The organism is Paenirhodobacter enshiensis, from assembly GCF_000740785.1.
Classification (GTDB): domain Bacteria; phylum Pseudomonadota; class Alphaproteobacteria; order Rhodobacterales; family Rhodobacteraceae; genus Rhodobacter; species Rhodobacter enshiensis.
The window spans coordinates 1-54,861 of record NZ_JFZB01000003.1; the positions used below are offsets into that span (position 1 = coordinate 1).

Annotated in this window: 57 protein-coding genes and 1 tRNA gene (1 of these 58 only partly in view); 27 read left to right on the forward strand and 31 right to left on the reverse strand. The window is 68.1% G+C overall.

The genetic code is table 11. The annotated features are described in order from the left end of the window. The first annotated feature begins 212 nt into the window (after positions 1–212). The 11 genes from CG50_RS01975 to CG50_RS02025 all read left to right on the forward strand — a co-directional run bounded on the left by CG50_RS01975 (position 213) and on the right by CG50_RS02025 (position 10,275). Entirely contained in the window at positions 213–1,274 is a 1,062-nt protein-coding gene (locus CG50_RS01975) for a hypothetical protein (protein ID WP_036634633.1), read from the forward strand. 46 nt (positions 1,275–1,320) lie between these two features. Next, positions 1,321–1,776: a universal stress protein gene (locus CG50_RS01980; RefSeq protein ID WP_036634634.1), complete on the forward strand. Its 456-nt coding sequence runs from the start codon at positions 1,321–1,323 to the stop codon at positions 1,774–1,776. 194 nt (positions 1,777–1,970) lie between these two features. Then, positions 1,971–2,534, forward strand: a complete 564-nt coding sequence (locus CG50_RS01985) for a NifU family protein (RefSeq protein WP_036634635.1) — start codon at positions 1,971–1,973, stop codon at positions 2,532–2,534. Further along, a complete protein-coding gene (tsaB, locus tag CG50_RS01990) occupies positions 2,524–3,183 on the forward strand; it encodes a tRNA (adenosine(37)-N6)-threonylcarbamoyltransferase complex dimerization subunit type 1 TsaB (protein WP_036634636.1) in 660 nt (219 codons plus the stop codon). Before CG50_RS01985 ends, tsaB begins: the two co-directional genes overlap by 11 nt. After that, positions 3,180–3,623 (forward strand): ribosomal protein S18-alanine N-acetyltransferase, encoded by a 444-nt coding sequence (gene rimI, locus CG50_RS01995; RefSeq protein WP_245615563.1) that lies wholly within the window; start codon positions 3,180–3,182, stop codon positions 3,621–3,623. Before tsaB ends, rimI begins: the two co-directional genes overlap by 4 nt. 165 nt (positions 3,624–3,788) lie before the next feature. After that, on the forward strand, positions 3,789–4,778 hold the full coding sequence (locus CG50_RS02000) for a BMP family lipoprotein (RefSeq protein ID WP_036634639.1): 990 nt from the start codon (positions 3,789–3,791) through the stop codon (positions 4,776–4,778). Next, entirely contained in the window at positions 4,778–6,382 is a 1,605-nt protein-coding gene (locus CG50_RS02005; RefSeq protein WP_036634641.1) for an ABC transporter ATP-binding protein, read from the forward strand. Before CG50_RS02000 ends, CG50_RS02005 begins: the two co-directional genes overlap by 1 nt. After that, positions 6,379–7,464, forward strand: a complete 1,086-nt coding sequence (locus CG50_RS02010; RefSeq protein WP_036634644.1) for an ABC transporter permease — start codon at positions 6,379–6,381, stop codon at positions 7,462–7,464. Before CG50_RS02005 ends, CG50_RS02010 begins: the two co-directional genes overlap by 4 nt. Next, the gene (locus CG50_RS02015; RefSeq protein WP_036634646.1) at positions 7,464–8,432 is read left to right on the forward strand and encodes an ABC transporter permease; all 969 of its coding nucleotides are present in this window, start codon (positions 7,464–7,466) and stop codon (positions 8,430–8,432) included. Before CG50_RS02010 ends, CG50_RS02015 begins: the two co-directional genes overlap by 1 nt. Positions 8,433–8,572: 140 nt before the next feature. Further along, positions 8,573–9,496 (forward strand): sulfite exporter TauE/SafE family protein, encoded by a 924-nt coding sequence (locus CG50_RS02020; protein ID WP_036634649.1) that lies wholly within the window; start codon positions 8,573–8,575, stop codon positions 9,494–9,496. Further along, positions 9,493–10,275, forward strand: a complete 783-nt coding sequence (locus CG50_RS02025; RefSeq protein ID WP_036634651.1) for a TIGR02186 family protein — start codon at positions 9,493–9,495, stop codon at positions 10,273–10,275. The genes CG50_RS02020 and CG50_RS02025 overlap by 4 nt, the downstream gene beginning before the upstream one ends. 43 nt (positions 10,276–10,318) lie before the next feature. On the opposite strand, the gene CG50_RS02030 is transcribed toward CG50_RS02025, so the two are convergent. Beyond that, on the reverse strand, positions 10,319–10,555 hold the full coding sequence (locus tag CG50_RS02030; protein WP_036635012.1) for an Lrp/AsnC ligand binding domain-containing protein: 237 nt from the start codon (positions 10,553–10,555) through the stop codon (positions 10,319–10,321). A gap of 175 nt (positions 10,556–10,730) precedes the next feature. Between CG50_RS02030 and CG50_RS02035 the strand changes: the two genes are divergently transcribed. After that, positions 10,731–11,393, forward strand: a complete 663-nt coding sequence (locus tag CG50_RS02035; protein WP_152559401.1) for a flagellar basal body-associated protein FliL — start codon at positions 10,731–10,733, stop codon at positions 11,391–11,393. 35 nt (positions 11,394–11,428) lie between these two features. On the opposite strand, the gene CG50_RS02040 is transcribed toward CG50_RS02035, so the two are convergent. The 8 genes from CG50_RS02040 to CG50_RS16780 form a co-directional block, all read right to left on the reverse strand. Next, positions 11,429–12,853 (reverse strand): gamma-aminobutyraldehyde dehydrogenase, encoded by a 1,425-nt coding sequence (locus CG50_RS02040; RefSeq protein WP_036634653.1) that lies wholly within the window; start codon positions 12,851–12,853, stop codon positions 11,429–11,431. Positions 12,854–12,870: 17 nt separating this feature from the next. Then, positions 12,871–13,680 carry an ABC transporter permease gene (locus CG50_RS02045; RefSeq protein ID WP_036634655.1) on the reverse strand — a complete coding sequence of 270 codons (810 nt, stop codon included), beginning with the start codon at positions 13,678–13,680 and terminating at the stop codon, positions 12,871–12,873. Next, complete coding sequence (locus CG50_RS02050) at positions 13,670–14,611, reverse strand: ABC transporter permease (protein ID WP_036634657.1); 942 nt, start codon at positions 14,609–14,611, stop codon at positions 13,670–13,672. The genes CG50_RS02045 and CG50_RS02050 overlap by 11 nt, the downstream gene beginning before the upstream one ends. After that, positions 14,608–15,591 (reverse strand): ABC transporter ATP-binding protein, encoded by a 984-nt coding sequence (locus tag CG50_RS02055; RefSeq protein WP_036634659.1) that lies wholly within the window; start codon positions 15,589–15,591, stop codon positions 14,608–14,610. Before CG50_RS02055 ends, CG50_RS02050 begins: the two co-directional genes overlap by 4 nt. Positions 15,592–15,696: 105 nt before the next feature. Next, on the reverse strand, positions 15,697–16,851 hold the full coding sequence (locus tag CG50_RS02060) for an ABC transporter substrate-binding protein (RefSeq protein ID WP_036634661.1): 1,155 nt from the start codon (positions 16,849–16,851) through the stop codon (positions 15,697–15,699). A 122-nt stretch (positions 16,852–16,973) separates the two neighbouring features. Then, positions 16,974–17,876, reverse strand: coding sequence for a LysR family transcriptional regulator (locus CG50_RS02065; protein WP_036634664.1), 903 nt, complete (start codon positions 17,874–17,876; stop codon positions 16,974–16,976). 111 nt (positions 17,877–17,987) lie between these two features. After that, positions 17,988–19,529: an ATP-dependent DNA helicase gene (locus tag CG50_RS02070; RefSeq protein WP_036635015.1), complete on the reverse strand. Its 1,542-nt coding sequence runs from the start codon at positions 19,527–19,529 to the stop codon at positions 17,988–17,990. An 87-nt stretch (positions 19,530–19,616) separates the two neighbouring features. Next, on the reverse strand, positions 19,617–20,546 hold the full coding sequence (locus CG50_RS16780) for a hypothetical protein (RefSeq protein ID WP_152559402.1): 930 nt from the start codon (positions 20,544–20,546) through the stop codon (positions 19,617–19,619). A 277-nt stretch (positions 20,547–20,823) separates the two neighbouring features. Here CG50_RS16780 and CG50_RS02080 point away from each other — a divergent pair, with 277 nt between their 5' ends. The 4 genes from CG50_RS02080 (at position 20,824) to CG50_RS16440 (ending at position 23,783) form a co-directional block, all read left to right on the forward strand. Then, a complete protein-coding gene (locus CG50_RS02080) occupies positions 20,824–21,642 on the forward strand; it encodes a UDP-2,3-diacylglucosamine diphosphatase (RefSeq protein ID WP_036634668.1) in 819 nt (272 codons plus the stop codon). Next, on the forward strand, positions 21,639–22,739 hold the full coding sequence (locus tag CG50_RS02085; RefSeq protein ID WP_051909383.1) for a ceramide glucosyltransferase: 1,101 nt from the start codon (positions 21,639–21,641) through the stop codon (positions 22,737–22,739). Before CG50_RS02080 ends, CG50_RS02085 begins: the two co-directional genes overlap by 4 nt. Then, on the forward strand, positions 22,736–23,449 hold the full coding sequence (locus CG50_RS02090; RefSeq protein WP_036634673.1) for a glycosyltransferase family 2 protein: 714 nt from the start codon (positions 22,736–22,738) through the stop codon (positions 23,447–23,449). The genes CG50_RS02085 and CG50_RS02090 overlap by 4 nt, the downstream gene beginning before the upstream one ends. Positions 23,450–23,561: 112 nt before the next feature. Beyond that, on the forward strand, positions 23,562–23,783 hold the full coding sequence (locus CG50_RS16440) for a hypothetical protein (RefSeq protein WP_081880240.1): 222 nt from the start codon (positions 23,562–23,564) through the stop codon (positions 23,781–23,783). Here the strand turns inward: CG50_RS16440 and CG50_RS02095 are convergent. The 4 genes from CG50_RS02095 to CG50_RS02110 form a co-directional block, all read right to left on the reverse strand. Then, positions 23,769–23,844, reverse strand: a tRNA-Trp gene (locus tag CG50_RS02095). The two genes, CG50_RS16440 and CG50_RS02095, sit on opposite strands and share 15 nt — an antisense overlap. A gap of 153 nt (positions 23,845–23,997) precedes the next feature. Next, on the reverse strand, positions 23,998–25,020 hold the full coding sequence (locus CG50_RS02100) for an aspartate-semialdehyde dehydrogenase (RefSeq protein ID WP_036634674.1): 1,023 nt from the start codon (positions 25,018–25,020) through the stop codon (positions 23,998–24,000). A 69-nt stretch (positions 25,021–25,089) separates the two neighbouring features. Next, positions 25,090–25,707, reverse strand: a complete 618-nt coding sequence (locus CG50_RS02105) for a glycosyltransferase family 29 protein (protein ID WP_036634675.1) — start codon at positions 25,705–25,707, stop codon at positions 25,090–25,092. Beyond that, complete coding sequence (locus tag CG50_RS02110; RefSeq protein WP_036634676.1) at positions 25,704–26,747, reverse strand: glycosyltransferase family 4 protein; 1,044 nt, start codon at positions 26,745–26,747, stop codon at positions 25,704–25,706. The genes CG50_RS02105 and CG50_RS02110 overlap by 4 nt, the downstream gene beginning before the upstream one ends. Positions 26,748–26,866: 119 nt before the next feature. Between CG50_RS02110 and CG50_RS02115 the strand changes: the two genes are divergently transcribed. The 4 genes from CG50_RS02115 (at position 26,867) to modC (ending at position 29,936) form a co-directional block, all read left to right on the forward strand. Then, positions 26,867–27,259, forward strand: a complete 393-nt coding sequence (locus CG50_RS02115) for a winged helix-turn-helix domain-containing protein (RefSeq protein WP_036634687.1) — start codon at positions 26,867–26,869, stop codon at positions 27,257–27,259. A 115-nt stretch (positions 27,260–27,374) separates the two neighbouring features. Continuing rightward, positions 27,375–28,124, forward strand: a complete 750-nt coding sequence (gene modA / locus CG50_RS02120; RefSeq protein WP_036634689.1) for a molybdate ABC transporter substrate-binding protein — start codon at positions 27,375–27,377, stop codon at positions 28,122–28,124. A 13-nt stretch (positions 28,125–28,137) separates the two neighbouring features. Beyond that, positions 28,138–28,848, forward strand: a complete 711-nt coding sequence (gene modB, locus CG50_RS02125) for a molybdate ABC transporter permease subunit (RefSeq protein WP_051909405.1) — start codon at positions 28,138–28,140, stop codon at positions 28,846–28,848. Further along, entirely contained in the window at positions 28,848–29,936 is a 1,089-nt protein-coding gene (gene modC, locus CG50_RS02130; RefSeq protein WP_036634691.1) for a molybdenum ABC transporter ATP-binding protein, read from the forward strand. The genes modB and modC overlap by 1 nt, the downstream gene beginning before the upstream one ends. Before the next feature lie 66 nt (positions 29,937–30,002). Here the strand turns inward: modC and CG50_RS02135 are convergent, their stop codons facing one another. Both CG50_RS02135 and CG50_RS02140 read right to left on the reverse strand, forming a co-directional pair. After that, positions 30,003–30,497, reverse strand: a complete 495-nt coding sequence (locus tag CG50_RS02135; RefSeq protein ID WP_036634695.1) for an Hsp20 family protein — start codon at positions 30,495–30,497, stop codon at positions 30,003–30,005. 139 nt (positions 30,498–30,636) lie between these two features. Next, positions 30,637–31,410 (reverse strand): trypsin-like serine peptidase, encoded by a 774-nt coding sequence (locus CG50_RS02140; RefSeq protein ID WP_036634702.1) that lies wholly within the window; start codon positions 31,408–31,410, stop codon positions 30,637–30,639. A 148-nt stretch (positions 31,411–31,558) separates the two neighbouring features. Between CG50_RS02140 and CG50_RS02145 the strand changes: the two genes are divergently transcribed. After that, entirely contained in the window at positions 31,559–32,257 is a 699-nt protein-coding gene (locus CG50_RS02145; protein ID WP_036634703.1) for a DUF599 domain-containing protein, read from the forward strand. Between the two features lie 160 nt (positions 32,258–32,417). Here the strand turns inward: CG50_RS02145 and CG50_RS02150 are convergent, their stop codons facing one another. From CG50_RS02150 to CG50_RS02165, 4 genes are read right to left on the reverse strand one after another with little or no spacing between them, the layout of a single operon-like run. After that, entirely contained in the window at positions 32,418–34,526 is a 2,109-nt protein-coding gene (locus CG50_RS02150) for a membrane protein (RefSeq protein WP_036634704.1), read from the reverse strand. Further along, complete coding sequence (locus CG50_RS02155) at positions 34,523–37,276, reverse strand: DUF4159 domain-containing protein (RefSeq protein WP_036634705.1); 2,754 nt, start codon at positions 37,274–37,276, stop codon at positions 34,523–34,525. The genes CG50_RS02150 and CG50_RS02155 overlap by 4 nt, the downstream gene beginning before the upstream one ends. Next, on the reverse strand, positions 37,276–38,184 hold the full coding sequence (locus CG50_RS02160; RefSeq protein WP_036634708.1) for a DUF58 domain-containing protein: 909 nt from the start codon (positions 38,182–38,184) through the stop codon (positions 37,276–37,278). Before CG50_RS02160 ends, CG50_RS02155 begins: the two co-directional genes overlap by 1 nt. Beyond that, on the reverse strand, positions 38,181–39,197 hold the full coding sequence (locus tag CG50_RS02165) for an AAA family ATPase (protein WP_036634711.1): 1,017 nt from the start codon (positions 39,195–39,197) through the stop codon (positions 38,181–38,183). Before CG50_RS02165 ends, CG50_RS02160 begins: the two co-directional genes overlap by 4 nt. Positions 39,198–39,326: 129 nt before the next feature. Here CG50_RS02165 and CG50_RS02170 point away from each other — a divergent pair, with 129 nt between their 5' ends. Both CG50_RS02170 and CG50_RS02175 read left to right on the forward strand, forming a co-directional pair. Next, positions 39,327–39,902, forward strand: coding sequence for a DUF1285 domain-containing protein (locus CG50_RS02170; RefSeq protein ID WP_036635022.1), 576 nt, complete (start codon positions 39,327–39,329; stop codon positions 39,900–39,902). A 96-nt stretch (positions 39,903–39,998) separates the two neighbouring features. Beyond that, a complete protein-coding gene (locus CG50_RS02175; RefSeq protein ID WP_036634713.1) occupies positions 39,999–40,802 on the forward strand; it encodes a glycosyl transferase in 804 nt (267 codons plus the stop codon). 136 nt (positions 40,803–40,938) lie between these two features. Here CG50_RS02175 and polA read toward each other — a convergent pair whose 3' ends face one another. The 4 genes from polA to CG50_RS02195 form a co-directional block, all read right to left on the reverse strand. Next, positions 40,939–43,782, reverse strand: coding sequence for a DNA polymerase I (gene polA / locus CG50_RS02180; protein WP_036634715.1), 2,844 nt, complete (start codon positions 43,780–43,782; stop codon positions 40,939–40,941). Positions 43,783–43,969: 187 nt separating this feature from the next. Next, positions 43,970–44,164, reverse strand: a complete 195-nt coding sequence (locus CG50_RS02185; protein ID WP_036634722.1) for a zinc-finger domain-containing protein — start codon at positions 44,162–44,164, stop codon at positions 43,970–43,972. A gap of 120 nt (positions 44,165–44,284) precedes the next feature. Further along, complete coding sequence (locus CG50_RS02190; RefSeq protein WP_036634723.1) at positions 44,285–44,665, reverse strand: HIT domain-containing protein; 381 nt, start codon at positions 44,663–44,665, stop codon at positions 44,285–44,287. Between the two features lie 13 nt (positions 44,666–44,678). Then, on the reverse strand, positions 44,679–46,253 hold the full coding sequence (locus CG50_RS02195; RefSeq protein WP_036634725.1) for a DUF5928 domain-containing protein: 1,575 nt from the start codon (positions 46,251–46,253) through the stop codon (positions 44,679–44,681). A gap of 150 nt (positions 46,254–46,403) precedes the next feature. Between CG50_RS02195 and CG50_RS02200 the strand changes: the two genes are divergently transcribed. Then, positions 46,404–47,222, forward strand: coding sequence for a sulfotransferase family protein (locus CG50_RS02200; RefSeq protein WP_036634727.1), 819 nt, complete (start codon positions 46,404–46,406; stop codon positions 47,220–47,222). Between the two features lie 172 nt (positions 47,223–47,394). Here CG50_RS02200 and CG50_RS02205 read toward each other — a convergent pair whose 3' ends face one another. Together CG50_RS02205 and nth are read right to left on the reverse strand one after the other, a co-directional pair. Beyond that, positions 47,395–48,381 (reverse strand): adenosine kinase, encoded by a 987-nt coding sequence (locus CG50_RS02205; RefSeq protein WP_036634729.1) that lies wholly within the window; start codon positions 48,379–48,381, stop codon positions 47,395–47,397. Next, positions 48,378–49,022, reverse strand: coding sequence for an endonuclease III (nth, locus tag CG50_RS02210; protein ID WP_036634730.1), 645 nt, complete (start codon positions 49,020–49,022; stop codon positions 48,378–48,380). Before nth ends, CG50_RS02205 begins: the two co-directional genes overlap by 4 nt. A gap of 113 nt (positions 49,023–49,135) precedes the next feature. Here nth and CG50_RS02215 point away from each other — a divergent pair, with 113 nt between their 5' ends. Next, positions 49,136–49,999 (forward strand): methylated-DNA--[protein]-cysteine S-methyltransferase, encoded by an 864-nt coding sequence (locus CG50_RS02215; RefSeq protein WP_036634734.1) that lies wholly within the window; start codon positions 49,136–49,138, stop codon positions 49,997–49,999. Between the two features lie 105 nt (positions 50,000–50,104). Then, positions 50,105–50,758 (forward strand): OmpA family protein, encoded by a 654-nt coding sequence (locus tag CG50_RS16145; protein WP_051909384.1) that lies wholly within the window; start codon positions 50,105–50,107, stop codon positions 50,756–50,758. A 96-nt stretch (positions 50,759–50,854) separates the two neighbouring features. Here the strand turns inward: CG50_RS16145 and CG50_RS02225 are convergent, their stop codons facing one another. From CG50_RS02225 to CG50_RS02245, 5 genes are all read right to left on the reverse strand, one after another. Next, on the reverse strand, positions 50,855–51,409 hold the full coding sequence (locus CG50_RS02225; protein ID WP_036634739.1) for a F0F1 ATP synthase subunit B: 555 nt from the start codon (positions 51,407–51,409) through the stop codon (positions 50,855–50,857). A 4-nt stretch (positions 51,410–51,413) separates the two neighbouring features. Further along, positions 51,414–51,938 carry a F0F1 ATP synthase subunit B' gene (locus CG50_RS02230; RefSeq protein ID WP_036634742.1) on the reverse strand — a complete coding sequence of 175 codons (525 nt, stop codon included), beginning with the start codon at positions 51,936–51,938 and terminating at the stop codon, positions 51,414–51,416. 76 nt (positions 51,939–52,014) lie between these two features. Continuing rightward, a complete protein-coding gene (locus CG50_RS02235) occupies positions 52,015–52,257 on the reverse strand; it encodes a F0F1 ATP synthase subunit C (protein ID WP_036634744.1) in 243 nt (80 codons plus the stop codon). Between the two features lie 69 nt (positions 52,258–52,326). Further along, positions 52,327–53,055, reverse strand: a complete 729-nt coding sequence (locus CG50_RS02240) for a F0F1 ATP synthase subunit A (RefSeq protein ID WP_051909407.1) — start codon at positions 53,053–53,055, stop codon at positions 52,327–52,329. Between the two features lie 31 nt (positions 53,056–53,086). Next, positions 53,087–53,437: an AtpZ/AtpI family protein gene (locus CG50_RS02245; protein ID WP_036634747.1), complete on the reverse strand. Its 351-nt coding sequence runs from the start codon at positions 53,435–53,437 to the stop codon at positions 53,087–53,089. Between the two features lie 213 nt (positions 53,438–53,650). Here CG50_RS02245 and CG50_RS02250 point away from each other — a divergent pair, with 213 nt between their 5' ends. Beyond that, positions 53,651–54,073 (forward strand): ArsR/SmtB family transcription factor, encoded by a 423-nt coding sequence (locus CG50_RS02250; protein WP_036634750.1) that lies wholly within the window; start codon positions 53,651–53,653, stop codon positions 54,071–54,073. Between the two features lie 92 nt (positions 54,074–54,165). On the opposite strand, the gene CG50_RS02255 is transcribed toward CG50_RS02250, so the two are convergent. Further along, positions 54,166–54,861, reverse strand: partial view of a succinate dehydrogenase iron-sulfur subunit gene (locus CG50_RS02255; protein WP_036634752.1) — the 3' portion only. 84 nt of this gene lie beyond the right edge of the window; only the last 696 of its 780 coding nucleotides appear in the window; its start codon lies beyond the right edge, outside the window; the stop codon is at positions 54,166–54,168.

A 54,861-nucleotide genomic window follows, 5' to 3' on the forward strand; every position in this document is an offset into this window, starting at 1 on the left:
GAAAGCGCGCCCTCTGCCCCCTTTCGATTCGCCTCAAATATCCCGGGGGTGAGGGCCGTCAGGCCCGAGGGGGCAGAGCCCCCTCCTTTCTCTTTCTGTGGGGCAGATCTCTTTCTGCAAGGCAGAGCCCCCTCCCTCTCCCCGGCAGCCCTCTGTTGCAAAGCCCCTGCCCCGGCACGATGATCCCCCGACAACCGGGAGAGGATCGGATCGTGAACAAGGCGCAATACCTGCCACTCCGGCAAATGCCCCCCCTCCGCCCGGCCCCGATCGCACCGGTCCGTGCGCTCGCCCGGCTGGCACTGGCGCTCTGGACCGTGGCGGCGCTGTCGGGCGCGATCTGGGGGCTCATGCAAAACCCGCTCGCGCATCCGTTCACGGAGCGCACGACACAGGCCGCCCGCAGTGCGCTCGAACGCGCCCTGGCCGAGGCCGCCACTCCGGATGAACTTTCCACCCGGCTGACAGCAGCCATTGCCGCGCAAGACCGCGACCGCATCCGCCTGCTCCTCGATCTCGCGCAAGACCGTCACATCGCCTTGTCCGAAGCCCTGCGCACCGGGGCAGAAGCGGCCCTCGCCCGGGACTGGACGGAGACCGCCGGCGCCTGCGCGCGCTGCACCGTCGACGTCGCCGCCTGTCCGAGCCTGACGCTGATCGGCGCCTGCACCCTGCCGTTCCAGATCAGCCCCGCAGGCGATGTGGCCGCCCTCGGTCAGGCGGGTTGGGCCTGGGCCTCGGGGCAGCCGGTCGACGGGCTCGATGCGGCACTCGCGGCGGTGGGACTGGCCGCGACCGGAGCGACCATCGCGAGCGGCGGCCTCGGGGCCGGGGCGACGCTGCCCGTCAAGGTCGGAGCCTCCGCGCTGCGCATCGCGCGCCGGGCCAAGGCGTTGTCACCGGGGCTGAGCCGGGCCTTGCGCGAAGCGGCAAGCGAAGCCGGCGGCACCGCGCGGCTGAGCACGATGGCCGGCGACGTCACCCGCATCGCGAAGGCGACCTCGCCCGCCGAGGTGCTGCCGATCCTGCGGCTGGCCGACGACGAGGCCGATCTGAGCCGCCTCGCGCGGCTGAGCGAGGTCGCCGGCCCCGAGACGCCGCGCGCGCTCGAGATGCTCGGCAAGGCGCGGTCGTTGCGCCTGCTGCACCGGCTCGGCGATGCGGCGATCATGGCTCTCGGCGGACTGATGGCGCTCATCGGACAGCTCGGCGCGCTTCTCGGGGCGGGGCTCGTGGCGATGCTCCGGCGCGGGCTGCGGCAGGCGGCGCGTTGACGCGCGGCCGGTTTCGGGCGACAACTTTCGCGACAAAGGAGAAGCGATGCGCAAATTTCTGGTCGTGCTCGATGACACCCGCGAATGCCTGAACGCGATGCGCTATGCCGCGATGCGCGCCGCCCATACCGGGGGCGGGGTGACCATCGTCTCGGTCATTCCGCCCGAGGAATTCCAGCACTGGATCGGCGTCGGCGAGATCATGCGCGCCGAGGCCCGCGAGCGGATCGAGGCACATTTCGAGGTCTTCGCGAAGTGGATGCGCGACAAGCAGAAGGTCATGCCCGAGCTGGTGATCCGCGAGGGCGAGCCGGTGTCGGAGATCCTGGACGTGATCAACACCGATCCGCAGATCGGCGTTCTGGTACTGGGGGCGGGCACCGACAAGGCAGGGCCCGGGCCTCTGGTGACGCAGCTGAGCCGGAATTCCGGCTCGCTGCCCTGCCCGCTGACCGTGGTGCCGGGCGAGATGTCGAAGGAACGGCTCGAGTCGATCACCTGAGGCGGGCTGAACTCCGTTTGCGGTGAAAGGGAGGGGGGCTCTGCCCCCGCAGAAGGGAAAAGGCAGGGGGCTCTGCCCCCTCGGGCCTTCGGCCCTCACCCCCGGGATATTTGAGGCAAAGCGAAAGCAGGGCCGGCGCGCTTGACGCGTCGCGGGTGCGGCCTCATATGACGGACAAGCCAAGGAGGCATGCCATGTTCATCCAGACCGAAACCACGCCGAACCCCGCCACGCTGAAGTTCCTGCCGGGGCAGACCGTTCTGGACCTGGGCACGGCCGATTTCCCGACGGTGGAAAGTGCGGCCGCCTCGCCGCTCGCACGCCGCATCTTCGCGGTGCCGGGCGTGACGGGGGTGTTCCTGGGGTCGGATTTCATCACCGTGACCAAGGATGCGGAAACCGAATGGGCCCATGCGAAGCCCGCGGTTCTGGGCGCGATCATGGAGCATTTCCAGTCCGGAGCCCCGGTGATCGAGGGCGAGGGTCAATCCGCCCATGCCGTCCATGAGGGCGACGAGGAAGACGGCGCCATCGTGCAGCAGATCAAGGAACTCCTCGACACCCGCGTGCGTCCGGCCGTGGCGCAGGACGGGGGCGACATCACCTTCCACGGTTTCGAGCGCGGCGTGGTCTATCTGAACATGAAGGGCTCGTGCTCGGGCTGTCCGTCCTCGACGCTGACGCTGAAAATGGGCATCGAGAACCTGCTGCGCCATTACATCCCCGAGGTGACAGAGGTGCGCCCCGTTGCCCTCTGATCACTGGACGCTGGGGTTCGACACATCGGCCGCGCATTGCGCGGCCGCTTTGCTGCGCGCGGGCGAGCTTGTCGCCGAATGCCACGAGGATATGGCCCGCGGTCAGGCTGAGCGGCTGATGCCACTGCTCGAAGAGATGCTGGCGGGCGCGGGGATCGGCTGGCGCGATCTGTCGGCGCTTGGCGTCGGGATCGGACCGGGGAATTTCACCGGGGTGCGGATCTCGGTCGCGGCGGCGCGCGGGCTGGCGCTGGCGCTGAGGATCCCGGCGATCGGGGTGAGCACGCTTGAAGCCCGCGCTTTCGGCCTGCCCCGACCGGTGCTGACGGTCGACGACGCCCGCCGCGGCGAGGCTTATGTGCAGCGGTTCACCGATGTGGGCGAGAGCGCGCCTGACCTCTGTGCCCTGACGGAGATTGCGGTCACGCAGGCAGACGCGCTGACCGGCACCGCGGCCGATGCGCTGCATGAGCTGCGCGGCACCGGCACGGTGCGCGCGTCCGCGATGCCGCTCGCCGTTGCCATCGCGCGGATCGCCGCCCTGCGGGCGCAGGACGGCACGCCGCTGCCCCGTCCGGCGCCGCTGTATCTGCGCGGCGCCGATGCCCTGCCGCCCTCCGACCCGCCGCCGCAGCTGCTCGACGCATGAGCGACACCCCGATGACCGCGGAACAGCTGGCCGCGCTGCATGAGCGCTGCTTTGTCACGCCAAGACCGTGGAATGCGGCGGAATTCCGTGACTTTCTCGCGTCGCCACTGTGTTTCCTTCGCTGCGAAGCCGGCGGTTTCGTCCTCGGCCGGGCCGTCGCCGGCGAGGCGGAGCTTCTGACCATCGCCGTCGCCCCGGAAGCACGCCGCTCCGGCATCGGCCGGCGGCTGATGGCCGCATTCGATGACGCGGCAAAAGCCGCGGGCGCCGAACAGGCCTTCCTCGAAGTCGCCATCGACAATGCGGCCGCGCGCGCGCTTTACCGCAGCACCGGCTGGTCCGAGGCGGGCAAGCGGCGCGGCTATTACCACACTCCGGAAGGTCAGAGCGTCGACGCCGTGGTGATGACCCGCACCCTCGCCGACGGAGGCCGGGCCTGAAGATTGCGCAGGCTTCGGGCAGAGGCCGGGCAACATCCCGCCCCACGCGGCCGGGCACCGGAATCGGTCTTGACCCGCCCCCCCGGCTTGGCGCTAATCCGTTATGGCTGCGGGAAAACCCCGCCGATGCGTTCCGGCAGGGGCGCGCAACTCTGGGAGCGATCAATGACCCTGATGAAGTCCTTCCTCGGCGCCGCCGCCGGCATGGCCCTGATGGCCGGGGCCGCCGCCGCCGATCCCGCGATCATCTACGATCTGGGCGGAAAGTTCGACAAATCCTTCAACGAGGCCGCCTTCCACGGTGCTGACCGTTGGGCGAAGGAGACCGGCGGCAAGTTCAAGGAGCTGGAAATGCAGTCCGAGGCGCAGCGCGAGCAGGCCCTGCGTCGCCTCGCCGAATCGGGCGCGAACCCGATCGCGATGACCGGCTTTGCCTTCGGCGACGTGCTGAACACCGTGGCGCCGGACTATCCGAAGACCAAGTTCGTGATCGTCGACGCCGTGGTCGATCAGCCCAACGTGCGTTCGGTCGTGTTCCAGGAGGAGCAGGGCTCGTATCTCGTCGGTATGCTGGCCGCGATGGCCTCGAAGACCGGCACCGTCGGCTTCGTCGGTGGCATGGATATCCCGCTGATCCGCAAGTTCGGCTGCGGCTATGTGCAGGGCGTGAAGGCCGCGAAGCCCGATGCCAAGGTGGTGCAGAATTTCGTCGGCACCACGCCCTCGGCCTGGAACGACCCGGTGAAGGCCTCGGAGCTGACCAAGGCCGAAATCTCGCAGGGCGCCGACGTGATCTATGCCGCCGCCGGCCAGTCGGGCCTTGGCGTGCTGCAGACCGCCGCCGACGAAAAGGTCAAGTCGATCGGCGTCGACAGCAACCAGAACCACCTGCACCCCGGCTCGGTGCTGACCTCGATGGTGAAGCGCGTCGACAACGCGATCTATGATGCCTTCAAGGAAGGCGACGCGATGAAGACCGGCACCGATGTGATGGGCCTGTCGAACGACGGCGTGGCCTTCGCGATGGACGACAACAACAAGGATCTGATCACTCCGGCGATGAAAGCGACCGTCGACGCGGTGGCCGAGAAGATCAAGTCGGGCGAGATCAAGGTCCACGACTACATGACGGACAACACCTGCCCGATCGAGTGATGACCGAGACCCCGACCCCTTCGGAGCGGCAGGCGACTGCCGCTCCTCTCGGTGACGGGGCGGCCGTGCCCCCCGCGATCGAGCTGCGCGGCATCTGCAAGGCCTTCGGGCCGGTTCAGGCCAACAAGGACATCTCGATCCGGGTCATGCCCGGCACGATCCATGGCATCATCGGCGAGAACGGCGCGGGCAAGTCGACGCTGATGTCGATCCTTTACGGCTTCTACAAGGCCGACGCCGGCGAGATCGTGATCCACGGCAAGGCGACGCCGATCCCCGACAGCCAGGCCGCGATCCGCGCCGGCATCGGCATGGTGTTCCAGCATTTCAAGCTGGTGCAGAATTTCACCGTTCTGGAAAATGTCATTCTGGGCGCCGAGGACGGGCCGTGGCTTCGCCGCTCGCTCGCCCGCGCGCGGACCGAGCTGAAGCGGCTCGCCGCGGAATACGAGATCGACGTCGACCCCGACGCCCGGATCGAGGATCTTTCCGTCGGCCATCAGCAGCGCGTCGAGATCCTCAAGGCGCTGTATCGCCAGGCCGATATCCTGATCCTCGACGAGCCCACCGGCGTTCTGACCCCGGCCGAGGCGGACCATCTGTTCCGCATCCTCGCGCATCTGCGCCGGCAGGGCAAAACCGTTCTGCTCATCACCCACAAGCTGCGCGAAATCATGGAGATCACCGACACGGTGAGCGTGATGCGCCGCGGCGAGATGACCGCGACCGTCGCCACCGCCGAGACCTCGCCGCGCCAGCTGGCCGAGCTGATGGTGGGGCGCAAGGTGCTGCTGCACGTCGAGAAGGCCCCCGCCACCCCGGGGCGCGAGGTGCTGTCCGTGCGCGGGCTGAGCGTCACCGACGCCGCGGGCGTCGCGCGGCTGAAGGGGATCGACCTGAACGTGCGCGCGGGCGAGATCGTCGGCATCGCGGGCGTCGCGGGCAATGGTCAGTCGGAGCTTCTCGAAGTGCTCGGCGGCTATGCGGCGGCGACGGGCGAGGTGCTGATGAACGGCACGGCGCTGGACCTCAGCGCGCGTGCCGACGGCCGCAGCCGGCGCAGGGCCGGCATCGCCCATGTCCCCGAGGACCGCCACCGCGAGGGGCTGATCCTCGATTTCGCGGCCTGGGAAAACGTCGCCTTCGGCTATCAGGACGCACCGGAATACCAGAAGAACGCGCTTTTGATGGACAATGCCGCCATCGTCGCCGACACCCGCGGCAAGATCGAGCGCTTCGACGTCCGCCCGCCCGATCCGTTCCTGCCGGCGCGCGGGTTTTCGGGCGGCAACCAGCAGAAGATCGTTCTGGCGCGCGAGATCGAACGCAACCCCGACCTGTTGCTGATCGGCCAGCCGACCCGCGGCGTCGACATCGGCGCCATCGAATTCATTCACAAGCGCATCGTCGAGCTGCGCGACGCCGGCAAGGCGGTGCTGCTGGTCTCGGTCGAGCTCGACGAGATCCTGTCGCTGTCGGACCGCGTGATCGTCATGTTCGACGGCCGCATCATGGGCGAGCGTCTGACCGCCGAGACCGACGAACGCGAGCTGGGCATGCTGATGGCCGGCATGACCGAAACCGCAACGGGGGCACAGGCATGACACGGCTGCCGAAATGGGCGGACCTCGCGCTGGTGCCGCTGATCAGCCTGCTGCTGGCCGGGGCGATCTCGGCCGTGGTCGTGCTGATGCTGGGCGAAAACCCGTGGGAGACCGTGAAGATCATGGTCGACGGGGCGGTGGGCTCTCCCTACGCCTGGGGCTACACGCTTTATTACGCGACCTCGTTCATCTTCACCGGGCTCGGGGTGGCGGTGGCCTATCACGCCGGGCAGTTCAACATCGGCGGCGAGGGGCAGGCGCAGCTTGGCGGGCTGGGCGTGGCGCTGGTCTGCCTCGCGCTGCCCTGGCCGCACTGGACCGTCGCGCTCGCCGCGGCGAGCGTCGGTGCGGCGCTGTTCGGCGCGGCCTGGGCGGCGATTCCGGCCTGGCTCGCCGCGAAACGCGGCAGCCATGTGGTCATCACCACGATCATGTTCAACTATATCGCCGCGGCGCTGATCGTGTGGCTGCTGGTCGAGGTGCTGCGCCCGACCGGCCAGATGGACCCGGCGACCGCGCGTTTCGCGGCCGCGACGAAACTGCCGACCTTCCAGACCATCCCCGGCCTCGATCTGATCTTCACCAAGAAGGTGCCGGCGAACGTCACCTTCTTCATCGCGCTGCTGGCCTGCGTCGGCGTCTGGCTTCTGCTGTGGCGCAGCCGCCTCGGCTATGAAATCCGCGCTTTCGGCAAATCGGAAAGTGCCGCGCGCTATGCGGGCATCTCGCCGGTCAGGGTGATCATGGCCTCGATGCTGATCTCGGGCGGGCTGTGCGGGCTGATGTCAGTCAACAACGTGATGGGCGAGGCCGGGCGTCTGCTGCAGAACTCGTCCGAGGGCGCGGGCTTCATCGGCATCGCGGTGGCGCTGATGGGGCGCAACCACCCGATCGGCATCTTCCTCGCCGCGCTGCTGTTCGGCGCGCTCTATCAGGGCGGGGCCGAGATGGGGCTGTGGACCTCGGTCCCGATCGAGCTGCGGTTGCTGCTGCAGGGGCTGGTGATCCTGTTCACCGGCGCGCTCGACACCATGGTGCGGATGATGATCGCGCCGTTCTTCCGCAAGCGGGGGGCACAGTGATGGACCTGTCGACGATTTACGAGATCCTCGCCTCGGCGCTGCGCATGGCGACGCCATTGTTGTTCGCCTGTCTGGCGGGGCTGTATTCCGAGCGTGCGGGCGTCTTCGACATCGGGCTTGAGGGCAAGATGCTGATGGCGGCGATGACCTCGGCCGCGGTCGCCTATCTGACGGGCAGCGCCTGGATCGGGCTTGGCGCGGGGATCGTCGCCTCGCTGATATTCGCGGCGATCCATGGGCTGGCCTCGATCACCTTCCGGGGCAATCAGCTGATCTCGGGGGTGGCGCTGAACTTCGTGGCCTCGGGCGCGACGATCCTGATCTCGCAGGCGATGTTCGGGCAGGGCGGACGCACGCCGCCGCTGAACGGTGCGGCCCGGTTTCACGAGATGACCCTGCCCTTCGCCGATGCGCTGCGCCCGGTGCCGGTGCTCGGCCCGCTTTACGCCGATGTGCTGTCGGGCAACGCGATCCTCGTTTACATCGCGCTGCTGTGCGTGCCGCTGAGCTGGTGGGTGCTCTATCGCACGCGCTTCGGGCTGCGGCTGCGCGCGGTGGGCGAGAACCCCGAATCCGTCGATACCGCCGGCGTCTCGGTGGTGCGGCTGCGTTACGGCGCGCTGATGATCACCGGCATCCTGTGCGGCTTCGCGGGCGCCTACATGTCGACGGCGTTGCAGGCCGGCTTCGGCCGCGAGATGACCGCGGGGCGCGGCTATATCGCGCTCGCCGCGCTGATCTTCGCCAAGTGGCGGCCGTGGTATGCACTGTGGGCGACGCTGCTGTTCGGGCTGCTCCAGGCGCTGGCGCTGCGCCCCGACGTGATTCAGGGCGCGCTGCATCTGGCGATTCCGGGGCCGGCGCTCGATGCCATGCCCTATATCCTGACGGTGATCGTGCTGGCGGGCTTCGTCGGCAAGGCGATCCCGCCGCGCGCGGGCGGCCAGCCCTATGTGAAAGAGCGCTGAGCCCGGGATCGGGGCCAGGATCCGGGAGCGACAGGGGGCGGCCCCTTCGGCAAAGCGTCATTTGACAGCGGGGGCCCTTGGGGGCACAGTCCCTGAAACTCACCTCGACGGCCCCGACCGGCGCATTCCGACGGATCGCAATGCAGATCTACCTTCCCATCGCCGAGGTCTCGGTCAACGTGTTCCTGCTGCTTGGTCTTGGCGGCGTGGTGGGGGTGTTGTCGGGGCTGTTCGGCGTGGGCGGCGGGTTCATCATCACGCCGTTGCTGTTCTTCCTTGGCATTCCGCCCGGCGTCGCGGTGGCAACGGGCGCGAATCAGGTCGTCGCCTCCTCGGTCTCGGGGGTGCTGGCGCAGTTCAAGCGCCGCGCGGTCGATGTGCCGATGGGGCTTGTGTTGCAGGTCGGGGGGCTCGCGGGGGCGGCGCTCGGCGTGTGGATCTTCAACCGGCTGGCAGCGCTTGGACAGATCGACCTGGTGGTTCAGCTGGCCTATGTGGTGCTTCTGGGCTCCATCGGGCTGCTGATGCTGCAGGAATCGCTGCGTGCAATGCGGCGCAACCGCAGTCCGCGGCCCGGCGCGCGGCGCAAGCAGCACGTGCACAACTGGATCCAGCGCTTGCCGCTGAAGATTAAGTTCCGTGCCTCGGGCCTGTATATCTCGGTGATCCCGCCGATACTGATCGGGATGGGGGTCGGCATCCTCGGCGCGATCATGGGCGTGGGCGGCGGCTTCATCATGGTGCCGGCGATGATCTACCTGTTGCACATGCCAACCAAGGTGGTGATCGGCACCTCGCTGTTTCAGGTCATCACCGTCTCGGCCTTCACCACGCTGATGCACGCGATCACCAACCATTCGGTCGACATGCTGCTCGCGCTGTTCCTGATCGTCGGCGGCGTGATCGGGGCGCAGCTCGGCAGCGTGCTGTCGGGCCGGCTGAAGGCCGAACAGCTGCGCATCCTGCTGGCGCTTCTGGTGGTGGTGGTGGCCGCGAAGCTCGGGGCCGATCTGTTGATCCGCCCGGCCGATCTTTACAGTATCGCGGTGGGGAAACAGGGATGATCCGCGCCCTCGCCTGTGCCCTGACGCTGGCCGTCGCGCTTGCCGCACCGGGGCACGCCGCCGATCCCCCGAACGAGCGTGTGGTCGCGGGCCTCGGCGCCGACAGCATCGGCATCACCGCGGCCTTCACCGGCTCGCAGGTGCTGATCTACGGCGCGGTCAAGCGCACCGCCCCCGAGCCCGAGGACACCCCCCTCGATGTGGTGGTCACGCTCGAAGGCCCGGCGCAACCGCTGACCATCCGCAAGAAATCGCGCGAGATGGGGATCTGGGTGAACACCTCGAAGGTGCGCATCGCCGCGGCGCCGAGCTATTATTCCGTCGCCTCGACCCGGCCGTTGAAACAGATCCTGTCGCCAGAGGCGGATGCGACACAGCGGATCTCGGTGCCGAAGGCGCTGCGCGCGTTCGAGGGGCCGCTCGAAGTCGCCGATGCCCGCCCCTACACCGAGGCGATGCTGACCATCCGCGAGCGCGAGGGGCTGTATTCCGCCCATGAAGGTGCGGTGCATCTGGTCGAGGATACGCTGTTCCGCGCCGATTTCGCCCTGCCCGCGAACCTGACCGAGGGCGATTACAAGACCCGGATCTTCCTGTTGCGCGGCGGGCAGGTGGTCGACACCTTCCAGACCGCCATCGCGGTGCGCCGCGTCGGGCTGGAGCGACTGCTGTTCGTCATGGCGCAGGACCACGCCCCGGTCTACGGGGTGTTGTCGCTGATCCTCGCAGGCTTCGCCGGCTGGGCGGCGGCGGCGGCGTTCCGGCTGATCCGGAACTGAGACCGCCCCGCCCCTCCGGAATGCCCCTCTCCGGAATGCCCGGTCAGAACGCCTTGAACGTCATCGTGGTCAGCGTGCGGGCGATGCCCGGGATGTCGAACAGGTTCTGGCTGAGGTAATGGCCCACATCCTCGTCATCGGGAACATAGACCTTGGCGATCAGGTCGAAATCGCCCGAGGTCGAGTAGAGCTCGCTCACCACCTCGCGCTCGTAGATCGCATCGGCGACCTCGTAGGTCTTGCCGGGCTGACAGCGGAACTGGACGAAAACGCAACGCATCGGGACCTCCATGAGTTTTGTCCACCTTAGGGCGGCGGCGCGACGAGGGAAAGACGAGCCCGGAGGAAAGACAGCCCCACGGGAAAGCGCGCCAACCGTCACTGGATCGTGGATCGCGCGCGGGCGCCGGACGTCTATGATCGCTTCCGGGCAAGACAGCATCGGGAGAACGCAAATGCACAATGCCGGCGGGACGGCGCGACTCCGAGTGGCGCGGATGCGGCTGCATGACACGATCCTCTCGGCGTTCCTGGGGCTGATGGCGGCGATCGGCCTTTCGGGTCCGGGCTTTGCCCACCCCACCCCGCTGCGCGGCCCGGATCAGGTTCAGGGCCCGGCCGGGGGAACGGTGATCGTGATGCGCCACGCCGAGAAGCCCGACACCGGGGCGGGCCTCGCCCCGGAGGGCAGCGCGCGGGCCGCGATGCTGGCACAGTGGCTGCCGCAGGCGCTGGCCGATGCGGGGATTGCCCCCATCGCTACCGTCGCCGCCGCGGCCGACAGCAGGCACAGCCAGCGTCCCCGCCTGACGGTGACGCCGCTCGCCGCCGCGCTGCATCTGGGCATCGCACAGCCCTTCTCCGACACCCAGACCGCCGCGATGGCCGACTGGCTGCGCGCGCGGCCGGCGCATGACACCACCCTCGTCGCCTGGCATCATGGTGAAATCCCGGCGCTGCTGGCCGCGCTCGGGGCCGATCCGGCACCGCTTCTGCCCGGCGGTCGCTGGCCCGAAACGCTGTATGACCGGATCTTCGTGCTGAGCTATGACGCGCAGGGCCGGCTGAGCGGGGTGCGCACGATGACCGCGCCGCCCGGCGGTTCCGCGCGGAACTGACCCGGCCCCGAAGCACGGGGCCGGATCGGATCGGATCAGAGCGCGACCATCACGTGACGCACCACGGAGTAGTCTTCGAGCGCATAGGACGACATGTCCTTGCCGTAACCCGACTGCTTCATCCCGCCATGCGGCATCTCGTTGGTCAGCATGAAATGGGTGTTCACCCAGGTGCAGCCGTATTGCAGCCGCGACGCGACCGAGAGCCCCTTGCTGACATCCTTCGTCCAGACCGAGGAGGCGAGGCCGTAATCCGAGTCGTTCGCCCAGCCGATGGCCTGTTCCGGCTCGTCGAAGCGGGTGACGGAGACGACGGGGCCGAACACCTCGCGGCGCACGATCTCGTCGGTCTGCAGCGCGCCCGCGATGACCGTCGGGGCGTAGAAGAAGCCCTTGCCCTCGGGGATGGCGCCGCCGGTCGCGACCTGGATATGGTTCTGTTCGCGCGCGCGGGCGACGAAAGAGGCCACGCGGTCGCGCTGGCGAGGCGAGATCAGCGGCCCCATCTCGTTCTTGCTGTCGTCCTCATGGCCGAAACCGATGGTCGAGACGGCAGCGGCGAGTTCGGCCACGAATTTCTCGTAGACGCCCGATTGCGCGTAGATCCGGCACGCGGCGGTGCAGTCCTGCCCGGCATTGTAATAGCCGAAGGCGCGCAGCCCCGCGACCGCCGCTTCGATGTCGGCATCGTCGAACAGGATCACCGGCGCCTTGCCGCCAAGTTCCAGATGCGTGCGCTTGATCGTGCGGGTCGCCGCTTCCAGCATCTTGCGCCCGGTGGCGATGTCGCCGGTGAGCGAGATCATCGCGATCTTCGGGTGGTTGATGAGGGCCGAGCCCACCGTCTCGCCGCGGCCGAGGATGACGTTGACCACCCCCTCGGGCAGGATGTCGGCGAAGATCTTCGCCATGGCGAGCGCGGTCAGCGGCGTCTGTTCCGAGGGCTTGAACACCACGGTGTTGCCCGCCCCGATCGCCGGGGCGATCTTCCAGGCCATCATCATCAGCGGATAGTTCCACGGCGCGATGGAGGCGACGACGCCGATCGGGTCGCGCCGGATCATCGAGGTATGGCCCGGCAGATATTCGCCCGCGACCGGCCCGTGCATGGTGCGCACGGCGCCCGCGAAGAAGCGGAAGCAGTCGATGATCGCCGGCAGCTCGTCGCCGAGCGCCATATGCCCCGGCTTGCCGCAGTTGAGCGCCTCGAGCCCGGCGAGGGTCTCGGCCTCGGCCTCGATCCGGTCGGCGATCTTGAGCAGATAGCCCGAGCGTTCCGCGGGCGTGGTGCGCGACCAGCTGGCGAAGGCGGTCGCCGCCGCGCTCACCGCGGTCTCGACCTGCGCGAGAGAGGCCTCGGGGAGGGTGACGATCACCTCGCCGGTGCGGGGGTTGAGGATCTGCTCCTCGGTCTCGGTGCCGGAAACGAGCGCGTCGCCGATCAGCATCTGGGTCTGCATGGAGGTCTCCCTGTAGGTCATTTCTCGGAACCGGCGGTCTCTGCGCCGTCCCTGGTCAGATAGTAGGCCGCGAGGATCGGCAGCACGGTGACCAGCACCACCGCCATCGCGACGACATTGGTGACGGGGCGCTGACGCGGGCGCACCAGCTCTTCGAGCATCCAGATCGGCAAGGTCGACTGGTTGCCCGCGGTGAAGGTGGTCACGATCACCTCGTCGAAGGACAGCGCGAAGGCCAGCATCCCCCCCGCCATCAGCGCGGTGCCGATGTTGGGCAGGATCACCAGACGGAAGGTCTGCACCCCGTCCGCGCCCAGATCCATCGCCGCGTCGATGAGCGAGCCCGAGGTGCGGCGAAACCGCGCCACGGCATTGTTGTAGACCACCACGATGCAGAAGGTGGTATGGCCGAGAACGATGGTCCAGGTGCTGAACGGGATGTCCAGAAGCGCGAAGGCCGAGCGCAGCGAGATACCGGTGATGATGCCCGGCAGCGCGATGGGCAGGATCACCAGAAGCGAGATCGCCTCTCGCCCGAAGAAGCGCGAGCGCGCCACCGCGGCCGCGGTCAGCGTGCCCAAGACCATCGCCAGCACCGTGGCGATCGCCGCCACCTTCAGCGACAGTCCGAGCGCCTGCCACACGTCGTCGCGCCCCATCGTCACGCCGATCCACTTCAGCGTCAGGCCGGGCGGCGGGAACTGATAGCTCTTCTCCTCGGTGGTGAAGGCGTAGAGGAAGATCAGCGCGATGGGGGCGAGCAGGAAGATCAGCCCGCCGATGGCCGAGAGTTTCAGCGCGAGCGGCGCCTTGGTATCAGAGTGCATCGAAAGCCCCCATCTTGCGCGCGCCCCACAGATAGACCCCCATGATGACGATGGGCACCACGGTGAAGGCGGCGGCGAGCGGAATGTTCCCCGCGGTGCCTTGCTGGGTATAGACCGCCTGGCCGATGAACAGCCGCCCCGATCCGACGATCTGCGGGATGATGTAATCGCCGAGCGTCAGCGAGAAGGTGAAGATCGAGCCCGCCACGATGCCCGGCAGCGCGAGCGGCAGCAGCACCATGCGAAACGATTGCTTCGGCGTCGCGCCAAGGTCCGATGCGGCCTCGAGAAGCGGCGCGGGAACGCGTTCGAGCGCGGCCTGAACCGGGATGATCATGTAGGGCAGCCAGATGTAGACGAAGACGATGAAGGTGCCGAGGTAGCTGACGGAGAGCGAATTCCCCCCCACCACCGGGATCGCCAGCACCGCGTCGAGCAGCCAGCTCAGATGCAGTTGCGCGAAGATCCAGGTCAGGATGCCTTCCTTCGCCAGAACCAGCTTCCAGGCGTAGACCTTGACCAGATAGCTCGACCACAGCGGCAGCATGACGCCGATGTAGAACAGCGCCTTCCACTTGCCGCGGGCGTAGCGCGCCGCGAAATAGGCCATCGGGAAGGCCAGCACCGCCGAAGCGAGCGTCACCGCCGCCGCCATCGCCACCGTGCGGGCGATGATCGCGAAATTCGACGGCCGCAGCAGCTCGGCATAGGTCTTCAGGGTGAATTCGTGCTGCACCACGCCAGAGAATTCGTCGATGGAAAAGAAGCTCTGCATCAGCAGCGCGATCAGCGCGCCGATGTAGACGATGCCGAGCCACAGCACGATGGGCAGCACCATGAGGAAGACGAACATCCTCGGATGCCGGATCGCCCAGTCGGCGGCGCGGGCGAGCACGCCCGAACGCGGTGCGAAGATCGCGGGTGACGTCATGCCCCGGCCCCCATCACATGCACCTTCGCCGCGTCCCAGGCGATGCGGGTGCGCGCACCGGGCTCGGGCAGGGTGTCGCCGGGCGCGACCAGCGCGGTCAGCGCCTGCCCGCCGAGATCGAGGCCGAGCTTGACCACCCGGCCGTGATAGGCGCGGGTGAGAACCGTCGCCTCGCGCCCGTCCGCGTCGAGGCGGATATCCTCGGGGCGCAGGCTCGCCCATTCGCCGGGCTGGCCCGCGCCTGCGAAATCCGCCGGCACGACGTTCGACGAACCGACGAAATCCGCGACGAAGCGACTCGACGGGCGGCGATAGATTTCCTCGGGGGTGCCGACCTGCTGCATCTTGCCATCGGCGAAGACGGCGACGCGGTCGGCCATCGACAGCGCCTCTTCCTGATCGTGGGTGACGAAGACGAAGGTGAGGCCGAGCGCACGTTGCAACCGGCGCAGCTCTTCCTGCATCTGTTCGCGCAGCTTGAGGTCGAGCGCGCCGAGCGGCTCGTCGAGCAGCAGCACCTTCGGCTTGTTGACCAGCGCGCGCGCAAGCGCCACGCGCTGGCGCTGCCCGCCCGAAAGCGCGCCGGCCCGGCGATCGCCGTAACCCGCCAGCTCGACGAGGGCGAGGGCCTCTTCGGCGGCGCGGGTGCGCTCGGCCTTGCCCACGCCCTTCACCCGCAGCCCGAAGGCCACGTTCTCGCGCACGTTCATATGCGGGAACAGCGCGTAGTTCTGGAACACGGTGTTGACGTTGCGCCGGTAGGGCGGCACGCCCTCGGCGCGGGTGCCGTAGATCTCGATATGGCCGGCGGTCGGCTGTTCGAAGCCGGCGATCAGGCGCAGGCAGGTGGTCTTGCCGGAGCCCGAGGGCCCGAGCATCGCGAAGAATTCGCCGTCGCGGATGTCGAAATCCACGGCATCGACGGCGCGCACGCTGCCGAAGTGGCGCGACACGCCACGGAAACTCACTGCATCGGTCATGGTCAGTCTTTCGATGGATCGGCGCCCGAAGGCGGGGGGCGGCCTTCGGCGGAAGACCGTGCCCGGATCCGTCCGGGCACGGAGAGAGCGGAAGGGGCCGCGGGATCAGCCGCCCATCACCGCGATGAAATCCGACACCCAGCGGTGATAGGGCACGCAGCCGCCGGCCTCGCAGCTCGACGTCGGCGTGCGCCAGAACCAGATCTTCTCGAAGTCCTTCAGCCCGTTCGCGTCGCAGCCTTCGGCGGTCTGCATACCGGACTTGTCAGTGCAGGCCGAGGGGACCGAGGGCACCGCGCCGAACCACACCGACAGATCCGATTGCAGGTTCGAGTTCAGCGAATGCTCCATGAACATATAGGCGCAGGTCGGGTGCTTGGCCTGAGCGTGCAGCATCAGCGTGTCGGCCCAGCCCGAGGCGCCTTCCTTCGGCACCACCGAGGCGACATGCGCCCCGTCGGCCTTCAGCAGGTTGACCTGGAACGGCCAGGACGAGGAGGCGACGACGCCCTCGTTCTTGAAATCGTCGACCTGCACCATCGCGTCATGCCAGTAGCGCGACACCAGCTTGCGCTGCCCCTTCAGCAGATCGAGCGCGGCGGCATATTGCGTCTCGTTCAGCTCATAGGGGTTCTCGATGCCGAGTTCGGGCTTGTGCGCCTTCAGGTAGATCGCGGCGTCGGCGATGTAGATCGGGCCGTCATAGGCCTGCACCCGACCGGCGTTCGACTTGCCGTCGGGCAGGTTTTGTTCGTTGAACACGATGTCCCAGCTGTCGGGCGCGGTCTTGAACACGTCGGTGTTGTACATCAGCACGTTCGGCCCCCACATGAAGGGCACGCCGTAATGGGTGCCCTTGACGGTGTGCCAGGGCGCATCCTTCAGCCGGTCGTCGACGCGCTTCCAGTCGGGGATCAGGTCGGTGTTGACGGGCTGCACCTTGCCGCCCGCGATCAGCCTCAGCGAGGCGTCGCCCGACGCCGTCACCAGATCGAAGCCCCCCTGATTCATCAGCGAGACCATCTCATCCGAGGTGCCGGCGGTCTTCACCTCGATCTTGCAGCCCGAGGTCTGCTCGAACTTGGTCACCCAGTCATAGGCCGGATCGGTCTCGCCGCGTTCGATGTAGCCCGGCCAGGCGACGATCGAGAGCGCGCCTTCGGGCTTGCCGAGCTGCTTCATCATCTCGGCCTGCGCCGGCAGCGTCAGCGCCGCGCCAAGCGCGAGCCCCGAGGCGCAGAGGTTGAGGAACTTGGTCATCCGCTTTTCCCTGTTGTCCACGGGGCGCGTCCCCGCCCCTCACACGGAAGCGTGAGCGAGATGATACGTTTTCGCAAATTCAATTGTCAGAAGCGTGCTATCGGAAAAACCGATAGGTTGATTTATCGTTGCGCGGACTGGCTTTGCGCGGCGCGGATGAATTCGCGCGCAGCCTCCGGAAGCGGCGCGCCCTTGCGCCACACGACGCCCACCTGCACCACCGGCAGCTTGCCGGAGACATCGCGCGACACGATCCGGTCGCCTTCGAGCGACCAGCGCCGATAGACCAGTTCCGGCAACAGCGCGATCCCCGCCCCCGTCGCCACGAGCGAGCGCACCGCCTCGACCGAGCGGGTGCGGAACGCCACCCGCGGGCGGGCGCCGAGCGCGCTCAGCAGGCCCCGCGTCGCCTCCTCGATCTCGTCGAGGCGCAGCATGATCATCGGCTCGCCCACCAGATCCTCGATCGCGACCGAGGTCGCCCCGGTCAGCGGATGGCCGTTCGGCAACCACAGCTGATAGGGCGAGACTTCGAGGATCTCGGTTTGCAGCGCCATCCGGTCGCGCAAAGCCGAGGTCACCATCACCGCCACGTCGAGCTCGCCGCCGATCAGCAGATGTTCGAGGTAATCGCCGTTGTCCTCGAGCGCGGTGACCTCGACATTCGGGTTGGCGCGGCGAAACCGCGCGAGGATGTCGGAAAGCACATAGCCCGCCACCAGCGAAGTCACGCCCACATGCAGCTTGCCGCCGAGCTTCTCGGTATCCGAAACCACCGCCTGCCGGGCGTCGGCGATGCTCGACAGGATGCCCTGGGCGTGACGCAGGAACTGATGGCCCTTCTGGGTAATCTCCAGCCCGCGGGGATGGCGCTCGAACAGCGCGACGCCCAGATCCGCCTCGAGGTCGCGGATCGCCTCGGTGACCGAGGATTGCGAGATCGACAGCGCCAGCGCCGCGCCCGACACGGTCCCGCTTTCGGCGGCGGCGATGAAATAGCGCAGCTGGCGGATGGTGAAGGCCATGGGCGGGGCTCCTGTTCGCGGGCAGGAAAGCGGCAAGGGGGACGACGGTCAAGTCCGGCCGAAGTCAGAGGCAAACGGGGCCGTGTCAGGCGGGGGCAGGTCCGGCCGCGGTCAGATGTCCTCCTCGGACGACAGCCGCAGCGCGCTCGACCCGGCCGGCAGATCCTCGATGCCGAGGGGATGCGTCGGCCGGGCCAGCCGCGCGCGCACCACCCACAACAGCCGGTTCTCGGCGCGGGTGATCGCGACATAGGCCAGACGTTTCCACAGCGGGATGCCCGCCTCGGTGCGCCCGGCGCGATAGGCGGCGTAGATGTCGGGGGCGAAGACCTGCACATCGGGCCATTGGCTGCCCTGCGCCTTGTGGATCGTCACCGCCGCGCCATGCAGGAAGGTCGCCCCCATCCGCGCCGCAAAGGGGATGAAGGGCTCTTCCTCGTCGGGCAGCTCGATCTTGATGATCGAGGCGGCGGACAGCCGCGGATCCTCGGACCCGATCACATGCAGCCGCGAGAAACCGGGCCGCTTGCCGGGGCCGAGGTAAACCACCTGCGCCCCCTTGATCAGCCCCCGCGCCTCAAGGTCGATGCGCTTCTTGCGATGCTTCAGCGGCAGCTCGATCCCGTCGCAGATCAGCGGCTCGCCGGGCAGAAGCGCATCGGCCGGCGCGCCATGGGCCGAGCGGAACGCCTGGATCAGCCGCACCCGCGTCGCGTTGCGCCACACCAGCACCGGCGAGCGCGCCATCAGATCGCTTTCGACCCGTTCGGCCCAGACCACCCTGGGATCGCTGGCGGCGGTCTTCTCGATCATCCGCTCGAAGGCCTCGAAGGTCAGGCTCTCGTCGGCGAGCGCATGGGCCAGATCGAGGATGGGGTTGTCCTGCGACTGGCGGTGGATGCGGTGCAGCACATGCTTGTCGGCCTCGGGGAGGCGCTCGAAACACATCTGGCCGGACTGGTTGACCGGGGCGAGCTGCGCCGGATCGCCGAACAGGATCAGCGTCGGGAAGATCTCGCGCAGGTCGTCGAACTGCCGCTCGTCGAGCATCGAAGCCTCGTCGACGAAGCCGATGTCGAGCGGATCCTCGCGCCGTTTCCAGCCCTGGATGAAATCCGATCCCCGCAGCCCGGCGGAGGCCAGCGCACCCGGGATCGACTTGTGCAGATCGTAGAACGCCTTGGCGCGGTCGAGCACCTCGTCGGTCAGCCCCATGTCGCCCAGAAGGTCCGGCTTCGGCCGCTCGCCCTGCCCCGACAGCCATTCGGCGATACGCTCATATTGCGGATCGTAGACAGGGGTATACAAGATACGGTGGATCGTCGTCGCCGGCACGCCGCGCGAGCGCAGCACCGAAGCCGCCTTGTTGGTCGGCGCGAGAATCGCGAGAGAGCGCCGCTCCTTGCGCTTGCGGCTTTCGAAATCGCCCGAGACGACCTCGATCCCGGCCTCTTCCAGCGCGCGATAAAGGGCGGCGAGCAGCATGGTCTTGCCCGAGCCCGCCTTGCCGATCACCGACAGCACGCGGTTGCCCGCGCCCGCCTCGTCGATACTGCCATCGAGGATATCGACCCCGGCATCGGCAAGAGCCTGGGCCACGGCGTCCCAGGCCTCGGCCTGATCGTCGGAAAACGTGATTGCGGGCGGCGTCATGGGCCGGACCATACAGGGCGGCGGCGGGCGCAACAAGCGCCGCCGCCGCCGGTCCTGCGGGAAGGGGCGGCCCCTCCCGGAGGCAGATCAATACTGGTTGAGCAGCACGCTCAGCAACCCGAGGATCGACACGATGGCCAGCGTGTTGCTGTCCACCAGCACCAGCCAGCCGTTCGGCATCACCCGGTATTCCTGTCCGGGCGGCGGCGGCGGGAAACGGCTGTTCGCGGCGCGCATGAAAAGCTGGCCGGAATAGGCGCTCGCCCCGATCCGCAGGTCGGCCGGTGGCTCTGGATAGACGGGCTGAGCATATCCGGGTGCCGGATAGGACGGAGCAGGATAGACCGGGACCGGATAGGACGGCTCGTAGGGGTAATAATACGGATCTGGCTCGGGGTCCGGAGAACCGAGGATAATCGTGGTGCTGACACCGCTGCCCCAGCCGCCGCGGTCGCGGTCCCAGTGATCCCGGTCCCAGTGATCCCGGTCCCGGCGGCCCCCCCCATCGCCCCAGCCGCCCGGCTGTGGCCGGTCATGCCCGCCCCAGCCTCCCGACGGCGGGTTGCCCCCCGGTCGCCCCCCCGGCTGACCCGGCTGACCCGACCCTTGCCCGGGTTTGCCCGGCTGCGGAGTTCCGGGCTGAGGATTTCCGGGCTGAGGATTTCCCTGCGGCCGCCCGCCGGCGCCCGGGCGCGAGGCCCCACTGCCCTGCTGCATCCAGCTGGACCCGCGATCGTCTGGCCCGTGGCCGGTGGTCGAGCCCTGCGCCCCGGACATCCGCGGCGGTTGCGCGCCGGCGCCCTGCGGCCGGCCTTGCGAACGGTCGTCGGGCCCATGCCCAGAAGGCGAGGCCGGTCGCTGTTGCTCTTGTGCGGGCGGGCGGGGCTGCTGCGCTCCCGAACCGCAATCGCCCGCCCCCGGCCCGCAATCGGGGCGTGCCTCGGCAACCGGGGCCACCACCGAGGCCATCGCGAAACCGAGTGCCGCAGCACAGACGGTCATCATCAGTTGTTTCACGACGCATCCTTTCATGACAGGGCCGTGTCGGACGGAACTTATGTATAACACGCCACATGCACGAGAGGCTCGCGAGAGTTTGATGCCCACTGCACAGGCAGCTGACGCCACGTCTCGCCCCGTTCCGGGGCACAAATATGCCCGGACAAGGCGAAATCCTTGGCGGCCGGGCCATTCTGTCACATATCTTTAGTCAACCGGGGCGAAACCACCCTCAGCGAAGGCCGTCCCTCGCACGCGAAGGCTGGCTTGCCTCTGTCACAGAAAGGACCGCTGCATGACGGGAAACCTCCCTCAGCCGGGGCGCAGGCGATACCGCAGCCTTTTCGTTTCGGACCTGCATCTCGGCGCACGCGGCAGCCGCGCCGGAGCTTTTCTAGAATTTCTCAGGGACAGCGAGGCCGGGACCATCTATCTGGTCGGCGATATCTTCGATATCTGGCACAACGGGCGCCTGCACTGGGGCGCCGAGCATGACGAGATCGTCGAGGAACTGACCCGGCGCGCCCGAACCGGCGTGCGGGTGGTCTATCTGCCCGGCAACCACGACGATGCGCTGCGCCGCCATGACAGCGACCGGTTCGGCGAGTTCGAGCTGCGCGAAAGCGTGGTCCATGTCGCGGCCGACGGACAGCGCTATCTGGTGTTGCACGGCGACCAGTGCGATGCGCGCTATCTGCGCTGGCATGTCATGACCCGCATCGGCAGCCGCGCCAACGCCATGCTGCGCGCCGCCGATCAGTGGCTGAAACGCCACCTGCACCGCAGTGCCGAACGCGGCCTGTTCGAGCTGGCGATCACCGGGGTGAACGCGCTGATGCTGGTCGGCAACCGCTTCGAGGAACGGCTGACCGCGATGGCGCTGGAAAACGGTGCGCGCGGCGGGGTGATCTGCGGCCATTACCACAAGGCGGCGCTGCATCACCGCAACGGGCTGATCTACGCCAATTGCGGCGATTGGGTCGACAATCAGACCGCTTTGGTGGAAACTGAAAGCGGCGCGCTGCGGGTTCTGGAATGGTCGGGCGAGACCTGCCGTGCCGAAGTCTGGAGCCCGGCGCTTTCCTTTCGTCAAAGGCTGCAGTCGCGGACATGATCTCTGAACTTCTGTGCGCCGGGGCGGCACTGGCGCTTGGCGTGCATCTGACCTCCTCGGGGCTGAGCGCGGGACGTTATCTGCGCCCCGCCGCCGTGCCCCCTGCGCCGCTGCCCCTTATGAAAGTCAGCATCATCCGCCCGGTCTGCGGCCTCGATGCGTATGACGCCGAAACGCTCGGTTCGACCTTCGCGATCGACTGGCCGGATTACGAGATCCTGTTCTGCGCCGCGCGCGAGACCGATGCCGCCGTGCCCCTGGTGCGCCGGCTGATCGCCGAACACCCCGGGGTGCCGGCGCGCCTGCTGATCGGCGAGGATCCGATCAGCGGCAATCCGAAGCTGAACAACATCGCCAAGGGCTGCCGCGAAGCGAGGGGCGAGATCCTCGCCATGGTCGATTCGAACGTGCTTTTGCCGCGCGATTACCTCGTGCAGGTGATGGCGCGCTTCGATGCCGGCACCGGGCTGGTCACCAGCCCGCCCATCGGCATCCGTGCGGAAGGGCTGTGGGCGGCGCTCGAATGCGCGTTCCTGAACGGGTTTCAGGCGCGCTGGCAGCTGGCGGCCGATCAGCTCGGTCTCGGCTTCGCGCAGGGCAAGAATCTGGTGTGGCGGGCGGATGTGCTCGCCCGCGCCGGTGGGCCGGCGGCACTCGGCCACGACCTGGCGGAGGATGTCGCCTCCACCAAGGCGGTGCGCGCGCAGGGCCTTCGGGTGCGGCTGACGCGCCATGCCTTCGCCCAGCCGATCGGCACGCGCGGGTTCCGCGCCGTCTGGGACCGGCAATTGCGCTGGTCGCGGGTGCGCCGCGCGGGCTTTCCGGCGCTGTTTCTGGCCGAGGCGCTGCTCGGCCCCCTGCCCTGGGCCGCAGCACTTGTGATCGCGGGCGCTGCGGCATGGCTTCTGCCCTTCCTTCTGATCTGGTATCTTGCCGAGATCGCGCTGTGCCGCACCGCGGGCTGGCCGGCCTCGGGGCGGGACATCGCGGCAATGGTGCTGCGCGATCTGCTGCTGCAACCGCTGTGGCTTGCCACATGGCTGCGGCGCGGGTTCGAGTGGCGCGGCACCGCGATGACCGGAGACAAGACGACATGACCCCTGCCCCGCAACGCGTCAGCTGCATCATCCCCGCCTATAACGAGGCGCCGCGCATCGCCGCGGTGCTGGCCTCCGTCACTGACCACCCGCTGATCGACGAGGTGATCGTGGTCGATGACGGTTCGGCCGACGGCACCGCCGAAGTCGCCCGCGCCATCCGAGGCGCGCGGGTGATCGTGCAAGACGAGAACCACGGCAAGAGCTGGGCGGTGGCGACGGGGATCGAGGCGGCAAGCCACGATCTGATCCTGCTGCTCGACAGCGATCTTCTCGGGCTGACCGGGGACGATCTGTCCGCGCTGATCGCGCCGGTGCGCGAGGGGGCGGCCGATGTCTCGATCAGCCTGCGCGGCAATGCGCCGAAGCTGTGGCAGATGATCGGGCTCGATTACATCTCGGGAGAGCGGGTGGTGCCGAAGCGGCTGATCGGCCCGCCCGAGGCGCTGCGCACCCTGCCGCATTTCGGCCTGGAGGTCGCGATGAACGAGCGGCTGATCGCGGCGCAGGCGCGGATCGCCGTGGTCCGCTGGCCCGAGGTCGAAAGCCCGTGGAAGGGCAGCAAGCGCGGCCCCTGGGAGGGGGTGAAGGCGGATGCGCGGATGCTCGGCGACATGTTCGACACCATCGCCCCGAAGCACGCCCTGACCCAGATCCGGCTGATGCGACAGCTGCGCGTGACCGCGGCCGATCTGATCGCCGCGCAGTGACGCAAGATGGGCTTGGCGGATGCGGCCGCGCCGGCAGGGCAGCGATGCTGCGATAGTCACGAATAAATCCGTGTTTCCATATTTATATCGTGAAAACGGATAAGGTCCGTTCATGGCGCAGAAAGTGGAATCTCGGGTCTTCGGGCGGCCCCGGTTTCAGGAGTATCCGCCGGCCCGGGCCGATTTTCCCATAGATGACAAGAGGGAAGCGCGACAGAAGCCCAACCGCATCGCAGGCGATATCCCCGCAACGCACATGACGAAGGCCGCATCGGCCCTGTCAGCCTGCGGCCTGTTTCACGCGATCATGTCCGGAAACTGGCAGGGGCAGTAGGACTCGAACCTACGACCCTCGGTTTTGGAGACCGATGCTCTACCAACTGAGCTATACCCCTGTGCTTCGGCCTCATTAGGGGTTTCGCCGGATGCCGTCAAGCGGGTATCGGCAGGGTGGGCCGTGCGAAACCGCAGCCCCTCGAAAGCGAAACGGGCGCACCCCGCAAGGTGCGCCCGTTCCGTGTTCTTCAGCGACTGAAGGCGCGCGGCGCTCAGCCCTTCTTCAGGCAGCGACGGCCCAGAAGCTCGGCGATCTGCACCGCGTTCAGCGCCGCGCCCTTGCGCAGGTTGTCCGACACGCACCACAGATTGATGCCGTTCTCGATCGTCGAATCCTGACGGATGCGCGAGATGTAGGTGGCGTATTCGCCGACCACTTCCTTCGGCGTGACGTAGCCGCCGTTCTCGCGCTTGTCGACGACCAGCACGCCCGGCGCCTCGCGCAGGATGTCGCGGGCCTCGTCCTCGTCGAGGAATTCCTCGAACTCGATGTTCACCGCCTCGGAATGGCCGACGAAGACCGGCACGCGCACGCAGGTCGCGGTCAGCTTGATCTTCGGGTCGAGGATCTTCTTCGTCTCGGCCGTCATCTTCCACTCTTCCTTGGTCGAGCCGTCGTCGAGGAAGACGTCGATATGCGGAATGACGTTGAAGGCGATTTCCTTGGTGAACTTCGACGGCGCGACTTCCTGGCCCGGCACGAAAGTGCCCTTGGTCTGGTTCCACAGCTCGTCCATCGCGTCCTTGCCGGCGCCCGAGACGGCCTGATAGGTCGCCACGACGACGCGCTTGATCTTGGCGCGGTCATGCAGCGGCTTCAGCGCCACCACGAGCTGCGCGGTGGAGCAGTTCGGGTTCGCGATGATGTTCTTCTTCGTATAGCCCTCGATCGCGTCGGGGTTCACCTCCGGCACGATCAGCGGCACCTGCGGGTCGTAGCGGTAGAGCGACGAGTTGTCGATCACCACGCAGCCCTGCGAGGCGGCAATGGGAGCGTATTTCTTCGTCGGCTCGGACCCGATCGCGAACAGCGCGATGTCGTAGCCGGTGAAGTCGAAACCCTCGATGTCCTTGGTTTTCAGGGTTTTGTCGCCATAGCTGACTTCGGTGCCAAGGCTCCGGCGCGACGCCAGAGCGACAACCTCATCCGCAGGGAACTCGCGCTCGGCGAGAATGTTCAGCATTTCGCGGCCCACATTGCCCGTGGCGCCCGCGACGACGACTTTATAGCCCATCAGGGGACCTCCATGCCTTAAAGCAGGCAGCAGTTAGCGGAAAACCGCCGTTTTGGAAAGCAAATTACGTCACGCGACGCGGGCGATCCGGCGATCTTGAACCATCAGGTCGCCCACGAAGCGCGCCTCGGCGCTGAAATCATGCGGAACCTGCGCCGCGGTGCGATGCCCCGACAGCGACAGCGAGGCGAAGAAGTCGAAGCCGTAAAGCGTCAGCCCCGCCATTTCGGAGCGCGAGAACAGCTCGATCAGCATGGCGCCGGTGGTGGGGGGGGCGCCGATGCGGGCGCGCAGCCGGGCGTAATCGCCGCGCGGGTGCAGATAGAACCCGGGGCTCGTCGCCGTCAGCCAGTCGAGGCGCTTGCGCTTCGGGCTCATCCACAGATAGCGCGAGGGCGACAGCCGCGCCCGGTCCTCGGCGCCCAGACGCACCGCCAGTCCCAGCCAGTCGGTGCGCTGGCCGTGGCTTTCGGGGCCGGGCATCGGGGCGCGGTTGATCCGCACCACCAGATCGTGGGCGTCGATCCCGGGCCCGTGCAGGCTGTCGGCGAGCGCGCGGGCATTGCCGATCAGCGCGATGCGCTTGCCCTTGAGTTCCGCCAGCAGCTCCGCCTGCGGGATCGACAGCGCGGCAAGCGCCGCCTCGCGGCGCAGGGTGCGTGCGATCAGGAAGCTGAGCCGGTTCACGCCAGCAACTCGCGATAAAGCGCGACGAGCGCCGCGGCCTCGTCCTCGATGCGGAAGGTGGTTTCGGCGCGCGCCCGCGCCGCCCGTGCCGCGGCGGTGCGCCGTTCGGGATCGTCGAGGAACGGCACGCAGGCGGCGGTGAGGGCCGGAATGTCGCCCGGATCGACCAGCGCGCCGGTGTCGGGGGTCACGATCTCCTCGAAAGCGCCGACGCGGGTCGCCACCACCGGCACGGCGCAGGCCATCGCCTCGATCGGGGTCAGCCCGAAGCCCTCCCAGCGTTGCGGCGCGACGTAAAGGTCGAGCACGCGATACCAGTCGGCGATGCGGTCGACCGGCACTTCGGGCGGGAACAGGATGCGGGTTTCGAGGCCCGCCGCCGCCACCTTCGCCTTCAGCCCGGCCAGAAACTCGCCCTGCCCCTCGGTCGCGCGGCCCATCGCCAGCGCGGTGACGCCGGGGCGCGTGGGCAACAGCGCGATCATCGCATCGACGAAGGCATCGGTGCCCTTCTGCGCCCGGATCCGCCCGTAACAGCCGACCAGCAGCCCCCCGACCGGCAGGCCGAGGCGGGCGCGCAGCGCGGCCCGGTCGGTCGCGGGCGCGAAGCCAACCGTGTCGATGCCGTGATGGATCACCCGGTTCGGCACCGTCAGATAGGAGGCCGTGCGCGCCGAGGTGGCGACCACCGCATCCATCTGCCCGATCAGCCACTTGGTGTAGCCGGTATGGCGGCGCTGGCTGGCCGAGGTGAACATCAGTTTCAGCGGCATCCGCAGCCCGTGGCGCAGGATCAGGCCAAGCAGCATCTCGGTGTTGCGCCGCGCGTGCCACACCCGCAGCCGCCGCGGCAGGAACGGCAGCCGCCACAGCGCGACATGCGGCAGATCGGCGGGCAGCCCCGGCCCGGTCGCGACGATGCCGATCATGTGCGCCTGCACCGGCACCAGCCGCGCGATGGTCGCCGTGACGCCGGACAGCCGCCGTTTCAGGTTCGGCGCGATGACTTCGATGGGGTCGGGCAAAGGAGCGTGTGTCATGGCCCCCTGTCTAGTCGATGCGCCCCGGCTTGTCTTGTGCGAAGCGGCCCCGGGCGGGGTTGCGGCCGGACACCGGGCGCGGCACCATGGCCGCCCCTGACCCTGCCCCGGAGCCTTCGATGGAGCTGACCCGCGCCCGCCTGCGCCTCTATTATGGCACCCTGCCCTTCGGCCCCGGCAAGGCGGACCTGCTCGAGGCGATCCGCGACAGCGGCTCGATCTCGGCGGCGGGGCGCAGCATGGGGATGAGCTACAAACGCGCCTGGTCGCTGGTCGAGGAGATGAACGCCGCCTTCGCCGAACCTCTGGTTGCAAGTGCGCGCGGCGGCGCCCATGGCGGCGGTGCCCGGCTGACCCGGGCGGGCGAGGAGGTGCTGTCCGCCTATCGCACCATCCTCGTCAAGCTGATCGACCATTGCGCCCCGGAAATCGCCGCCATCGGCGCAAGGCTGCGCCCCGGAGGGGTGGCGGAACCGGACCGCCCCCCGGCCGACGCCGACACGCCGCAATGACCTGCCCGCCCGCGCGATCCCGGCCGCCGCCGTGTGCTTCCCGAGATTTCAGCTTGTCTCATGCCTCGCCTGACGGTTATGTCCGAGAAAACATAACGACTGCCGGAGATATCCCATGCGCATCGCATCCATCGCCTTCGGGCTGGCCCTCGCCGTCGCGGGCCCCGCTTTCGCCGGCGACCCGGTGATTTTCGCCGCTGCGTCGATGAAGACCGCGCTCGACGAAATCTCGGCCGATTTCACCGCCGAGACCGGCACGAAACCGGCGATTTCCTATGCCGGCTCGGGTGCTCTGGCCAAGCAGATCATCGCCGCCGCCCCGGCCGACATGTTCATCTCGGCTGCCGAGGACTGGATGGACAAGGTCGATCAGGCCGGCCTGCTCACCCCGGGCAGCCGCGCCGACATGCTGGGCAACACGCTGGTGCTGGTCGCGACGAAGGACGAGCCGGTCGATCTGACGACACTGCCCGCGAAGCTCGGCCCGAAGGATCATCTGGCGATGGCGATGGTGGATTCGGTCCCGGCCGGCCAGTATGGCAAGGCCGCGCTGAGCCACATGGGTCTGTGGGACAAGCTGGAACCCAGCGTCGCGCAGGCCGACAACGTGCGCGCGACCCTCGCCCTCGTCGCGACGGGCGAGGCACCCTATGGCATCGTCTACAAGACCGATGCCGTGGCCGAACCGAAGGTCCATGTCGTCGCCACCTTCCCCGCCGACAGCCATCCCGCGATCACCTATCCCGTCGCGCTGATCAAGGACGGCCCGGCACCGGCGGAGGCGAAAGCCTTCTACGATTACCTCAAGACGCCCAAGGCCGTCGCCATCCTCGAAGCCCAGGGCTTCGAGGTGCTGACGAAGTGATCCGGTGACGGCGCTGACCTCCGCCCTCGGTCCGGTGCTGAGCGCCGAGGAATGGACGGCGGTCGTGCTGTCGCTGAAGGTCGCCACGGTCGCCGTGGCGGCCTCGCTGCCTTTGGGGATCTGGGTCGCGACGGTGCTGGCGCGCTCGCGCCTGCCGGGGCTGTGGCTGCTCAACGCGCTGGTGCATCTGCCGCTGATCCTGCCGCCGGTGGTGACGGGCTATGCGCTGTTGCTGACCTTCGGGCGGCGCGGCTGGGTCGGGCAGTTTCTGGACCAGTGGTTCGGCTTCACCTTCGCCTTCCAGTGGACCGGCGCGGCGCTCGCCGCCGCGGTGATGAGCTTCCCGCTGATGGTGCGCTCGATCCGGCTGGCGATCGAGGCGGTGGACCCGAAACTGGAACAGGCGGCCTCGACGCTCGGCGCGTCGCGGATCGCGGTGTTTCTCACCGTGACGCTGCCGCTGATCGCACCCGGTGTCATCGCCGGGATGATCGTCGCCTTCGCCAAGGCGATGGGCGAATTCGGCGCGACGATCACCTTCGTGTCGAACATTCCGGGCCGGACGCAGACCCTGCCCTCGGCGATCTACGCCTTTCTTCAGGTGCCGGGGGGCGAGGTGCAGGCGGCGCGGCTGGCCGGCGTCTCGGTCATCATCGCGGTCGGCGCGCTCGTCGCCTCCGAGGTCATCGCGCGCCGCGTGGCGAAACGGATCGGAGGACAGTGATGCAACTGGAACTGAGCCTTCGCCACGATTTCGGCAGCTTCGACATCGACGTCGCCTTCACCGCGCCGAAGGGGGTGACGGCGCTGTTCGGCCCCTCGGGCGCGGGCAAGACCACGGTCATCGATGCCGTCGCCGGGCTGCTGAGGCCGCAGCACGGCAAGGTGGTGGCGAATGGCGATGTGCTGCTCGACACCGCCGCGGGGGTGTTCCTCGCCCCCAACCGGCGCCGCATCGGCTATGTCTTTCAGGAGCCGCGGCTGTTCCCGCATCTGTCGGTGCGCTCGAACCTGCTTTACGGCCAGCGCTTCGCGCCGCGCGCGGCGGAGGGGCAGGATTTCGACAAGGTGACCGCGATGCTCGGCATCGGGGCGCTGCTCGACCGTCGACCCGGCGCGCTGTCGGGGGGCGAGAAGGCACGCGTCTCCATCGGGCGGGCGCTGTTGTCGAAGCCGCGGCTGTTGCTGCTCGACGAGCCGCTCGCCGCCCTCGATGCCGCAAGGCGCGAAGAGATCCTGCCGTTCATCGAGCGGCTGCGCGACGCGGGCCTTCCGGTCCTTCTGGTCAGCCACTCGATCGGCGAGGTCGCGCGCCTCGCCCAGACCGTCGTGCTGCTGCGCAACGGCCGGGTCGTCGCGGCGGGGCCGGCGGCGACACTGTTCGCCGATCCCTCGCTCGCCGCGTCCCTCGGCGGGGCCGAGGCCGGCACCGTCATTCCCGCCCGCGTCGCCGGGACCGAGCCCGACGGGCTGATCCGCCTCGACACCGCGGGCGGGCCGGTCTTCGTGACCGACGCGCCCACCACCCCCGGCACCGCGCTGCGGCTGCGCATCCATGCCTCGGACGTGATCGTCTCGCGCACCCGGCCCGAGGGGCTGTCGGCCCTCAACATCCTCGCCGGCCATGTCCGCCGGATCGAGGCCGACCCCGACGGCCGCGCCTTCGTCGAAATCGCGATTGCCGAGGGTCAGTCGATCCTGTCGCGGCTGACGCAACGCTCTGTCGCCGCCCTCGGCCTCGCGCCCGGGGTGGCCTGTCATGCGATTCTCAAAACCGTGGCGCTGTCGCGCGACGATCTGGGTGCCGCCTGAGCCGGCACGAAAAAGGCGCGGGGGAAACATCCCCCGCGCCCCGGTTCCTCACATCTCAGGCCGCGATCAGGCGTTGACCGCCTCGGGTTCGACCGTCTCGGCGACCTGTTTGACGACAGGGGCGGCCTCAACCGTGGTGCCCGTCGCGATCTCGATCCGGCGCGGTTTCAGCGCCTCGGGCACCTCGCGGACGAGGTCGATATGCAGCATCCCGTCGGCATGGGACGCCCCGGTGACCTTCATGTGATCAGCGAGCGCGAAGCGGCGCTCGAAGGCGCGGGTAGCGATGCCGCGATGCAGGAAGGTCTTGTCCTCGGCTTCATCAGTCTTGCGGCCGGCGACGATCAGCGCGCCGTCGCGCAGCTCGACCGTCAGTTCATCCGAGCTGAACCCGGCCACGGCGACCGAGATCCGGTAACCGTTCTCGTCGATCTTCTCGATATTGTAAGGCGGATAGGTGGGCTGGGCCACATCGGTGGTCAGCACGCGGTCCATCAGGTCGGCAACGCGGTCGAAGCCGACGGTGGCGCGGTAAAGGGGCGAAAAATCAAACGTGCGCATAGCATCCTCTCCAGAGCGATGACTGTCACCCACCCTCCCGTCACGGGCAGGGCGGTCTGTCTTTTTCCCGGAACCCATCAGGCGTTCCGATGAGCGGAATCTGGGAAAGCCGCCCCGAGGTTTCAAGGCGTCCGGGGGCTCAGGGGCGCATGAATTTCGCACCGCCCGCGCCGGTCGGACGCTCGGCCGCCCCCGCGGCCAGCGCCGCGCGCAGCCCCGCCAGATCGGCCGGCAGCGCCGCGAGCGAGACCGGCTTGCCGTCCTGCATCGCCTTCGCCGACATCACCGCGACGATCTTCGGCTCGCCTCCGCGCATCGCCATCACCGGCGAGCCGGAGGCGCCGAAATCCGCCTTGCAGTCCATCAGCAAAACCCCGCGCTCGCGCACCAGAACGTCGCACATCGACTGCAACGCCGGCACCTCGGCGTGGCCCTGCGCATAGGACACCACACCCACCGGGTCGCCGGGCCCCGGCGGGGTGTCGGCATCGACCGCGAGGGGAAGAAGGCTCGGCAACCGGATCGGCATCTCCAGCCCGATCAGCCCCAGATCGTGCGACATCTGCCCCACGCGGTCGCCCGTCGCCCCGGCATAGGCAGGATCGACCGCGATCCGGCGCGCTCCGCGATAGGCCTCGGCCCGGCCATTGCGCCAGCCGGCGAGAAAGCTGACCTGCCCGGGGTCGACCGTCTTCCCCGTCGCCTTGTCGACCAGACAATGCGCCGCCGTCAGCACCAGATCGGGCGCGATCAGCGCCCCGGTGCAAAAGCTCCCCCCCCCGAGGTCGAGCTTTCCGACCGCCTGCCAGCCCCGCCCCTCGGCCCCGGTCTGCATCAGCTGCGGCACGCTCTGCGCCGGCGCGGCGGCTGGCGACAGGGCCAGAAGAACAGTCAGGACAATCGGGCGCAGCATCGGCGGAACTCCGTCAGGCAAGGCCCGCAGCATAGGCCGTCCCGCCCCCCGACAAAAGAGCGGGCACGGGAGGACCGGCACTCTGGCCTCTGCCCGGCGCGGCGGCTAGACTCGGGGGCACATCCTCCGACCCGACCGAAAGACCGACATGCCCCAGCTTCACCTCGGCCCCCTCGGCCCCGCAGATCTCGCCGCCCTTGTCCTCCTGGTCGCCTGCTGGCTCGGCATCGGCTGGCTGACCGAACATCCGCCCGCGCACCGTCCCTCGGTCGGCAAGCTGATGGAGGGCTACCGGCGCGAATGGATGCGCCAGCTCGTCACCCGCACACCGCGGCTGTTCGATTCCTCGATGGTCGACGGGCTGCGGCAATCGACGACCTTCTTCGCCTCGACCGCGCTGATCGCCATCGGCGGCGGGCTGGCGCTTCTGGGCAACCCCGAGCAGCTCAGCGGCATGGCGCAGGAATTCCGCCTGACCGAGGGGCCACGCCTGCTTTGGGAAACCCGCATCCTCACCGCCACCCTGTTCGGTGCCAATGCCTTCCTGAAATTCGTCTGGTCGCACCGGCTGTTCAGCTATGCCGCGATCGCGATGGCGGCGGTGCCGAACGACGTCAAGGATCCGCTGGTCTACCCCCGTGCCGAACAGGCCGCCCAGCTCAACATCAATGCCGCCAAAAGCTTCAACCGCGGGCTGCGCTCGGTCTATTTCGCACTTGCCACGCTTGCCTGGCTGCTCGGTCCCTGGGCACTGATCGCGGCGACGCTCTATACCACCGCGATGCTGTGGCGGCGCGACTTCGCTTCCTTCGCGCGCCGCGCCCTGCTCGCCAATCCGCCGCACTGAAAAACGAAGGCGCAGGCAGGCCCCCGCTCCCATCTTTCGATTCGCGACAAATATCCCGGGGGTGAGGGCCGTCAGGCCCGAGGGGGCAGAGCCCCCTCTCTTTAACCTTCCGGCGGGGCAGAGCCCCCTCTCTTTAACCTTTCTGCGGGGCAGAGCCCCCTCAGCCCGCCCGACGCCGCCGTCCGCGCCCCTCGACCAGCCATGCCGCGACCATCAGCCCGGCGGCCAGCGCCAGCCATCCCCAGTCGGGCAGCACCGGATCGACGCCAATCCCCCCGACGTCCGAGGCTCCGCGCGGCGTGATCCCGATCCAGCCCGGCCCCGCCGCGCTGCGCCCCTCGCGCACCGCGATCAGCCGCGGCAGCCCGTCCTCGAGCCGGCTCACCCCGCCATGCGAGGCCGCGATCACCCCGGCCAGCGGCGTTGCATCGGCGACGGTGCGCTCGAACTCGCGCGGGCTCGCCGGGCCGACGGCCACGACACGGCGCAGATCGTCCTGCGCCAGCCGGTAAAGCCCGGCCTCCGGCGCATCGAAGACCGTGACATGGCGGCCCGGTCCGGCATCGGTCATCGTCAGGGCGGTCTTCGTGCCATCGGGCCGCGTCACCTCCAAAGGCCCGACCGCCGGTGCCATGCTGCGCCGCGTCACGGTGACCTGCTGGCTGCCCGGCGCGACCTCGGCGGTCAGCGCCTCTTCCTCCAGCTCCGGCTCCTTCATGTCCCAATGCGCGATCCGGCGCAGCAGTTCGAGCTGCGGCCCCCCGCCCTCGAAGCCGCGATCCCACAGCCAGGCCTGATCCGAGGCAAGCAACGCCACCCGCCCCTTTCCCTCATGCGACAGCACCAGAAGCGGCGCACCGCGCGCGCCGGTCATCACCACCTCGCCGCGGGTGTCGGTCAGCTCGACCTGACGCAGCCAGCGACCCCAGTGACTGGCGCCCGGCACCTCGCTCGCCCCCTCGGGCGCGGGCGCGCCCTGCAGGCCGGCAGTCACCGGATGGCGCAACCCGGCCTCGGTCGGGCGGGGCAGGAACGGAGCGGACAGCACCTTGCCGGTCGGCCGTCCGGGGATCACCGGGCCAAGCTCGGTGCGCGCGAGGCTCTCGACGGTCGCGAACTCGGGCCCCGCCGAAACCAGCAGCGCCCCGCCATTCTCGACATACCGGCGGATGTTGCGGAAATACGAGACCGGCAGAATGCCGCGCTCGGCATAGCGGTCGAAGATGATCAGGTCGAACTGGTCGATCTTGTCGACGAACAGTTCCCGCGTCGGGAAGGCGATCAGCGCCAGCTCCGAGGTCGGCGTGCCGTCCTGCTTCTCGGGCGGGCGCAGGATGGTGAAATGCACCAGATCGACGCCGGCATCGGATTTCAGCAGGTTGCGCCAGGTGCGTTCGCCCGCATAGGGCTCGCCCGAGACCAGCAGCACCCGCAGCCGGTCGCGCACGCCATTGATCTGGACGACGGCGGAATTGTTGCGCGCGGTCAGCTCTCCCTGCGCCGCGGGAACCGAGAACTGCACCACATTCTGCCCGCCGTGATCGAGGGTCAGCGGCATCTCCAGATCCTCGCCCACCTTGACCGTGTAGGTGACGGGATCGGCACCGTCGACGGCGATGTTCAGCTCGGCCGTCTGCCCGGCCGAGGCGGGCACGCGCCCCTCGTCCGCGATGCGCAGGCGGATCTTCGTCTCTTCGCCGATGATGCCGAAGGCGGGGGCCGAGGAGATCACCAGCCGCCGGTCCCAGTCGCTCGCATGGCCGGTCAGCAGCAGGTGCACCGGCGCCGGGAAGGCCGGGGCCGCATCCGCGTCATGGGCCTCGCCGTCGCTGACCACCAGCGCCCCGGCGATGCGGGCGCGCGGCTCGGAGGCCAGCGCATCGGCCAGCGCCGCCCCGATCCGCGTGCCGCTGTCGCCCGGCCCGTCGGGCACCGTGATGCGGCGCAGCTCCGTATTGGGCAGAGCGGCGACGGCCGCACTCAGCCCGGCAACGGCACTGTCGGTCTGCGCGCCCCGGTCCGACAGCTGCTGCGAGGCGCTTCTGTCGTCGATCAGGAACACGATGTCCGACAAGGGCGTGCGCGCCTCGCGTTGCAGCATGGGCCCGGCGAGCGCCACCACCAGCACCGCCGCAGCGAGCGCGCGCAGCACCCATCCGCCAAGCCGCTTCCACGCCGCCAGCGCGATCGCCAGCACCGCAAGAACCGCGAGAACCCGGATCGCGTCCATCCCGATCAGCGGCGCCCAGATCACGCTCAGCCCGTTCATTGTCCGAGCCTTTCCAGAAGCGCCGGCACATGCACCTGATCGGATTTGTAATTCCCGGTCAGCACATGCATCACCAGATTGATGCCGAAGCGGAAGGCGACCTCGCGCTGACGCTCGCCGGCGGAACCAGAGCCCACCGGAAACATCGGCGAACCGTCATCGTTCACCGCCCAGGCCGAGGCCCAGTCATTGCCGCCGATCACCACCGGCGTCACCCCGTCCGTCAGATTGCGAAACGGCATCCCCTCGGCCTGTTCGGCATCGGGGGCGGGCGCCTCGACCCAGATCGGGCCGTCGTAGCGGCCGGGGAAATCCTGGATCAGATAGAAGGTGCGGGTCAGCACATGGTCGGACGGGATCTGCGCGAGCGGCGGGATCTCCAGCGGCGCCGCGATGGCCTGCAACTGACGGCCCGCGTCCGAGGCCGCCCCCTCCGCCTCGGTCAGATCGGCGTCGCGGGTATCGAACAGGATCATGCCGCCCGCCCGCAGGAAACGATTGAGGCGCAGATATTCCTCGGGCGTCGGCGCCGGGGTCAGCGCGGTGACCGGCCAGTAAAGCAGGGTGAACAGCGCCAGATCGTCACTCGCAAGGTCGATGCGCATCGGCGCGCCGGGCTCGACCGTGGTGCGCTCGGCCAGCATCTGGCCAAGGCCCTTGAGGCCCGCCTCGGCGATGCGGTCGACCTGATCGTCGCCCGAGGGGATATAGCCCAGCACCACATCGGACGCGGCGGCGACCGCCCGGTCGATGGGCATCGCGGTCTCGGCCGCGCGCGCCGCCGGGGCCGGAACGGCCAGCCCCACGGCAAGCGCAGCGACCGCAAGCCCCGCGACCGCCCGTCCGCGCAGCTTGCCCCCGACCCAAAGCGCCGCGACGACATCGAGAAGCGCGAGCAGCAGCGCCAGCGCGAGTGCCCCGCCCTTAAGCGGCATCGGCCGGACCGTGGCACCGGCCTCGATCTCCGCCCCGGCGGGCCAGACGGCGGGCGTCAGATCGCGCCCCTTCGCCAGCGCGTCGAGCGCGACGGAACGGTTGCCCGCGGTATAGATGCCGGGCGGCAGATCGGGGCCGGGCTGGCCTTTCGCAAGCTCCGCCCCCGGCACGGCGGCATGGGCCTCGGTCGCGGACAACCGGCCGAACCCGTCGAGGAGCCGCACCGGAACCCAGGATTGCCCGGCGAGGTCCGCGGCCCCCGGCACCGCGCCCCCGGCCGAGGCCACAAGCCGCGCCAGCATCTGCGGAAACAGCCCCGAAAGCGGCAGGTTCGACCAATCCGCATTGGCCGAGACGTGGAACAGCACCACCTCGCCCTTGCCGAGCGATGCCCGCGTGACCAGCGGCGTGCCGTCGGCCAGCGCCGCGACGGTCTGGGCGGCAAGGTCGGGGCCGGGCTCGGCCATGACCTGCTCGGAAACGGTGACATCTTGCGGGATCGTCAGCCCGGCGAAGGGCGATCCGGGCGGGAACGGCGCGAGACGGCGCGGCTCTCCCCAGGCCATCGTCCCCCCGACCGAGCGCCCGCCCTGCCGCAGCGCCACCGGCAACAGCGGATCGCCCGCGGTATCGGTCGCGGCCAGTCGCGGCCCGGCGAAGCGGATCAGCACCCCGCCCTGCGCCACCCATTTCAGCACCTCGACCCGTTCGGCCACGGTGCCGACATCGGCGAGCACGATGGCATCGGGCCGCGCGATCAGCGCATCGCCGAGCGTGCCGCCGATCAGATCCGCGGTGGGCGAGAGCGCCTCGCGCAGGTAATGCAGCGGCGACAGCAGCGCGAGACCCTCGCGCGCCGCACCACCGCCCGCGATCAGCGCCACCTTGCGCCGGCGCAGCGTATCGTCGGCCAGCGCCACTGCGCCCGCGCTCGTGGTGCCGTCGAGCGTGAAGCGGGTCACGCGGTTGCGCAGCTCGGCCGGCAGGTCGAACAGCGCCTCGCCGGTCTTCGCGTCCGCAAGGTCGACCGTGGCGCGGGCCAGCTCGCGCATCGTGCCCGTGGGATCGGGGCCTTCCGCCAGAACATCATAACGCCCCGTCGCAGGGGCGGAGAGGATCAGCGGCACGCTCACCCCCCGGTCGGCGATCTGCGGTCGGCCAAGTGCGGCGACGGGGCGTGCGGGTTGCCAGACGCTCAGCCGCCCGCGGGCCTCAAGCGCAGCGGCCAGCGCCCCCCGCCCCGGCCGGTCGAGCCCGTCAGACAGCCACAGCGTGTCGAATTTCCCCTCGGGCAGCAGCCGGGCGGGATCGGTCATCGCAGGCTCCCACGCGGCCGGACGCAGCGCCGGCAGTCCGCGCGCCAGCGTCGCGGCATCGCTGAACGCGGGCGGCGCCGGCGGCGGCGCGCTGAGCACGACGAGCGCCACCGGACGGCCCGCGGCGCTTGCGGCATTCAACGCCTCGCGGATGCGCGCCATGCGGCCCGACCAGTCGCGGGCCGAAGCCCAACTGCCATCCTCGACGATCAGCAAGGGCCCGGTCGCGGGCACCGACGGGCGCGGGTTCAGCACCGGCCCGGCGAAGCCCACGATCGCCGCGGCCAGCGCCAGCATGCGCAGCAGCAACAGCCACCACGGCGTGCGCTCGGCCTGCGCGTCGGTGTCGTCGAGCCCGAGGAGCAGCACCACGCCCGGAAACCGGCGCCGCACCGGCGCGGGAGGCGTCGCGCGCAACAGAAACCACAGCACCGGCAGCGCGGCGAGCGCAGCCAGAAGCCAGGGCGCGGTGAACCCGAGCGGGCCGAGAACCAGCATTACACGCCCCGCTCCAGCGCCGCGTGCAGCCACAGCAGCGCCGATTGCGGCGCCGCGTCGGTGCGGTGGGTCGAGAACTGCCAGCCCGCATTCATCGCCGCGCGCGACAGCCGCTCGCGCCGCTCGGCCAGCCGGTCGAGGTAGCGCGCGCGCAGGTCGCGGGCCTCGCGGGTCTCGAACCGCAGCCCGCCCGACATCGCCTCGAACACGGTGCGGCCGTCATAAGGGAAGTCTTCCTCGGCCGGGTCGAGGATCTGCAACAGCACGCCTTGCACCCCACGCCCCGAGAGCATGGCCAGCGCCGCCTCGACCGGGGCGGGATCGGACAGGAAATCCGACAGGAACACCGCGCGCGAATGGGCCGCGATCACCGCGGGTTCGGGGGCCGAGGTCTCGGGCACCGGCGCGCCTTGCGTCATCGTGCGGGCCAGGAGCCCGGCAAGCGTCATCAGCTGCGCCCGGCCGGGGCGCGCCGGGGCGCCGGGCTGGGCCAGCCCCACCCGCTCGCCCGCGCGGATCGCCAGCACCGCGAGCGCGAGCGCCAGAAGCCGCGCCCGCGCCGCCTTCTCGGGCCTTCCGGGGGCCGCGCTGAACCGCATCGAGGCCGCATCGTCCGCCCACAGATACAGCGCCTGCGCCACCTGCCATTCGCGGTCGCGCACATAGGCCGCATCCGAGCGCGCCGAGCGCCGCCAGTCGATCATGCGCGCCGGATCGCCGGGCTGGGCCAGACGGTATTGCCAAAAGTCGTCGCCCGCCCCCGGACGGCGGCGGCCATGGCCGCCCATGCGCACGGTTTCGGCAAGCTGTCGGGCCGCGACGAGCAGCGCGGGCAGCGCCCCCGCCCCCGCCTCATAGGCCCGCCGGCGCAGATCTAGCGCCGCGCGATGACGCGCCAGAGGTGTCACGCGGCGACCTCGGCCCCGCGGATGCCGAGGGTCTCGGCCACCACGCGGGAGATCACATCGGAGAGCGAATCGCCCCGCGCCCGGGCGGTGAAGTTGAGCGCCATGCGGTGCACCAGAACCGGTTCGGCCAAGGCCGCCACATCCTCGACCGAGGGTACCAGACGGCCTTGCAGCACCGCGCGCGCCCGCGCCATCAGCATCAGCGCCTGCGCCGCGCGCGGCCCCGGCCCCCAGGCGAGCGTGTCGCGCACCACGTCAAGCGCCTCGGGCTCTCCGGGACGGCAGGCGCGCACCACGGCAAGGATCGCCTCGACCACGCTTTCGCCGACCGGCATCCGCCGCACCAGCGCCTGAGCGGCGATCAGCTCCTCGGCGGTGAAGACCTGGACCGAGGCGCCCTCGGTCGCGCCGGTGGTGGCGAGAAGGATCGCCCGTTCGGTCTCGCGGTCGGGGTAAGCCACGTCGACCTGCACGAGGAAACGGTCGAGCTGCGCCTCGGGCAAGGGATAGGTGCCCTCCTGCTCGATCGGGTTCTGCGTCGCGAGAACGTGGAACGGCGGGCCGAGGCGGCGGTGTTCGCCCGCCACGGTGACGGCGCGTTCCTGCATCGCCTGAAGCAGCGCCGATTGCGTGCGCGGGCTGGCGCGGTTGATCTCGTCGGCCATCAGAAGCTGGCAGAACACCGGCCCCTCGATGAAGCGGAAGGCGCGCCGGCCGTCGGCCGCGGTCTCCAGCACCTCGGAGCCGAGGATGTCCGAGGGCATCAGATCCGGGGTGAACTGGATGCGCGAGGCGCCGAGCCCCATCGCCGTCGCCAGCGTCTCGACCAGCATGGTCTTGCCGAGCCCCGGCAGACCGACCAGCAGCGCGTGCCCGCCCGACAGCAGCGCGGCGAGGACCAGCTCCACCACCCGTTCCTGCCCGATGAAGCGCCGGTTCACCGATTCGCGCGTCGCCCCCAGCTTCGCCCCCAGCCGTTCGATTTCCCCCACGAGATCGGCGGTATCGGTCATGACGAAGCTCCTCTGGCGCTGTATGCTCGCCCCAGTGATACCCGTCCCCGATCCGATGGCAAAGAGCGCATGACAGCAGATGACGAAACGCAGGGCGAAATGCCCGGGGCCGTGAAGCGATCTGCCCCGATGCAGGCAGATCCGGCCGCAACGGCGACCGCTGAGGGGCTGGCCGCCGCCGCCGGCCGCGCCGCGCGCAAGGGGCCGCCGCCGGTGCATCTGTGGAACCCGCCGTTCTGCGGTGACATCGACATGGAGATCCGCCGCGACGGAAGCTGGTTCTACCTCGGCACGCCGATCGGGCGCGAGGGGCTGGTGCGACTGTTCGCCTCGATCCTGAAGCTGGAGGATGGCAAGTATTTCCTGGTGACGCCGGTCGAGAAAGTCGGCATCCGGGTCGAGGACGCGCCCTTCGTCGCGACCGACGTGACGGCCGCGGACGGCACGCTGACCTTCACCACCAATGTGGGCGACAGCGTGACGGCCGATGCCGATCACCCGATCCGGGTGGAATACAGCCCCGACGGCACGCCCCGGCCCTATGTGATGGTGCGCCGTGGCCTTGAGGCGCTGATCGACCGCAAGACCTTTTACCGGCTGGCCGAGATCGCCACCCCGGCCGAATGGCAGGGCGAGGCGTGGCTCGGCCTGACTTCGGCCGGCGAATTCTTCCCGCTGATCCCGATGCGCGAGATGCCCGCATGAACTGCCCCCGTGTGAACTGGCCCCGTGTGAACTGGCCCGCATGAACTGGACGGTTCAGTCCGGGCAGGGTATGGCGGGAGCAAAAGAGGGCATTCGATGAAACAGGTCATCTGCATCAACTGGGGCACGAAATACGGCCCTCCGTTCATCAATCGCCTGTATGCGATGGTGGCGCGCAACATCACGCCGCCGTTCCGCTTCACCTGCTTCACCGACAATTTCGCCGGCATCCGCCCCGAGGTCGACTGCCAGCCGCTGCCCGAGATCCCGGTCGAGATCCCGAAGACCAAGCGCGGCATCTGGCCGAAGGCGCGGCTGTGGGGGCCGAAACTCGGCGATCTGACGGGGAATGTGCTGTTCCTCGACCTGGATCTGATCGTGACCGGATCGCTCGACGATCTGTTCAGCTATGGCGATCCCGATCAGGTGATCCTGTCGCGCAACCCGGCCAAACCGTTCGAGCGGATCGGGCAGACCTCGTGCTTCCGCTTCCCGGTGGGCAAGCTCGCGCCGATGCAGGAGATCTTCATCGCCAACCCGCTGCAGGTGGCGACGGAATATGTCTGGGAACAGCGCTTCGTCACCCGCAACGCGCCGGGCGGGATCGACCTGTTCCCGCGCGACTGGGTGCAGCATTTCCGCTATCAGTGCCTGCCGACCTTCCCGCTGAACTGGGTGATGGCGCCGCGGCTGAAGCGCGATACCCGCGTGGTGATCTTCCCGGGCGGGGTCTATCCCGAGGTGGCGATCAAGGGCGGATGGGTCGGCCGCGAGGGATTTACCCTGGCCGATCATCTGCGCAACATCCCGAACCGGCCGGAAAAGGAAGGCTCGCTGTGGCGCTATCTGCGCCATTTCACCAAGCCGGCCGCCTGGGCGGCCGAGGCCTGGCGGGAATAGTCTGCCCGGCCCTGAGGCCCGATTCTGAGGACAGAGGGGGCTCTGCCCCCGCCGCGGCTGCGCCGCAGCCCCCCGGGATATTTGAGGAAAGCCGAAAGAGAAGGGGCCGCGTGCGAGGGGCCGGGGCCGGGCGTCGTCAGTGCGCCTCGGCCCAGCTGTGGCCCGAACCCGCCTCGGCGATCAGCGGCACCGACAGGTGCACCACCGGATCGGCCGCGCCCTGCATGATGTCGCGCGCGACGGGGATCAGGCGATCCACATCGGCCTCGGCCACCTCGAAGATCAGCTCGTCATGGACCTGCAACAGCATCCGCGCATCGAGATCGCGGATCGCCTCGGGCATCCGGATCATCGCGCGGCGGATGATGTCGGCGGCCGCGCCCTGGATCGGGGCGTTGATCGCGGCGCGGCGCGCGTTGCCGGATTTCGGCCCCTTGTCGTTGATCCCGGGCGTGTGGATGCGCCGGCCGAACAGCGTGGAGACGAAACCGTCGCGCTTCGCCGCCGCCACGGTCTCGTCCATGTAGCTGCGGATGCCGGGGAAGCGCTGGAAGTAGCGGTCGATGAAGTCCTGCGCTTCCTTGCGCGGAATGCGCAGGTTGCGCGCCAGACCGAAGGCCGAGATGCCGTAGATCACCCCGAAGTTGATCGCCTTGGCCTGCCGGCGGATCATCGGATCCATCCCCTCGATCGGCACGCCGAACATCTCGGAGGCGGTCATCGCGTGAATGTCCTGTCCCTCAAGGAACGCCTGTTTCAGCGCCGGGATGTCGGCGACATGGGCGAGGATGCGCAGCTCGATCTGGCTGTAGTCGAGCGAGACGATCCGGCGCCCCTCGGGGGCGACGAAGGCTTCACGGATCTTGCGGCCCTCGTCCGAGCGCACGGGGATGTTTTGCAGGTTCGGATCGGTCGAGGCGAGGCGGCCGGTGTTCGCCCCGGCGATGGAATAGGAGGTATGCACCCGCCCGGTTTCCGGGTTCACATGGGTCTGCAGCGCATCCGTATAGGTCGATTTCAGCTTCGAGAGCTGCCGCCAGTCGAGCACCCGCGCCGCGAGCTTCGCCGCCTGCGGATGGGTGTCCTCGTAGGTGGTGATGTCTTCGAGCACGTCGGCGCCTGTGCCATAGGCGCCGGTCTTGCCCTTCTCGCCGCCCGGAACGCCCATGCCGTCGAACAGGATCTCGCCGAGCTGTTTCGGAGAGCCGACGTTGAACGGCTGACCGGCAAGGGTCTGGATCTCGTCTTCGAGGCCGGCCATGCGCTGCGCGAAGACGTTGGACATGCGCGCGAGAACCGCGGTGTCGACCTTGACGCCGGCCATCTCCATCTCGGCCAGCACGGGAACCAGCGGACGTTCGAGGGTCTCGTAGACCGTCGTCACATGGGCGCGCGGCAGCATCGGGCGGAAGGTCTGCCACAGCCGGAAGGTGATGTCGGCATCCTCGCCGGAATAGGCGGTGGCCTTGTCGATCGCCACCTTGTCGAAGGTGACCTGCGCCTTGCCCGCGCCGATCAGCTCCTTGATCGGGATCGGCTTGTGGGCGAGGTATTCCTCGCTCAGCGCGTCCATGCCATGGCCGTGCAGGCCGGCGAACATCGCGTAGCTCATCAGCATGGTGTCGTCGATGGGCGCGGTGCGGATGCCGTGCCGGGCGAAGATCTTCCAGTCGTATTTCATGTTCTGGCCGATCTTCAGGATCGCCGGATCCTCCAGAACGGGTTTCAACAGCGCCAGTGCCTCGGCCATGGGCATCTGGCCCTCGGCGGGCTCGGAGGCGCCGAACAGATCGTCGCCGCCCTTGACATGGCCGAGCGGCAGGTAGGCCGCCTGCCCCGCCGCCGTGGCAAGCGACACGCCCACCAGATCGGCCTGCATCTCGTCGAGCGAGGTGGTCTCGGTATCGACGGCAAGCCAGCCGGTGGCGCGTGCGCGGTCGAGCCAGTCGGTCAGCGTCGCGCCGTCGCGGATGCAGACATAGGTTTCGGGCGCGAAGGGCACCTCGGGCGCTGCCGGAGCGGGGGCGGGATCGGCCGTGGTCGCAGGTGCGGCCGTGGGCGAGACCGCGGCGGGGGCGGCCTTGGGTTCGGCCAGACCGTATTTCTCGGCGACGCGCCGGGTGAGGGTGCGGAACTCCATCCGGTGCAGGAAGTCCATCAACTCGCGCGGATCGGGGTCCTTCACCTCGAGATCGTCGAGCGTGAAATCGAGCGGCGCGTGATCGTCGAGCGTGACCAGCTTCTTCGAGATGCGGACCTGATCGGCATAAGCCAGAAGGGTCTCGCGCCGCTTCGGCTGACGGATTTCCGAGGCGCGGGCGAGCAGTGTCTCGACATCGCCATATTCCTGGATCAGCTGCGCCGCGGTCTTGATGCCGATGCCGGGCGCGCCCGGCACGTTGTCGACCGAATCGCCCGCGAGCGCCTGCACGTCGATCACCCGCTCGGGCGGGACGCCGAATTTCGCCTCGACTTCCTCGGGACCGATGCGCAGGTTCTTCATCGCGTCGAGCATCTCGACCCCGCCGCCGACCAGCTGCATCAGATCCTTGTCGGACGAGATGATGGTGACGCGGCCGCCCGCCTCGCGCGCCTGACGGGCGAGGGTAGCGATGATGTCATCGGCCTCGAAGCCGTCCATCTCCTTGCAGGCGAGGTTGAAGGCCCGGGTCGCCTCGCGGGTCAGCGGGAATTGCGGGCGCAGATCCTCGGGCGGTGGCGGCCGGTTCGCCTTGTATTGCGGGTAGAGGTCCGAGCGGAACGTCTTCGACGAATAGTCGAAGACCACGGCGGCATGGGTCGGCGCATCGCCGTTGCGGGCTTCCTCGATGTAGCGGAACACCATGTTGCAAAAGCCCGCCACCGCGCCGACGGGCAGCCCGTCCGACTTGCGGGTGAGCGGCGGCAACGCGTGATAGGCGCGGAAGATGAAGGCCGAACCGTCGATCAGGTGAAGATGGCAGCCTGTGCCGAAAGCCATGGGAAACCCTCCGTGTTGAAGGGCGTTGTGCCACAGAGGCGCGCGGGCGGAAACCCCGCGCGGACCGGGCGGCGCACCGGATGGCGCTTTGCCGGGGCCGGAAATGCCGAAGGGCGCGGGCACGGCCCGAAAGCCATGCACGCGCCCTTCGCGGATGGTGCCTCTCCGGGAACCGCCCCGGCCCGGATCAGTGATCCGAATGCGCGTGCTCGCGGTCGATCACGAACTTGCGGTCGCAATAGCCGCATTCGACGAAGCCGGTATCGCGCGGGATGGTCAGCCAGACGCGCGGATGGCCAAGCGCGCCCTGGCCGCCGTCGCAGGCGACCTTCCACTTGGTGACGACGATGGTTTCCGGCGGTTCGGGAATGGAAGCGGTCATCGGTATCCTCCTGCTGCCGGACGGAGCCGGCCGTTCGCCTTGGTCATACGCGCCTTTGCCGGGCTGCGGCAAGGGGCACGCCGCGTCCGGCGCGGGCCGGGCACGGCATGGGTGGCGGTCTCAGGCGGGCTCGACCAGCGCGCCCATCGGACGGCCGCCGAGGATATGGAGGTGGAAATGCGGCACTTCCTGCATCCCGTCGGCACCGGCGTTCGAGATGGCGCGGAAGCCGTTGCCGCCGACGCTCGCCGCGATGCCGGTGATCTCGCACACCCGCGCCACGGCCCGGGTGAAATCGAGGATCTCGGCATCGGAAGCACGGGCGTAAAACTCGTCCACCGTCATGTAAGCGCCCTTCGGGATCGCCAGAAGATGCACCGGCGCCTTGGGCGTGATGTCGCGAAACACCAGCGTGTGCGGGGTTTCCAGCACGGTGTCGTTCGGGATCTCGCCGCGCAGGATACGGGCGAAGACGTTGTTAGGATCGTAGGACTGGGCCATCGGGGCCTCCTTCTCAGTCGACGAAAAGATAATCGGTGGCGGCGATCTCGCGGGCGGTGTCGATGCCGATGTCGAAGAACCCTGCCAGAGCCGAGGCATTGGCGGCAAGCCCCGCGGTTTCGGACAGCCGCGCGAGGAACGGGAAACTGGCGTTGCGGATGCGGTCGTTCTCGTATTGGAAATCGTAGCGGATCGTCGGCAGCACCCGGTCGAGCACCTCGGGCGGGGTGCGTTCGCCCGCCAGCCCCACGCGGCGGGCATGGCCGATCAGATACGCGTCCGAAAAGCTGCATTCGACGTCGAGGAACCGCACATCGGCCCTGTCGGCAGCCAGATCGCGCATCAGCTCGAAATCCGAAGGGTCGATGCAGATCGCCAGCCGGTCGGTGCCGTAATAGTCATAGAGCATCCGCAAAAGCGCCTTGCGGTGGCGGTTGCGCTTCTCGACGGTGCGGTCGATGCCGCCGAGGTCGGGCAGCCCCCCCTCCTCGTTGAACAGATACTCCAGCGCGGTCAGATCGACCCGGCCGCGCAGCTGCCCCACCAGGCGTTTCGCGACGTGCCATTTCTTGCACAGGATCACGAGAAGCGTCTTGTCGCTGTCGAGGCGCGTCTCCGCCTCCCAGAACCGCGGCGCGAAACGGTGCCCGACGCGGCCACGCCCGGTCAGGAAGCCGAACAGCCGCCGCCCCTCGTTGGAAATCGGAAAGTCGATCCCCGTCTCGCCCCACAGCGTGCCGAGGCGATTTTGCAGATCCTTCGCCTCCGGGCTGATCTTGCGCGCGAACAGGTAGTCCTGGGCAAGAAGCAGGTCGTAATGATCGTTGTAGAAGGTCACCGGCATCCCGTAATCGGTGAACATCAGGAAGGTCAGCGTGCGGGTGCGGATTTCCTTGTCGGGGACGACATGGCGCACCACGGTCTGGAAGAAGGTCTCGTCGGGGATCCAGGTGGTGCGGAAGAAGCGCATCACATCGGGACGCGTATCGCAGAAGGCCAGCACCTTCTCGATGGTCTCGCGGCGCAGGCACCACCATTGCGAGCCGATCATCATCTGGATGTCCTCGGGCACCTTGCGCGCGAGGCCGAGGCGGCGCTGCCACTCCATGCTCTTGTAGAACAGGGTCTTGTGCTTGCGTTCGTTGAACCAGTGGCGATAGATCAGCCGCTCTTCCTTGATGCCGGTCTTGATCCAGTCCGAGGCGAAGAAATCGAAGCTCTCGATATAGTCCACATCCTCGCGTTCGAGGAAGGCTCGGGCGTATTCGGCAGTCTTGATCTGCATGCAGTCGCCCGACAGCATGTAGAAATGGGTGGCGGTCGGGAAAGCCTCGGCGGCGGCGCGCAGCGCCTCGAGCGAGCCTTCGACGAGGCTCCATTCGCCCCAGCCGCATTTCAGCCGCCGCTTCGCGAAGGCAACCCCGGGGTGACCGTCGAGCTCGGCGCGGATCTGCGCGTAATCCTCGGGCCGGGCGCGGCCATCGAAGTGAATCGAGACGAAATCGCCCGTCGAGGTCAGGCGCCGGACCTGCGCGATCAGCCGCTCCGGCTCCTTGTGGGTCAGAAGGATGAATGCGATCTTTGCCATCTTGGGACCCGATTATCGGCGAACAGGGGGAACATTGCTCTGATAACGCCATTGGGCATTGAAACGACAGGGGTTCTTTGGTCTTTACATGGGAAAAGGGCCGGTTGCATGCCGATCATGGCATGAACGCCCAGGCGGAGGCGACGAGGAATGGGGTTTCCCGGCACGTGGATGACGGAAAGCGAAAGCATGGTGTATCGGGTCGTGCCGAAATGCGCCTGTTCGACCATCGGCCAGATCATGTATTTCTCGGATCACGGCACGTTCTTCGACGGCGACATCCATGACAGCACCGAGGGGCTGCACAAATGGGCGCAGGAGGCCAGCCAGCCGCTGATCGAGGCGAATGTGCGCGCCCATAAAAGCTATGCCTTCACCTGCGTGCGCAACCCCTACGCCCGGATCCTGTCGTCGTTCTTCGACAAGATCGCCGGCATCCAGCGCAACGGCAAGCGCTACCGCGGCAATCTGGTGCCGCAGCTGATCCAGCGCTACGGCATCGACGTCGGATCGCCCGAGAACGGGTTCGAATTCGATCAGGTGCGCTCGTTCCGCCGCTTCCTGCTGTTCGCGCGCGATACCATCCGCTGGCGCCGGCCGATGGAGCCCGACATTCACTGGTCGGCGATGGCGGGCCATATCGGCACCTTCATCAACAATGGCGGGCGCTACGACAAGATCTTCTATACCGAGACCTTCAACGAGGGGATGCAGGACGTCCTCGACCATGTGAAGACGCCGGTGAAGGTGGATCTGGCGAAGATCCCGCGGTTCAACGAATCCGAGGGCCACGGGCCGAAGCGCGCCCACAAGGTCAGCGCGTATTTCGACGATCTGTCGAAACATCTGATCTGGGAGATCTACAAGAAGGACTTCCAGCTGTTCAAATACGACTTCGACGATCCCGACAACAAGTTCCCGATCGCCGAGATCGACCTTGACGAGGTTCACGCCAAACTGGGCAAGTAAGACCTTTCGGCACGGTGGCTGGGGGCTCTGCCCCCGCCCTTCGGGCTCCCCCGGGATATTTTGGGAAAGCCGAAAGGCAGGGCCGCGCGCACGGACGACGACGCGGATGAAAAGGCCGCCGGGCGTGGATGACGCCGGGCGGCCTTGTCGTTTCAGGCTGTCGCGCGCGCGATCAGATCAGGCCGCGGGCGCGGAACAGCGCCTTGATGTCGGTTTCCGGGCGGGCGCCGAAATGGCCGATGACCTCGGAGGCGGCGGCGCAGCCCATGGCGCCCGCAGTCGCAAGCGACTGCCCCGTCGCGTAACCGTAGAGGAAGCCCGCGGCGAACTGATCGCCCGCGCCGGTCGCATCGACCGGCACCACGCGATGGACAGGCACCTCGACGCGGGTCTCGCCCGCGATCAGCACGACATCGGCGCCCGAGCGGGTGCAGACCACCAGGCCGCACTCCTGCGCCGCCTGGGCGAGAGCGCTGTCGAGATCGGTCTGATAGAGCGCTTCCCATTCGTGCTGATTGCCGATGACGTAATCCATCTCGTCGCGCACGAGGCGGCGGAAGCTGTCGCGGTGACGGTCGACGCAGAACGGATCGCTGAGCGCGATGCCCGCCTTGCCGCCGCCGCGGTGGCAGCCCTGCGCCGCCTTCAGAAACGCCGCCTTGCCGTAATCCTTGTCGAACAGATACCCTTCGAGAAACAGGATCGCGGTGTTCTCGACCACATCGAGAGGGACGTCCGGGGTGGCGAGTTCGGCCGAGATGCCGAGATAGGTGTTCATCGAGCGCTCGCCGTCCGGAGTGACGAAGATCATCGAACGCGAGGTAGGCAGATCGGCGTCAGCGACCGGGGGGTTCGGGAAATCGGTGCCCTCGGCCGCCAGTGCCGCCTTGTAGAACCGGCCGAGCGCATCGTCGCGCACCCGGCCGATGAAGGCGGTCTTCAGCCCGAGATTGCCGAGCCCGGCGATGGTGTTGCCGACCGAGCCGCCCGGCGCCTGGGTGCGCTCGTTCATCGCGGCGTAAAGGGTCTCGGCGCGCTCGCGCTCGACGAGCTGCATGATGCCCTTCCCGATCCCCATGTGATCGAGAAAACTGTCGTCGCATTGCGAGATGACATCGACGATGGCATTGCCGATGCCGACGACCTGATATTCGGTCATGCGGTTTTCTCCTCGAATTGGCACAGGTCGCGGATCAGGCAATCGGCGCAGCGGGGCTTGCGCGCCGTGCAGATGTAGCGTCCGTGCAGGATCAGCCAGTGGTGGGCGTGGTTCTGGTATTCGACGGGAACATTGTCCTCGATCGCGCGTTCGACGGCCTCGACATCGCGGCCGGGGCACAGCCCGGTGCGGTTGCCGATGCGGAAGATATGGGTGTCGACCGCCTGCGCCGGGTAGTGGAACCAGATGTTCAGCACCACATTCGCGGTCTTGCGCCCGACGCCCGGCAGCGACATCAGCGCGGCGCGCGAGGACGGCACCTCGCCGCCGAAACGCTCGACCAGGATGCGGCTGAGCGCGATGACGTTCTTCGCCTTCTGCCGGTAGAGGCCGATGGTCTTGACGTGTTCGGTCAGCCCCTCCTCGCCGAGCGCGAGCATCTTTTCGGGGGTGTCGGCGATGGGCCACAGGCTGCGCGTCGCCTTGTTCACACCCGCGTCCGTCGCCTGAGCCGAAAGCGCCACCGCGACCAGCAGGGTGAAGGCGTTGGTATGCTCAAGCTCGCCCTTTGGATTGGGCTCGGCCGCCTGAAACCGGCGGAACGCTTCCTGCATCTGGGCATATTCGAACTGACGGGCCATCACCGAGCTATGCCCGACCCCCTGCCCTCCGGCAAGGGCCGAGGCGGGGGAATGCGCAAATTCCGGGTCGCGCCCGGCCGGTTTGCCGCTATCAAGAGGGCAAGGAGCATCCCATGACCGACGACCCCTATCATTACCGCGTCATAGCCCGCGCATTGGCCGAGATCGACCGCGCGCAGGCCGAAGCGCGTGCCGATGGCCGCCCGCTTGCGATTTCGCTGACCGATCTGGCCGGGCGGCTTGGGTTCAGCGCGGCACATTTCCAGCGGATTTTCACCGCCTGGGTCGGGATCTCGCCGAAGCGCTATCAGCAGTATCTGAGCCTCGATCTGGCGCGCGAGATGCTGGCGCGGCGGGTGCCGCTCGAGGCCGTGGCGGCCGAGGCGGGGCTGTCGGGCAGCTCGCGGCTGCACGATCTGTTCCTGACATGGGAGGCGATGACACCCGGCGCCTTCGCGACCGGCGCCGAAGGGCTGACGATCCGCTGGGGACGGTTCGATTCGCCCTTCGGGCAGGCGCTTGCCTTCGGCACGGAACGCGGGCTGTGCGGCCTCGCCTTCAGCGCCGAAATGGGCGACGAGGCCGCCTTCGCCGACATGGCGGCGCGCTGGCCCGCGGCACGGCTGATCGAGGCCCCCGAGGCGCTGGCCCCCTGGGTGCGCGCGGCCTTCGAGGGCCGGGGCGAGGCGCGGCTGACGCTGATCGGCGCGCCGTTCCAGATCAAGGTCTGGGAAGCGCTGCTGGCGATCCCTTCGGGCGAGGTCACGACCTATTCCGACATCGCGACCCGGATCGGTGCCCCGAGGGCGGTGCGCGCCGTCGGCACCGCCGTAGGACGCAACCCGATCAGCTTGCTGATCCCCTGCCACCGGGCGTTGCGCAAATCGGGCGGTCTCGGCGGCTATCACTGGGGGCTGGGGGTCAAGCGCGCGATGCTGGCGCGCGAGGCGGCGCGCGCAGAAGCCGGAGCGCACTGAACCGGCCTCGCGACGCACCGAAACGGTAGCGGTGCCCCGGCCGGATCGGCTAATATCGCGTCAAGCCGTCCCGCGCAGCGGGACTCATGCGAAAGCACCGACGTCATGAAGAAGAGCGCGCCGTTCACCGCTGTCACGGCTGGATTTCTGACCCTCACCGCCTGCAGTTCCGGCTCTTACGATCCGACCCGGCCGGACGGCGGGCGGGCCGCGGGATCGGTCGTCGGTAGCTGGTTCGGCGGGCTGCTGGCGGTGCTGCACCTCGGCGGCGACACGGCTCCCACAGCTGCGGGAACGGAGCCCGCCGCTGTGCCGACGGCACCGGCCTCGCCCTTTGACGCCCAGGCGAAAGATCTGTCCCGGACCCTGACCGCACGCGGAGCCACAGTGACCCCCTCGGGAGAGCGGCTGATCGTCACCCTGCCGGCCGATCAGCTGTTCGCGCCTGACAGCTATGATTTGCGCGCGACGCAAAAGACGAATCTGCTCACCCTTGCGGGCTGCCTGAACCGCTATCCGGGGAGTTCCGTCGAAGTGATCGGCTATTCGGATGCCGCCTCGGGCGATGCCACCTACACCCGCAAGCTGTCGCGTCAACGCGCCGAGGCGGTGGCCCGGGAACTGACCGGCGCGGGCGTGCCTCCGGCGCGGATCCGGATCCTCGGGCGCGGTGCGGAAAATCCGGTGGCGTCGGACAACACCGCCGAGGGCCAGGCCCGCAATCGCCGTATCGAGATCGTCCTTCGCCCGATGCCCTGAGGGCAACCGCCCCGCTTCGCCGGCCACCCCCTGGAACGGCAAAAGGCCCGGCCGCATATCGCGACCGGGCCTTTTCTCAGTTAGCTGTCCGAAGGATCAGTTCAGGCGCTGTTTGACTTCGCCGATGGCGGTGTCGAGCATCCCGGCCTTCGCCTCGGGCGTCAGCTGACGGGCCAGAACTTCGCCGGCAGCGGCGACGGCCACCGCGACGGCATGGTCCTTCACCGCGCGCAGAGCCTGCTTCTCAGCCGACTCGATCTGCTCTTCCGCGGTCTTCAGACGACGCGCGATCGATACCTCGATATCCGCCTTGGCCTGCTCGGCCGCGGCCTGTGCCTCGCGCTTGGCGGCGGCGACGATGGCGTCGGCCTGACCCTGCACTTCGCGCGACTTGCGCTCGTAGCTCGCGAGGATCGACTGGGCCTCTTCGCGCAGCGAGCGGGCCTCGTCGAGTTCGGTCTTGATGCCATCGGCGCGCTTGTCGAGAAGCCCGCCCAGACGACCGAAGATCTTGCCCTTGAGCAGAACGCCCACGAACAGGATGAACGCGATCGTGACGACGAATTCGGTGCTGCGCAGCGTGAAGAACGGCTCTTCACCGGCGAACGCCGGCTGGGCCGCGAGGATCAGCAGAAGCGAAAGTTTCTTCATGACCTTACCCCTTCACGCGCGTTGCAACGGCATCGGCGAGCGCAGCGGCGTCCGCCTTGCCACCGAGAGCGGCGACGATCTCGGCTGCGGTGTCCTTGGCGACGGCTTCGACGGTGACCAGCGCGTTCGAGCGGATCTCGGCGATCTTCGCCTCGGACGCGGCGGCGCGCGCCGTGATATCGGCGTCGGCCTTGGCGGTCGCGGCGTCGATCTGCTTTTTCAGCTCGGCCTGCATCTCGGCGACGATCTTCTGCGCCTGGCTGCGGGCATCGGCCAGCGCCTTTTCATACGCGGCCTCGGCCTCGCGGGCCTTGGCCTTGTAATCCTCGGCTGCGGCGACATCGCCGGAGATGGTGTTCTGCCGTTCCGCCAGGATCGAGGAGATCCGCGGCAGAGCGATCCGGGACAGCACCAGATAGATGACGACCAGCGCCACCACGAGCCAGAAGATCTGGTTCGGGAAGGTCGAGAAATCGAGCTGCGGCATGCCGCTCGACTGCGACTGCGCTGCCATTTGTTCAGTTGCCATGGTGTCCCCCTGGGCCCTCATTAAACCGGGTGGGTCCGGGAAGGACCCACCCGAGCGCAAGGAAGCGCGTCAGGGATCAGACGGCGAACATCAGCAGCAGGGCGACCAGGAACGAGAAGATCCCGAACGCTTCGGCGAAGGCGATGCTGATGAAGAGCATGGCGGTCTGGCCAGCGGCGGCCGACGGGTTACGCAGCGCGCCGGCGAGGAAGTTGCCGCCGATGTGGCCGATACCCACGGCAGCGCCACCCATGCCGATGCAGGCCAGGCCGGCACCGATGTATTTGCCCAGGTCGACGACGGCGTTGACGTTTTCCATTGGAGATCTCCGTTACGATATGGATGAGAGAGTTGCGTTACGAGGCCCGTGTCGGGACGCTGCCGGCGCTCAGTGCGCCGGGTGCAGCGCGTCCTTCAGGTAGACACAGGTCAGGATGGTGAAGACGTAAGCCTGGATGAAGGCGACCAGCACTTCGAAGGCATACATCGCGACGATCGCGAGGATCGACAGCGGCGTGACGAGGACACCGACGCCCGACATCAGGATCAGCGGAGCGAAGGCCGCGAACACTTTGATAACGGCGTGGCCGGCCATCATGTTGCCGCCAAGACGAATGGAGTGGCTGACGGGGCGCACGAAGTAGGAGATCACCTCAATGATCGCCAGAACCGGTCGCAGCGCCATCGGAGCCGAGCTGACCCAGAACAGACCGAGGAAATGCGTGCCGTGCTTGGCGAAGCCGATCAGCGTGACCGAGATGAACACCGCGAGCGCGAGGAACCCGGTGACCGCGATATGCGAGGTGGGCGTGAACGCGCCCGGGATCAGGCCGAGGAAGTTCGAGAACACGATGAACATGAACAGCGTGAAGATGTAGGGGAAGTACTTCAGGCCTTCCTTGCCGGTCACATCCTCGACCATCTTGTGCACGAAGCCGTAAGCGAGTTCCGCCACCGACTGGGCACGGCCCGGGATCACGGCGCGGGCGCGCGTCGCGTTGATCAGCAGCAGGATGATCCCGACGATCGAGATTGCCATCCACAGCGTGGTGTTGGTGGGCGTGTACCAGTGGATCGGGCCGTCACCAAACAGCGGTTGGATGGTGAACTGATCCATCGGGTGGAAGGAGAGACCTTCGCTATGTTCTTCAGCCACGACTGTTTTCCTTTTCCCCGGCCGCTTCCGCAACCGATCTCGCCTTGTTCATCTCCTGGGCGGAGCGCAGCATCACGCGTATCCCCGCCGCAAGACCGAAGAGCGTGAAGATCATCATCAGCCAGGGTTTCGTGCCGAACATCACGTCGAACCCGTATCCGATGCCGAAGCCGATCCCCAGCCCTGCAACCATGTCATAGACCAGTCGCCAGCCCATCGCGGCCTGACTGAAGGTCCTGTCGTCGGCGGAAGGTTCCTTGGCCGCCTGGCGCCGGGCCGCGAGCTTCTCCTCCAGCGCCTTCAGGCGCTCTGGATCGGGCTCATGCGTGGGCTCTGGGGCCATGAATCCATTCCGCAACAACTCTTGGGCTTGATAGTCGTCACGCCCCTGTGAGTCAACGCCGTTAGCGCCCGCACCGCCCCGTCCAACCGATTGATGCACAACGATTTTGCAAAATCGTCAGGGGGCCGGGGCCGCGCGGGGGGCCGCGCCGACCGTTTTCCTATATTCAACCTGTTGGTTGACGTTTTTTCACCATCGGGCGAGAATTGCGCCATGTCCGGCCCCGGTTCCTCTCCTCTCGACGCGGTTTTCGCCGCCTTGTCCGACCCGACGCGGCGGGCGATCCTGACCATGCTACTCGAGGACGACATGGCCGTGACCGACGTGGCCGAGCCGTTCCGGATGTCGCTCGCCGCGATCTCGAAGCATCTGCAGATCCTCGCCGAGGCCGGTCTGATCTCGCAGGAAAAGCGCGGACGGGTGAAATGGTGCAAGCTGGAGCCGCAGGGAATGACCGGCGCGATCACCTGGATCGAGAGCTTCGGCCAGCTCGACCCGATGGATTTCGACGCCTTCGAACGGTTTCTGGAGGTCGAACTGTCGGAGACGGAGGTCACCGCCCTGACCGGGGACGATGCGACGGACGACCCGGAGACCGAAGAGACCGGCATCGAAGAGGCCGCGGCGAAGGCCTGAGCCCCCTCCCCTTCCCGCGCCGCCCCCCCGAAATGCGAAAAGCCGCCCCGAAGGGCGGCTTTTGCGTAGCGTCGAACCAGAGGGCCGAAGGATCAGACGATCCGCTCGACCATCATCTTCTTGACCTCGGCGATCGCCTTGGCCGGGTTCAGCCCCTTCGGGCAGGTCTTGGTGCAGTTCATGATCGTGTGGCAGCGATACAGCTTGAAGGGATCTTCGAGCTGATCGAGACGCTCGCCGGTCGCTTCGTCGCGGCTGTCGATGATCCAGCGATAGGCGTGCAGCAGCGCTGCCGGCCCGAGGTATTTGTCGCCGTTCCACCAGTAGCTCGGGCACGAGGTCGAGCACGAGGCGCACATGACGCATTCATAGAGACCGTCGAGCTTCTTGCGATCCTCGATGGACTGGCGCCATTCCTTCTCGGGGGTGTTGGTCTTGGTTTCCAGCCACGGCATGATCGAAGCGTGCTGGGCATAGAAGTTGGTCAGATCTGGCACCAGATCCTTCACCACCGGCATATGCGGCAGCGGGTTGATCTTGACCGTGGCATCCTTGATCTCGTCGAGGCCGTAGATGCAGGCCAGACGGTTGATGCCGTTGATGTTCATCGCGCAGGAACCGCAGATGCCCTCGCGGCACGACCGGCGGAACGTCAGCGTCGGGTCGACCTCGTTCTTGATCTTGATCAGCGCGTCCAGAACCATCGGGCCGCACTTGTCCATGTCGAGGTAATAGGTGTCGATCCGGGGATTCTCGCCGTCATCCGGGCTCCAGCGATAGATCTGGAA

Coding starts and splice junctions, on each gene's coding strand:
- CG50_RS01980 (WP_036634634.1), top strand. CDS start 1,321: ATGCGCAAATTTCTGGTCGTGCTCGATGACACCCGCGAATGCCTGAAC.
- CG50_RS01985 (WP_036634635.1), top strand. CDS start 1,971: ATGTTCATCCAGACCGAAACCACGCCGAACCCCGCCACGCTGAAGTTC.
- rimI (WP_245615563.1), top strand. CDS start 3,180: ATGAGCGACACCCCGATGACCGCGGAACAGCTGGCCGCGCTGCATGAG.
- CG50_RS02000 (WP_036634639.1), top strand. CDS start 3,789: ATGACCCTGATGAAGTCCTTCCTCGGCGCCGCCGCCGGCATGGCCCTG.
- CG50_RS02005 (WP_036634641.1), top strand. CDS start 4,778: ATGACCGAGACCCCGACCCCTTCGGAGCGGCAGGCGACTGCCGCTCCT.
- CG50_RS02010 (WP_036634644.1), top strand. CDS start 6,379: ATGACACGGCTGCCGAAATGGGCGGACCTCGCGCTGGTGCCGCTGATC.
- CG50_RS02015 (WP_036634646.1), top strand. CDS start 7,464: ATGGACCTGTCGACGATTTACGAGATCCTCGCCTCGGCGCTGCGCATG.
- CG50_RS02020 (WP_036634649.1), top strand. CDS start 8,573: ATGCAGATCTACCTTCCCATCGCCGAGGTCTCGGTCAACGTGTTCCTG.
- CG50_RS02025 (WP_036634651.1), top strand. CDS start 9,493: ATGATCCGCGCCCTCGCCTGTGCCCTGACGCTGGCCGTCGCGCTTGCC.
- CG50_RS02030 (WP_036635012.1), bottom strand. CDS start 10,555: ATGCGTTGCGTTTTCGTCCAGTTCCGCTGTCAGCCCGGCAAGACCTAC.
- CG50_RS02035 (WP_152559401.1), top strand. CDS start 10,731: ATGCACAATGCCGGCGGGACGGCGCGACTCCGAGTGGCGCGGATGCGG.
- CG50_RS02040 (WP_036634653.1), bottom strand. CDS start 12,853: ATGCAGACCCAGATGCTGATCGGCGACGCGCTCGTTTCCGGCACCGAG.
- CG50_RS02045 (WP_036634655.1), bottom strand. CDS start 13,680: ATGCACTCTGATACCAAGGCGCCGCTCGCGCTGAAACTCTCGGCCATC.
- CG50_RS02050 (WP_036634657.1), bottom strand. CDS start 14,611: ATGACGTCACCCGCGATCTTCGCACCGCGTTCGGGCGTGCTCGCCCGC.
- CG50_RS02055 (WP_036634659.1), bottom strand. CDS start 15,591: ATGACCGATGCAGTGAGTTTCCGTGGCGTGTCGCGCCACTTCGGCAGC.
- CG50_RS02060 (WP_036634661.1), bottom strand. CDS start 16,851: ATGACCAAGTTCCTCAACCTCTGCGCCTCGGGGCTCGCGCTTGGCGCG.
- CG50_RS02065 (WP_036634664.1), bottom strand. CDS start 17,876: ATGGCCTTCACCATCCGCCAGCTGCGCTATTTCATCGCCGCCGCCGAA.
- CG50_RS02070 (WP_036635015.1), bottom strand. CDS start 19,529: ATGACGCCGCCCGCAATCACGTTTTCCGACGATCAGGCCGAGGCCTGG.
- CG50_RS02080 (WP_036634668.1), top strand. CDS start 20,824: ATGACGGGAAACCTCCCTCAGCCGGGGCGCAGGCGATACCGCAGCCTT.
- CG50_RS02085 (WP_051909383.1), top strand. CDS start 21,639: ATGATCTCTGAACTTCTGTGCGCCGGGGCGGCACTGGCGCTTGGCGTG.
- CG50_RS02090 (WP_036634673.1), top strand. CDS start 22,736: ATGACCCCTGCCCCGCAACGCGTCAGCTGCATCATCCCCGCCTATAAC.
- CG50_RS16440 (WP_081880240.1), top strand. CDS start 23,562: ATGGCGCAGAAAGTGGAATCTCGGGTCTTCGGGCGGCCCCGGTTTCAG.
- CG50_RS02100 (WP_036634674.1), bottom strand. CDS start 25,020: ATGGGCTATAAAGTCGTCGTCGCGGGCGCCACGGGCAATGTGGGCCGC.
- CG50_RS02110 (WP_036634676.1), bottom strand. CDS start 26,747: ATGACACACGCTCCTTTGCCCGACCCCATCGAAGTCATCGCGCCGAAC.
- CG50_RS02115 (WP_036634687.1), top strand. CDS start 26,867: ATGGAGCTGACCCGCGCCCGCCTGCGCCTCTATTATGGCACCCTGCCC.
- modA (WP_036634689.1), top strand. CDS start 27,375: ATGCGCATCGCATCCATCGCCTTCGGGCTGGCCCTCGCCGTCGCGGGC.
- modC (WP_036634691.1), top strand. CDS start 28,848: ATGCAACTGGAACTGAGCCTTCGCCACGATTTCGGCAGCTTCGACATC.
- CG50_RS02135 (WP_036634695.1), bottom strand. CDS start 30,497: ATGCGCACGTTTGATTTTTCGCCCCTTTACCGCGCCACCGTCGGCTTC.
- CG50_RS02140 (WP_036634702.1), bottom strand. CDS start 31,410: ATGCTGCGCCCGATTGTCCTGACTGTTCTTCTGGCCCTGTCGCCAGCC.
- CG50_RS02145 (WP_036634703.1), top strand. CDS start 31,559: ATGCCCCAGCTTCACCTCGGCCCCCTCGGCCCCGCAGATCTCGCCGCC.
- CG50_RS02150 (WP_036634704.1), bottom strand. CDS start 34,526: ATGAACGGGCTGAGCGTGATCTGGGCGCCGCTGATCGGGATGGACGCG.
- CG50_RS02155 (WP_036634705.1), bottom strand. CDS start 37,276: ATGCTGGTTCTCGGCCCGCTCGGGTTCACCGCGCCCTGGCTTCTGGCT.
- CG50_RS02165 (WP_036634711.1), bottom strand. CDS start 39,197: ATGACCGATACCGCCGATCTCGTGGGGGAAATCGAACGGCTGGGGGCG.
- CG50_RS02170 (WP_036635022.1), top strand. CDS start 39,327: ATGCAGGCAGATCCGGCCGCAACGGCGACCGCTGAGGGGCTGGCCGCC.
- CG50_RS02175 (WP_036634713.1), top strand. CDS start 39,999: ATGAAACAGGTCATCTGCATCAACTGGGGCACGAAATACGGCCCTCCG.
- polA (WP_036634715.1), bottom strand. CDS start 43,782: ATGGCTTTCGGCACAGGCTGCCATCTTCACCTGATCGACGGTTCGGCC.
- CG50_RS02185 (WP_036634722.1), bottom strand. CDS start 44,164: ATGACCGCTTCCATTCCCGAACCGCCGGAAACCATCGTCGTCACCAAG.
- CG50_RS02190 (WP_036634723.1), bottom strand. CDS start 44,665: ATGGCCCAGTCCTACGATCCTAACAACGTCTTCGCCCGTATCCTGCGC.
- CG50_RS02195 (WP_036634725.1), bottom strand. CDS start 46,253: ATGGCAAAGATCGCATTCATCCTTCTGACCCACAAGGAGCCGGAGCGG.
- CG50_RS02200 (WP_036634727.1), top strand. CDS start 46,404: ATGGGGTTTCCCGGCACGTGGATGACGGAAAGCGAAAGCATGGTGTAT.
- CG50_RS02205 (WP_036634729.1), bottom strand. CDS start 48,381: ATGACCGAATATCAGGTCGTCGGCATCGGCAATGCCATCGTCGATGTC.
- nth (WP_036634730.1), bottom strand. CDS start 49,022: ATGGCCCGTCAGTTCGAATATGCCCAGATGCAGGAAGCGTTCCGCCGG.
- CG50_RS02215 (WP_036634734.1), top strand. CDS start 49,136: ATGACCGACGACCCCTATCATTACCGCGTCATAGCCCGCGCATTGGCC.
- CG50_RS16145 (WP_051909384.1), top strand. CDS start 50,105: ATGAAGAAGAGCGCGCCGTTCACCGCTGTCACGGCTGGATTTCTGACC.
- CG50_RS02225 (WP_036634739.1), bottom strand. CDS start 51,409: ATGAAGAAACTTTCGCTTCTGCTGATCCTCGCGGCCCAGCCGGCGTTC.
- CG50_RS02230 (WP_036634742.1), bottom strand. CDS start 51,938: ATGGCAACTGAACAAATGGCAGCGCAGTCGCAGTCGAGCGGCATGCCG.
- CG50_RS02235 (WP_036634744.1), bottom strand. CDS start 52,257: ATGGAAAACGTCAACGCCGTCGTCGACCTGGGCAAATACATCGGTGCC.
- CG50_RS02240 (WP_051909407.1), bottom strand. CDS start 53,055: ATGGATCAGTTCACCATCCAACCGCTGTTTGGTGACGGCCCGATCCAC.
- CG50_RS02245 (WP_036634747.1), bottom strand. CDS start 53,437: ATGGCCCCAGAGCCCACGCATGAGCCCGATCCAGAGCGCCTGAAGGCG.
- CG50_RS02250 (WP_036634750.1), top strand. CDS start 53,651: ATGTCCGGCCCCGGTTCCTCTCCTCTCGACGCGGTTTTCGCCGCCTTG.